Raw genomic sequence first — 57,671 nt, 5'->3', positions numbered from 1 at the left:
CATGATGGAGTGTCTTTTCAGTGATTTCTACCCCGCCAAGCATACGCGCAAGTTCTTCTACTCGTCCCTGCTCAGATAAAGATTCCACACGGGTCATGGTGCGTCCATTCGTGATATTCTTCTCAATTAAATATTGGTGATCCGCCATACATGCCACTTGTGGCAAGTGAGTAATCGAGAACACTTGGCATGAATCGGATAATTTGAACAGTTTCTCTGCAATGGATTGCGCAGCTCTCCCACTGACCCCCGTATCCACCTCATCAAAGATAAGGACAGGGATGCGATCATGCCGAGCAAATATGCTTTTTAGAGCTAACATGATTCTTGATAACTCCCCACCAGATGCGATTTTCCCAAGCGGTCTTAACGGTTCGCCAGGGTTCGGGGAAATCATAAATTCAACATTATCTATGCCTTGCTTCGTTAATCTCACCTTATGTCCGGCTACATCATATCCACGCGGATCTTCAAGAAGATCGAGCTTAACTTGTAATGAAGTTCTTCCCATTTGAAGGTCTTTTAATTCACCTTCGACTTGCTCAGCTAGATCAGCTGAACATTGTCTTCGCGCTTCACTTAGTTCATGTGCAGATTGAAGTAAACTTGCCAGCATTCCATCCCGCTGCTTCTGAAGCTCTTCCAATCGCTCATCTTTATGTTCAAGCAGATCACTTTCCTGCTTAATGTTCTCATAATAAGATAGAATTTGTTCAATACTATCACCATATTTCCGCTTTAAGGTAAGGATTATATCCAGCCTTTGTTCAATCTCTTCTAATCGCTCGGGATTAAATTCAATGTTCTCTCGATAATCCCTTAATTGAAACGTGACATCCTCTAACTGAAAAAAGGCAGTCTGTAACTGATCTAGAATAGGCTTAAGACCTTTTTCATCAAACCCGGTAACATCTTTAAGACCTGAAATCGCTGAACTGATGGAGCTGAGCCCACTTGAACCATGGAGAATATTGTACGAACCCGAAACGGAGTCCATCATTTTCTCACTAGAGGATAGCTTCACCCTTTCTTCGCCTAACCATTCATCTTCTTCCAATTTTAATTGTGCTGATGAAATTTCTTCAAGTTGAAAACGATATAAATCCAGCATTTGATAAGCTTTTTGACTTGAGCTTTGCAGTTCCCTTAGTTCTTTCTCTACCTTGGCGAAGGCAGAATATTTCTCTTTATATTGTTGCTTAATGGAACCTATAATGTGCTCTCCATATGTATCCAGTAGATGAAGATGTCGGTCTGGTTTGAGCAAGTTCTGATGTTCATGCTGACCATGAATGTTGACTAATAATTCACCAACCTCACGTAACATAGTTAAATTAACAAGTTGTCCATTAATACGTGATGTACTCTTACCTGTAGCTGTAATTTCACGTCTGATCACTAAATGCTCATCATGATTACCCTCAATGCCCATTCTGACTAAAGCGTCCCATACCGGATGTCCTTGCCCTAGTTCAAACAGACCTTCAATTTCAGCTTTGTCACAGTCATAACGAATTAAATCGGCGGAACCTCTGCCACCAGCCAGTAAACCTAGTGCATCAATGATAATCGACTTCCCTGCACCCGTCTCTCCTGTAAGAACGTGAAAACCAGAATAAAAGTGTACATCAACAGCTTCAACGACTGCTAAATTTCGAATAGCTAATGTTACAAGCATGAATGTTTTCTCGCCTCCCGCCGATTGAATAATCTTAAGAAATGAATCCCTTAATTTGTTTGACAACAAACTCACTGTCTTCTTGTTCACGACATATCATCAATATTGTATCATCTCCACAAATCGTACCCATCGTCTGATTCCATTCCATGTTATCAAGTAGAACAGCGACGGAATTAGCCGTACCAGGCAAACATTTAATGACGACCAAGTTGTTCGTATAGTCAATATGAACGAAATTATCCACAAGAGCTCGCTTCAACTTCGCAATAGGATTATATCGCTGATCGGTAGGCAGAGAATATTTATATCTTCCATCGTCCATTGGCACTTTAATCAGCAGTAGCTCTTTAATGTCACGTGACACGGTCGCCTGTGTAACTTGGAATCCAGCTTGCCTTAAATTCTCTACAAGCTCGTCTTGCGTCTCAATATCCTGATGTGTAATAATTTCCCGTATTTTTATATGCCTTTGACCCTTCATAGTTGCCTCCTGAGATATGCTCATATTTATTCATCGTGACCCTTCCACTCTTCCTCGTCCCAATCGAACTCAATAAGACGTACTTCTCGCTTCGTAACATCTAAGTGCAATATACCGCTACAATCCGGATATAACAAAAAATAAGGTAACAGCTGATCCCTTATTCCACTCCCCGTCCACTCCAGTGGCTTACGATGACGTGCCATCTTTACTAGGTAAACTCCACCATTTGCTCCTGACACAACATAATCAATAAATAGTCGGCTTTGATAACTATCTTCCTCCACTTCGAAGTACAGTGGAATTTTGACTCGGCCCCCTAACACTTCATAACCAGCACTGAGCAATAGATCTACGGCCGGATGATCTGGTATGTATTCATTCATTGGAATGACTAACCCTCGTGTGGATGATGAATCCAGGAGCCAATTCCTGATGAGGTAAATGACACCCACAATGAGAATAATGCCGATCAGAGCCATAACAATAACGTCAGCTCGTCCCTCCATCCATATCACCTCGTGATTGTATTCGCGAATCTTGAAATGAACTCCTTTTTTTCAGTAAAAGAAACCCATCTATTTAGATGAGTTTCCTTTAAAAGTGTATGTTGCATCTTTAACGACACCCTCAACAAGGTCTTTGAAACTCTGACTATCCTTGGGCAGAGTCGCTTCATCAGCGCCATCCAGTCCCCAATGGGCAAGGAACTCAATATTTCCTTCCCCTCCAGTAATAGGGGAGAACGTTAGTCCTTGAAGATGGAAGCCCATCTCTTGTGCGAAAGTCAATACGGTCATCAATACGTCGCGATGTACGGCCGAATCTCGAACCACACCGGATTTCCCTACTTTATCTCTTCCAGCTTCAAATTGAGGCTTAATCAGAGCGACAACATGAGCTGCTTTATCCAAGAGCGCAATAAGCGGTGGCAGAATAATTCTAAGCGATATGAATGAAACATCAATGCTAGCAAAATTCGGTGTAGGCCCTTGCAAATCTTGTGGCGTCACATATCGAAAATTCGTTCTTTCCATTACCGTGACGCGCTCGTCATTACGAAGAGACCAATCTAATTGATTATATCCTACATCAATGGCATAGACATGCTTGGCACCATGTTGAAGTGCACAGTCTGTGAACCCGCCTGTTGATGAACCTATATCAAGCATGACCACATCATCCATCTCAAGCCCAAAAGATGTCAGCGCTTTTTTTAGCTTCAATCCCCCACGTCCTACATAAGGATGAACTGCGCCTTTAACTCTAATCTCAGCATCTCTTGGGACCTTCATCCCTGGTTTCTCAATTCGCTCTTCAGCAGCAAATACAAGTCCAGCCATGATGGCTGCTTTGGCTTTCTCGCGACTGTCATATAGCCCCTGCTCCACCAGCAGGATATCAATCCGTTCTTTTTCCATATCATTCACCTGATTCTGTCTTTACGCCTTATGACGGAAAGTTACTTTTCCCATATTCGTATGGATGAAGCGCCATGAGACTACGAATTTCAGTACATACTGCTTCAGCAGTAAGTCCCGTTTCCTCACGCTGTTCCTTAATACTCCCGTGCTCAATAAATAAGTCAGGAACACCCATTAACGATACCGTAGTATCAAATATATGTTGCTTACTGTAGAATTCTAATATTGCACTTCCTAAACTACCTGCTTCACTCGCTTCTTCCAGTACAATCATGTTTGTTCTGGATTTGGCAAGTTCACGTAACATTTTCTCATCAACAGGCTTCATGAAACGCGCGTTAACCACATGTAATGATATGCCCTCACGTTTCAGCTGTTCCGCTGCTTCTAATGCGACCTGCACCATAGGACCTGCAGCAAGTACGGCATAGCCTTCACCTTCTCGTACTGTTTCCCATGTCCCAATTGGAATAGCTGTCAATGTCTCATCCATAGGTACACCAAGACCATTAATTCGAGGATAGCGATACGCAATCGGACCATCATTATATTCTAGCGCCGTAAACATCATATGGCGAAGCTCATTCTCATCTTTAGGCATCATAATAACCATATTCGGAATATGACGCATAAAAGCGATATCATAAACACCCTGATGTGTCTCTCCATCCGCCCCGACAAAGCCAGCGCGATCAATCGCGAACATGACATTGGCATTATGGCGGCATATATCATGGACAATCTGATCATACGCACGTTGCATAAATGTAGAATACACTGCAAACACAGGCTTCATACCTTCCATGGCTAATGCTGCACACATGGTTGCCGCATGTTGTTCTGCAATCCCAACATCAATCATGCGGTCTGGGAATTTCAGACTAAAAGGAAATAACCCCGATCCTCCAGGCATTGCCGGAGTTACCGCTACAATTCTAGAATCCTTTTCACCAAGCTCAATTAAGGTCTGGGCAAACACATCTGTATACATGGGGTTACCCACCGATTTCAATACCTGGCCTGATTCCATCTTGTACGGCGTAATCCCGTGCCATTTAAACGAATCCACTTCAGCTGGTTGGTAACCTTTCCCCTTCGTTGTTAACACATGAACAAATACAGGTCCATCTACATTATCTGCTTGCTGGAACGTTTCAATCAATTTCAGAAGATCATGGCCATCCACAGGTCCAAGGTAAGTAAATCCCAGTTCTTCAAAAAGAACCCCTGGTACAACCATATACTTCAGACTATCCTTCATCTTCTCAGCAGTCTTTGCTAATTTACCACCGATGGCAGGAATTCTCTTGAGTAACAGCTCAATTTCATCCTTAGCTCGCAAATAAAAACGATCTGATCGAAGTTTACTGAGGTAATTATGCATGGCCCCTACATTCGGAGCAATTGACATTTCATTATCATTTAGCACAACCATCAACTTCTTCTGCTCATGACCAATATGATTTAGAGCTTCAAAAGCCATGCCACCCGTTAAGGCACCATCACCAATTAGAGCGACTACCTTGTTATCTTCGCCCTTCAGATCTCTCGCTAGAGCCATACCCATGGCAGCTGATAATGAGGTACTACTGTGACCCGCTTCCCAGACGTCATGTTCACTTTCCGATCTCTTCACGAATCCACATAACCCTTTATATTTACGCAATGTATCGAAACGGTCCATACGACCTGTCAGTATTTTGTGAACATAAGCTTGATGTCCAACATCAAATAAAAATTTATCCGTGGGGCTGTTATAACAGTAATGTAAGGCAAGGGTCAGTTCCACCACTCCCAAGTTTGATGCGAGATGTCCTCCTGTAACAGAAAGCTTCTCAATCAAAAACTGACGAATTTCAGTTGCCAGAGACGACAGCTCGTCAACCGATAGTGATTTCAATTGCCCTGGCTGTTTAATTTGTGGAAGTAGCACTAGAATCTCCCCACTTTTCTTCTAGGATTGTGATGATATTTAACTTCTAATTCATCATCACTTTATTTATTCGTAAGTCCAAACTTAAATTTCATCTATATAATTATATCACATATGATCCCAATTCTTAAACTTTAGGTCTTTAGTGGTCTCTATTCATCAAGTAATCGGCAATTTCAAGTAACCGCTGTGGATTTTGGAATCCAGCTTCTGAAATCGTTGTTTTCGCTTGGTTCGTCAAAGACTCAACTTGTTCTTTCGAAGCTTCTAATCCGATGAAATAAGGATACGTTACTTTCTCCTGTTTAACGTCACTTTGAACTTTCTTACCAAGCTTAGTCTCGTCTCCGATCAGATCTAATATATCGTCTTTAATCTGGAAAGCCAGTCCAATGTGATGTCCGAACAGACGGAGCGCCTCAAGCTTAGCTTCATCCGCTCCTGCGATATGACCACCAGCAAGTAATGAGAAGATAATCAGATCACTTGTTTTGTGAAGATGAATGTACTCCAGTTGAGATAGATCGGTCAGGCCTTGCTCCCCTTCCATATCGGCAACTTGCCCGCCAACCATACCTCGCGGTCCCGCCATTTCGGATAAATCCTCTACAATAGCTAGGACGCGTTCTGCGGATATACCATGCTTACGTGAGAGCTGTATCAACTGATAGAAAGCGTGAGTTAACAGACCATCTCCTGCCAGTATTGCCATAGCTTCCCCATATACTTTGTGATTCGTCAGCTTACCACGTCGATAATCATCATTATCCATTGGAGGTAAGTCATCATGAATCAGAGAATATGTATGCACCATTTCAACAGAACAAGCTGCCTCAAGGGCAGCTTCCTTATTTCCACCAAGCGCTTCACAAGCTGCAATCACAAGGATAGGCCGCAGTCTCTTCCCACCCGCAAGCAGTGAGTATGTCATAGATTCTTTTAACGTAGTAGGAACATCCCACTGAGATGGAAGAATATCAGATAAAGCCGAAGTGACTTTATCACTTATTACAGCAATATATTGGTCAAAAGAAAGCTGATTACTCAAGCGGTTCACCTCCGTCAACTGGAGCTCCGAAAGGCTTCTTCCGAAGTTCACCATCTTCTTCTACGATCATTTCGATTTTGTGCTCTACCTGCTCTAACTTCTTACTGCAGAGCTGGGATAGCCCCATTCCCTTTTGAAATAATTCAATAGCCTTTTCCAAAGGGACATCTCCATGCTCTAGCTCGCCCACGATTTCCTCTAGCTGGTTCATTGCATCCTCGAAATTAAGCTCAATTTCCTTTGCCTTCGCCATGACCTTGCTCTTCCTCCTTTATCGCCCATACCTGGCAGTCAAGTTGTCCATCGTTTACTTTGATCTTCATTACATCTCCAAGCTGAACATCCTTGACCGACTTAATTAAGTGTTGCTCCTGTTCATCGTAAACAAGGCTATACCCTCTAGACATCACCTTTAGGGGACTTAGAGCATCCAGCTGTCTCATCGATGAACCTAATTGCGATTGATTACTCTTAAGAATGGATTGCATAGCCAATTGAAGCTGACGATGGCTTGCGTCTCCATTTTTCTTAGCCGCGGCTATTTGTTCCTTCGGATTAAATCTTAATAGACTATGGTAAACTCGTGATTGCTGCTCGCGATTGAACTTCACACGAGACTGAATCGATCGCGTAAATTGCTGGTGTAATCTATCCAAACGTTCGGTGTACTGAAGCACAGACCTTTTCGGATGAACAAGAACAGGTGAACGTTGCAAAGAACTAAGTCGCTGCCGATACCGTTGAACGCGTTGTCTAAGCGCTTGTCGCAATTGACGTTCACGTTGCTGGATCTGACTCTTAATCTCGGTTGCTACGGGAACAGCCAGTTCAGCCGCAGCCGTCGGTGTTGCCGCCCGAAGATCGCTGACGAAGTCCGCAATTGTAAAGTCCGTCTCGTGGCCCACAGCGGATATAATCGGAATTTTGGATCGATATATCGCTTTAGCCACTACTTCCTCATTAAAAGCCCATAATTCTTCTAAGGAGCCGCCGCCTCTACCCACGATTAACACATCAGCTTCCGCTAATTTATTCATGGCCGTGATTGCCTTCACAATAGAGGGCGCAGCACCTTTGCCTTGCACTAGCACCGGATATAGCATGATGTTCACTTGTGGATATCGACGTTGCAGAGTAATCATAATATCCCTTACAGCAGCACCCGTTGGAGACGTAATGACACCAATGGTCTTAGGATAAGCTGGAAGAGTCTGCTTGTGTTCATATGCAAACAATCCTTCCTCCTCTAGCTTTTTCTTAAGTTGCTCGTAAGCAAGATATAGACTGCCAATCCCATCAGGTTGCATATGGTTGGCATAGAATTGATACTGCCCATCACGCTCGTAGACGGTCACATTCCCTCTTGCAATCACCATCGCTCCTTCTTTAGGTATGAAGGGAAGCTTTTGGTTATGCGATCCAAACATGATAGCACGAATACGACTACTCTCGTCCTTTAGCGTGAAATACATATGTCCGCTGGAATGATGAGTGAAATTGGATATTTCACCCCGAATCCACACATCAGATAGCACCACATCCGAATCTAGCTTCATCCGGATATAGCGATTCAAATCTTTAATGGATAATACCTTTTGCTGTTCCATGGGAATCTCCCTTTATGCCAATCCGTGGTGCCGTTTGGCGGCAATCAGCGTATTTTGCATTAACATCGTTATCGTCATGGGACCTACGCCTCCAGGTACAGGTGTAATCGGGCCTGATACTTCTTTGACACTCTCGAAGTCAACATCTCCAGCTAGTTTACCATTCGGAAGACGATTCATACCTACATCAATGACAACCGCACCTGGCTTCACGAAGCTTGCATCAATAAAGTTAGCCCGTCCAATCGCAACAACCAGAATATCAGCTTGGCGAGCGATTTCAGCCATATTAGCTGTACGAGAGTGACACATTGTAACGGTAGCATTTTCACGCTGAAGTAATAGCGATACAGGCTTACCCACAATGTTACTACGTCCAATAACAACCGCATGTTTCCCTGACATTTCCACACCAGCACGTTTGATTAATTCAATGACACCTGCGGGTGTACAAGGAAGCAGACTATCATCCCCAATAACTAGATTACCCACATTGATGGGATGAAAACCATCCACATCTTTATCGACAGCTATTGCATTGATAATCGCTTTCTCTTCAATATGGCTTGGAAGGGGAAGTTGAACAAGAATACCGTCAATATTTGCTTGCGCATTTAGCTTGTCGACTAGCGCTAATAGATCTGCTTGGGAAGTCTGTGCTTCTAAACGATGAACTTCAGAGTAGTATCCTAAATCATGACATGCCTTCTCTTTATTTCGAACATACACTTGAGAAGCAGGGTCTTCGCCCACCAATACAACCGCTAGCCCAGGAACAACGCCTTGTCCAGCAAGTTCTTGTACCACCGTAGCGATACCACCACGTATTTCATCAGATACCTGTTTACCGCTAATGATTGTTGCAGTCATGATATTCTCTCCCTTGAATTCATAATTGTATGGTCTGTATTTAGTGACGTTGCTCTTTAAGTTGATCCAAATCTTTAATCATGTTACCTAGCACACCATTAACGAATTTACCCGAATCTTCAGTACCGAAGTGCTTAGCAAGATCAATTGCCTCATTGACAACCACTTTAGCCGGTACATCATCTTGATAGACCATTTCATAAGAAGCTAGACGAAGCACCTGACGATCCACACGCGACAACCGACTGATCTGCCATCCAACCAGATAATGACCCAATAATTCATCTATTGCGACTTTATTAGTCCATGTTCCATTCACAAGTTCCAATACATATTCCTTTAGCTTTATTTCATCTTTAATCACACGATCCGTCTCATTTTCTTCTGAAGCCTCTTCAAGTAAAGTCGACACAGCTTCTTCACTGTCCACCAGGTTCATTTCCATTTGGTACAAGCTTTGCACCACGATCTCTCTAGCTATACGTCTTTTCATTATTGTTCTCGTTCCTCCTGAGACTTCTCAAATTGCCTTTATTGTTTCTATATGAATCAAGGATAACCCTATTCACTTACATTTGTACAAAAAAACCCTAGATAATTTCCCTCCAAAAAATGGGCGTCAAGAATTGCAGCTCTTTTTCCGGAGGAAGCATATCATAGGGTTCACTTAAATGGACGCCAACGGGAAGACAACCATTGTCCAAGTTCTCTCCAATGTACGAGAGAACTTTGACTTAAGTCTTTTCTCTTACCGAGGGTATATCCAATGAACACAACCAATGCAAAGAACAACATATTCCAAAAACCAGCGATCAAATATATAGAACCGAATAAAATACCACCGGCGACGCCAATCAATCGTCCCCTGTGACTCTCCCACATTTCTTTCCAAAACATCGGGAAATTCACCTCTATTCTACTCTACTCTTAAAACTTGGTGACTGCGCTACATTCGCAATGTATACAGTGACATTTGCTACCGGGATCCCTGTGGTTTCTTGCAAATAATCATGAACCTGCTTCTGAATATCAGAAGTCATGACTGGGATTGAAAGATCACCCTCCACAACCGCACGAATGGTAATATCAATTCCTGCTTGCGTTACTCTAATACGAGCTTTGAGATCACGGACACCTCGTACTTTGGATGCTGCCTTCAAGCATAAATTCTCAATTGTCTCAACTGAGATTTGAATTTCACCATATTCAGTACGTTGATCAATAGAAGGAATAGAGTTACGATCACGGCGAATAGAAATGTAGAAGAATCGAATACTAAGTAGGAAGAGAACAACCAACACAATAATTGAGGTAACAAATATCGTGTCATTGTCATAGTCAATCTCATTAAATGGCACAACGCCACTTAGTTGGAGGATGGCTAATACCGCTAGTATAGCGATACTTAAACTATATAAAAATAGCAAGAGTCTGTCCAATAATTTGGCCACGAACAATCCAGCCTCCTTAAATTATAGTAACCCTCGACAGGATATGTCGGGGGTTTGAGTGTCTAGATAGACTGAATATAAAGTTCGCCCCCTATGTTAGAGAGTTCGTCTTTAGTTCTTCACTCTATCTAGACTCCATTATTTAACACGCTGGCTAAACTCTACTTCATCCATCTTCTCCGTACTCTTAAAGTGTACATCATGAATGTGCACATTTACCTCAATCACTGTAAGTCCAGTCATTGTCTCAATCGAACGCTTCACGTTGCGCTGAATTTCAGTTGCTACTTCCGGCAAGCGGTTCCCGTACTCAACGATTACAGATACATCAATGGCTGCTTCTCGTTGTCCAACTTCAACCTTAACGCCCTTGGACAGGTTCTTTCGACCCAATAGCTCAGCGATACCACCAGCAAACCCTCCGCTCATTCCAGCCACGCCCTTGACCTCTACAGTCGCTAATCCAGCAATGACTTCAATGACTTCAGGTGCAATTTGAATCTCACCGATTTCCGTTCGTTCAAATTCAGTCGGTAATAAACTCATAATGAACTCAACACACCTTTCAAGTGAATTTCTTAATTACGAAATATGATTACGCGACATTCGAACAGGAATGCCTTTTTTATTAAATCTACTATATCATTTAGATGTCATTATAACAAACGTCATTCCGCCATTTAGATCTCATGCTCTTCAAGAAATTTGATGTCGAAATCCCCTTCAATGAACGTTGGGTGATTCAACAATTTCTGATGAAATGGAATCGTCGTATGAATCCCTTCAACCGCAAATTCAGACAATGCACGTTTCATCTTCGCGATCGCTTCCCATCGTGTTGGAGCCCATACAATAAGCTTCGCTATCATAGAATCGTAGTACGGGGGTATCGTATACCCTTGATAAGCCGCACTATCGACACGAACACCCGGTCCGCCTGGAGGCAAATAAAATTGAATTTTACCCGGTGCTGGCATAAAGTTCTTATCTGGATCCTCAGCATTTATACGACATTCAATAGCTACACCACGAATCGTGATATCTTCTTGTGTAAATGACAGCGAATGTCCCTCTGCTACAGAAATCATTTCCTTAATCAAATCCACACTAGTTACCATTTCAGTCACAGGATGCTCCACCTGAATACGAGTGTTCATTTCCATGAAGTAGAACTGACCATCTGTACCAAGCAGAAATTCAAGCGTGCCTGCACCAGAATAATGTACTGATTTAGCAGCACGTATAGCAGCTTCTCCCATACGTTCACGAATGTCCTGTGATAGGACTGGGCAAGGTGCTTCCTCAAGTAATTTCTGTCTACGACGTTGAATGGAGCAATCTCGCTCACCTAAATGTACAACGTGTCCGTGTTTATCAGCTATGATCTGAATTTCCACATGCTTCATACCTGTCAAGTACTTCTCTAGATACACGCCTGCATTCCCGAACGCCTTTTGAGCTTCTTGCTGCGCTGCAGTGATCTGCTTAACAAGTGCATCCTCGTCTTCAGCAATGCGAATCCCTTTACCTCCACCGCCAGCCGTCGCCTTAATAATTAAGGGATAACCGATATCACGGCCAATCATAACAGCTTCTTCTAGATTATCTATGATACCATCAGAACCAGGTATAATGGGAACCCCAGCTTCCTTCATCGTCAATTTAGCCACTGATTTGTCACCCATTTTGGTAATCGCCTCTGCGGAAGGACCGATAAATGTAATGTTGCATGATTCACAGATTTCAGCGAAATCAGCATTCTCAGCTAAGAATCCATAACCTGGATGAATAGCATCACAGTCTGTTAGTGTCGCAACACTCATAATATTGGTGATATTCAAGTAACTGTCTTTGGATAATGTTGGACCTATACAATAGGCTTCATCTGCTAGGCGGACATGCAGAGAATCTTTATCAGGTTCTGAATAAACCGCCACCGTTGATATATCAAGTTCACGACAAGCCCGGATAATACGAACCGCAATTTCTCCTCGGTTCGCTACGAGCACTTTATGAAATTTCATTGCGGGTATCCTCCTCAAAAGTTTTCCAACGGAAAACTTACTTATAAGCCACTTTTACTTAAGCATTCATTTTTACTCTGCTCGCACCAAGAAAAGAGGTTGACCAAATTCTACTAGTTGTCCGTTCTCGGCTAGAATTTCAACAATTTCGCCAGTCACTTCTGCTTCCAATTCATTCATAAGCTTCATAGCTTCAATTATACAAACTGTAGATTTCCCTTGGACTTTGTCTCTAACACTTACAAATGGAGCGTCTTCAGGAGATGCAGATCTGTAGAAAGTACCCACCATTGGGGATACAATTTTATGTAATGAGGATGATAAATCTGCCGCTGCAGACTCGCTGCCTGAGTTCAAATCACTAATCGCAGGATTCGATGATTGCTGAACCTGTAAAGGGGCTGCCTGGTATGACTGTGGGATCGACGATTGAAAGTTTACAATTTCAGTTTTCCCTGGTTTACGAATGGATAGACGTGTGCCTTCGGATTCGATCTCCAACTCATGTACGGAGGTCTCGTCTACTAACTTAATCAATTCCTTAATCTCATTCAACTTAAACATTCTGGATTCACTCCTTCAGCTTTCACAAAACCGTAGTTAGTGCAATTTATACACATAACGTTATGTATTATATCACAAACCGAAGAAATGGAAAGAGTCCAAGTTTGCCCCCGGACTCTTTACGCACATTCTAATTATGGACTAACATACTGTACACTAACCTTATCTTGAGAAACATTCAGCTCTTTCATAACTAAATCGACAATATTTACAGCTTGCTTCACATCTAATTTCTCACTTAATACCAGCACTTTGTAATGATCTTCTTCCTCTTTCACAACTGCACCACCATATTGCTGGTAAAGTTCCTCTTCGATACTCGTTATTTTCGTTTCTTTCTCTTCAAGACTTCTGAGTTGATCATTCGCTATAGCACTCTTCTCTGGATCATTGTTGTTCATATCGTTGATTGTTGCGTATAGATCATTCTGTTCTTTCTCACTAGTCTGGACACGATCCAGTCTGTAAGAATCAAGTAGGGTACTACTGGAAGCAGCTTGAGAAGCAACTTCTTTCAGAATCTCATCATCATTTTTTGCATTCTCTGGAACGTCTACAGCAGCTGTCTTATCTGTTTCTGGCGCTGGCTTATCGACTTCCGTTTTCACCGCAGTATCTTCCTTAATGGCCACATCGGTTGTTTCCTTCGTCTCTGTGGTCGTAGCCGTTGCATCAGTCTCCTCCGTAGTCGCTGTGCTATTCACACCATCTGTTACTACCTCAGTAACAACAACTTTATCACCAATGTTCTGCTGATCTACGACCTGCTGACTGTCCGCAACAGGCATGGTCGAAGAACCTGAATCCTCTGTAAATAAGTAATATGCTGAGAGAACCACCATTAAACTTAACATGGACACCAACCAAATTGTTTGTCTCTTGTTATTCATTATGAACTTCCTCCTTCATTTTGTAAATAAATGGATAAAAATCATTCCTGTTTACGAGGTACAACCGAAATACGATAACCTGCCACATTCAGACCTTTTTCGACTGCATTTACTATCAAATTTCGGACAACTTCATTCTCAGCACCTTTAGCTACAATCAACACACCACGAATTTTCGGCTGTACTTTTTTCGTGATAATGGGTGTCTCACTACCGGCGGATTCGTAGGTTACGATTTCCCCATCACGTGTATATTGGGTGGTATGCCGTTTGCCACCATTAGCGTCATTTTCCTCAGTCTGTTGTTGAGAATCCTTCACATTCCGCTGAATGACAATCTCCTCGGTTGAATCCACAGTAACTAACACGTCTACCGTCCCTACACCTACAACATTCTCCAATATGACCTTGATCTTATTCTGAAATGCCTCTTCTATCGCTCCAAAAGAGTCTGTTTGCATATTCGTATTTTGGAACGTTTCCTGCGCCGGATCTGATGTTGGTGGTTCTCTCCCCGTGTTCTCGTTATCTATCTTCTTTACATTGACGAATGAACTGAATAACACAATAGCCACACCAACCAAGCCTAGAATAATGAGCCACCGAAATACTGAAATTCGTTTCGCACCGCCTGATCCAACACCAATCCACTGTTCGACCTTTTTAAACCAATTCCCCAAGTTCGCTCACCCCCTTCATATTTTGTCATCCATCGGATCTCCTTGAACTACAATTTGCTCGGCATCCAGATTCCATTCGGTCATAAGAATTTTTCTTATATCTTCCGTTCCCTCAGCTTCCTGACCAGATACTTCTGTAGCTTCAAGCGCTTGATTGTCTTCCTTTTCTGCTTTCTCTTCTTCAGGTAACAAGGCACCCACATCCACTTTGACTTCTTCAACGGGAGCCACTGAGATATTCACATCTTCTCTTGTCTCCACTTGCTTAGATGGATTAGATGGACGTAGCGTAACGTCTACCGAGGTGATTGTCGGCACCTGCGCATTAGCATCTCTTTCAGAAGGAAGTAATGCCAGCATCACCTTTACCTCCTGAACTTCATTTCCCGTCTTATTCCGTAACTGCTCCTTCATCTGCCGCGCGACCTCTTCTCCAGCCCATAGTAAGCTCTGGTTCTGCTGGTTATGCTTTATCTGCTCACCTTGAGCTAGAATTTGGCTTAGCGTCTTCTCATTTTTTGCCTTGAGCTGTCCAGAATTACTTTCTTGTTGGAGTAAGGCTATATTCAACTTATTAGCGGGTGAATCTGTCAGTAAACTGATCATTGGCCCCATTAGTGTAAGCAGAATAAGTAAACTCAGTACTAGCTTGACATAACGCTCCATCGAGCGGCTTGGCAGGATCATATCCACGAATATCGCCAAGAGCACAATCATAATTACTTCTCTCATCCAACCACCAAGCCAGGTCATATCAAGCGTTCCTCCTCACCTCATCATGACAGTTACGTTACCCGCCATTAACAGAATGGTTATCGCCAGAAAGAACATTAAACTAACAACGGCCATGGCCGAAAATACGTAGATCATACTCTTCCCAATGGTATGGAGACATGTCACGATAGGTGTGTCGCCCAAGGGTTGCATAATCGCAGCGGCTACTTGGTAGATCAGAGCTAATGTTAATATCTTGATAGCTGGGAAGGCACATATAAAAATGATGATGATGACTCCGGCTAAACCAATTGAATTCTTAACGAGTACTGATGCGGATACGACAGTATCCGTTGCATCTGCGAACATCTTACCAACGACTGGGATGAAACTACCTGATATATATTTAGCGGTACGAATGGTGACTCCATCCGTTACGGAGCTTGTCATCCCCTGTACCGAGATTACACCTAGAAAGATCGTTAGTAGTACTCCCAGAAGCCCCACACTAATTCGCTGAAGAAGATTTGCCATTTGTGTGAGCTTATATTTATCCGAAAGGGAACTTACTAAATGCAGTACAGCCGAGAAGAACAAGAGTGGAAATATGACTGTATATACGAGTGTACCTACGGTATGAATCATGAAAATAATTAATGGATGTGTCACCGATACCGTTACGACATTCCCCATAGAAGCTAGTAAAGAGAATAACAGGGGTAGCATCGCCATCATAAAATCAATCATGTGACTGATCGCCCCTTTGGCGTATCCAATCGCCACCGAGAAACTGTTGATAGCAATTACCAGAATAACCATATAACAGAGAGAGTAAGCCACCTTACTCACGTTGTTTCGCTCAAATGCCGTCTGAAGCGTCTCAAGAATCATACTCATTATGCTCAAGATAACGATCGATACTAACAGCTTTCCATTTAGTAAAACTTCATGCCAGAAAAATGAAACTAATCCTGACAAAATGTTTTTAAATCCGAGCCCCTTCCCCCCGGGAAGCAGCATATCCATGAAGGAGGGTACCTTTTCATCTGGAAAAAACCCTCCGTAATCTTTCATCAATTCATTCCAATACGTTTCTACTTGATCTTTAGGTATTTGTTGGGCTTGCTCTTTCACTAGATCCTCGGAAGGGGCATCAGCGTAGAGTGTACCTCCACCGCATAATAGCAATACCAAGAAGATCGTGATTAACCCTTTTACTACGATTCTCCCTGAAGTTCGTCGTCCTAACATGGCTCTATCCCACTTTCTTAGGTCGGCAGCAGCTTCATGACAGTTTCGATGATGATGCCGATAATCGGTATTGCAAGCACCATAATGAGCACCTTGCCGGCGAGTTCTATTTTGGCTGCAATACTCTCCTGACCTGCATCTCTAACGATTTGAGATCCAAATTCAGCAATATAGGCGATGCCAATAATTTTGAGAATGGTTTTCAAATAAATCATTTGAACACCTGCTGCTTCAGCCATCCGTTCTAACTCTCCAACAACAGTAGCAATTTTACCAATAAGGAAAAGGAATATAATAATACCCGTGGATGCCGTCAGTAAAAAAGCAAACATCGGTTTCTGTTCTTTAATCGTCAGAATGAGAATGGTGGATATGAGTCCCAGCCCTACTACTTGTATAATTTCCATAATGTATCCCCTACTGGAACAAGAAAATAGATTTTATCTCCTGTAGCAAGGTATCGAGCATCCGCACGACCATGAACAGCACCACCACAAAACCTATGAGCGTCACCCAGTGAGCCATATCCTCTTTCCCCATCTGTTTGAGAACCGTGTGAATCATAGCTATGATGATGCCGATTCCCGCAATTTGAAAAATTGCGTTCACGTCAATGTTCATTCCCTGCACCTCGCTAAAAGATCAAAATGATGATTAGTGCTCCGACAAGAAGTCCCAAACTTTTACTCATTTTTTCATATTTCGCCTGGTCCTCTCTTGATGTTGCTTCTTCATGCTTCAATTGCTGTGAAGCTAATGCGATATGTTTAATCTGATCCTGACGATCGCTTGTACCTAAAGTGAAGCTTAATTGATGTAGAACATCCCTCTCAGCCACCTTCATGGATGTATTCTTCCAATGTAACGTTAGAGCATGCTCGATACTCTCTTGCGCTGTTAGCCCTTGTGACGAGTTCATAGACCGAGCCGCGCTTGCAAATAAGGCGCTCAATGGCTCTTTCATCTGGGCCCCCATTTTACTCATCGCCTCAGGTAAGGGTGTGAAGCCATACGTAATTTCTGTCTCTAAGCGCTGCAAAGCGAGAATCAATTCTCGAATCTGCCTTGGTCTTCGTTCAAACTGTCTTGCTTTATAGAATCCTGCTAGCGTTCCAGACAATAAGATCAACATCGCACCTAATAACTTAAGCATTAACTCATCACCCCTTCGATGAATAACGAGGAAGTTGTATAGAACGCTGCTGTCGATCCAGAATTCGAAAGGTAAGCTCCCCAGCATTCCGATTAAGAATCACATACTTCTCAAACATTCGATTCTCAATGAGCCCCGCCAAAGCTGGTCGTTGAGAAAGTTCTTCTGCGCTGGATCCATGTGCTGTCGCAATGATCGATATACCCGCGTGAAGAGCTTCCGTAATCGCTTCTACATCTTCAATACGTCCGATCTCGTCCACTAATAACACTTCAGGTGACATAGAACGAATCATCATCATCATTCCCTCGGCTTTTGGACAACCATCCATCACGTCCGTGCGAGGTCCCACATCAAAACTAGGTACGCCTCGCAAACTGCCCGCTATTTCAGAACGTTCATCAATAATACCTACCTTCATTCCTCGCCATTTCACAGACGAACCTTCATAACTACCACTACTAATTTGCCTTGCCATATCTCTTATGAGTGTTGTTTTTCCATGCTGCGGTGGGGACATAATCAGGGTATGCATCACTCTTTTGTCTTTAAAATCCAGTAAATACGGTAGAATAGCGTTAGCTACCCCACGAATTTCTCTAGCTATCCGAACATTAAATCCACTTATGTCTCGCAGGTGTTCCACTTTCCCACTACTGAGAACCGTTCTCCCTGCTAAGCCAATACGATGTCCACCCGGTATAGTAATGAATCCTTTACGAAGTTCTTCTTCCATCGTATACAAGGAATGATTGCTAATTCGATCTAAGAGACGATGACTGTCTTCTCTAGCTGGCTTGTAGGCCTCTTCGACATCAAACGTCAATTTTCCACCTAATGTAAGAAAGTGGTGCTCACCTGCAGAATTAATCTCCAGCGGTCTCCCTTCACGAATTCGCACTTCTTCCATTTCGTCTAGCATAGAAGCTGGAAGCTGTTGAAGAAGTGATTTAATCGGCTCAGGAAATAATTCCAACCAATTCATATTCATCATGACTACCCCCGAGCTGCCCTTTTCTTGTGAACCCCTATTCCATCTCTTTTCACATGGCGTTCAGTAGATATTTTCATACTTCATATTTATGCTTGTACTTCACTTTTATGCCAGAGAATCTATCATTTTTTCAGAACACCAATTAAGAGACACGTAACGCCCACTAAAATCCAACCTATTTTCGCCCATGATAGTTTGTCAGCCATCCCTACGAGCCCAATCGCTGTCGTAAGTATAAGGACTGTCGGTCCTACAAAAGCTAACATCGTATTAATCGCAAGTGCCTTATCAACCTGTCCTACTTTAAACATGAACAAGGCTGCTGCGATTTCAATACTTCCCGATACAACTCTTAGAGTTGCCATGCTGGTAACGAACTTGTCCAACCTAGTAACCTCCTTCATTTTCATGCCCTATTCATATATATGCTGAAATCTCTCTTTTTAGATATTGTATTTTGGGAGAATGCCCCCTTCACTTGCATAGCAAAAAAGCCTTCAACTTGAATTCAAGTTGAAGGCTTTATCCATCTGATTTAAATCAATGTCATCAAGCTTTTCTTCTGCCCATAATGAGACTAACAATCGCAACAAGAATAATCGAACCAATCAAGGCAGGAACGAAATAGAAACCTCCGATGACTGGCCCCATTTTACCAAAGATCAGAGAACCTAACCACGCACCAATAAATCCAGCTATAATATTACCGATAACACCTCCCGGAATATTACGCCCCATAATTAAACTTGCGATCCAACCGATAATACCACCCATAATTAGCGACCATAACCAGCTCATTCATCACACAACCTCTCTGTTTTTTGTCCCTATAGTTAAGTAACACTAATTAGCGTACTTAATCCCTATTCCACTATGATTTACATTAAGACAATTTTTATTCTTTAAGATAGCTCTAATGCCGAATAAATGCTAAAAATAAAGAAAAAAATGGGTACTGTCCTATGTCAAGGACAATACCCACTTTCCTGGTATAACTATTACTATGTCTAGTTATTAGCGACGATCCTGAGGACCACCTACAAATACTTGTACATCCGTATCAAGATTATAGGCCGTATGCAGCGCCTTGATTACTTCTTCTAAATTACCTCCATCGATGACACAAGAAGTCTTGATCTCAGACGTACTAACCATCTTAATACTTACTCCTTGTTTAGAAATAACGTCGAACATTTGTGCAGCAACTCCCGGGTGGCTAATCATTCCTGCGCCCACAATCGACACCTTGACGAGATTCTCTTCCGAAGTTACTTCACGATAAGGGAGCCCACCTTTAAGGCCTTGAATCACAGATAAAGCACTTTCACTCTCTGATTTAGATACCGTAAAGGAGAAATCAGCTTCTCCATTCTGAACGCCACTTTGGACGATAATATCTACATTAATCCCTGCTTGTGCCAAAGCTCCAAACACCTCTGCGAGTACTCCTGGATAATCTGCTACACCTAAAATACTGATCCGTGCCACATTTTTATCGTAGGCAATACCACTAACTACTACGCCTTGTTCCATGCTAGCCTCCTCCTTCACAACCGTGCCTTCATTATTGTTAAAACTGGATCTTACTACTAGACGAACATGATTATGCTTAGCATACTCAACCGCACGCGGATGAAGTACTGCAGCCCCTAAGTTAGCAAGTTCCAGCATTTCGTCATATGAAATTTCCTTTAGCTTACGAGCACATTTCACAATACGTGGATCTGTTGAATATATACCGTCTACATCTGTATATATTTCACAGACATCTGCATTTATTGCAGCGGCTAAAGCGACTGCTGTTGTATCTGAGCCGCCCCGACCAAATGTCGTGATCTCCCCATCCTCTGTCATCCCTTGGAATCCAGCGACTACAACAATTTGACCACGAGCTAACGCTTCTTGAACTCGGCTTGGAAGAATATCAATAATACGGGCTTTCCCGTGTACAGCCTCAGTTCGGAATCCTGCTTGCCATCCAGTGAAAGATACGGCCTCACGACCAAGGCTTTGAACAGCCATCGACAACAATGACATCGATATTTGTTCTCCTGTTGTCATTAACATATCCATCTCACGAGCTGTTGGTTCTGGATTCAGAGCCATGGCCTGTTCAATTAAATCATCCGTTGTATCTCCCATAGCAGATACAACTACAACACATTGATGACCTTCATCTTGCTTCTCGACAATACGCTTAGCGACACGCTGCATTCGTTCCGTATTTCCTACGGAACTACCTCCGAATTTCATAACGTACAGTGACAACTTCGATTCACTCCCCACTCAGTTTAAACATTCATCTTTTTATTGTGCTTTAAATCAGTATAATACGAAAGGGATTGCGTTAGTCAATGTTTTTTAGTTATATAGATCAAAAAATCCCCCTCCGCATCACACGGTGGAGGACTTTCACAGAAATAATTCCCAATTAAATTACACGAATTATGCTCTCGAGCTATATTTACCCTCACGAGTATCAATAATCAGCATATCGCCTTCATTTATGAAAAGAGGAACTTGAACACTTAATCCCGTCTCCAATTTAGCGCTCTTCGTAGCACCTTGAGCCGTATTTCCTTTCACACTTGGTTCAGTCTCAACAACCTTCAGTTCTACCGTATGTGGCAGATTAATACCTAGAATTTCACCTTGGTAGCTGATGATGTTTACGTTCATGTTCTCTCTTAGGAAATTCAATTCCCATTTAAGTTGCTCACTAGTCAAAGTAAATTGATCATAAGTTTCATTATCCATGAAGGAATGCTCTTGACCACTTCCGTATAGATACTGTACAGCACGGTTCTCAATTTGGGCACGTCCGATGGATTCACCTGCACGGAATGTACGCTCAACTGTATTTCCGTTACGCAAGTTCTTCAACTTGGAGCGAACAAACGCTGCGCCTTTACCCGGCTTTACGTGTTGAAATTCTATAACTGTGAAGATATCACCCTCAACTTCTACTGTTAGACCTGTCTTAAAATCGTTTACTGATATCATATAAAAAAACCTCCTATTGAAATATGTAGTGCATGTTTAACCCTTTAAAACCGTATACTCTTTGCTGGAATTGGTTAAGATGACGATTCCCGTTTCTGTAATTACGATATCATCCTCAATGCGAACTCCACCGATGCCTGGCAAGTAAATTCCAGGTTCAACCGTCACTACCATACCAGGCTGCAAAATATCATCGCTCAATTTGGATAATCTAGGGGATTCATGCACTTCCATTCCCAGACCATGCCCAGTGCTATGTCCAAATTGCTCACCATAACCGTACTTAGTAATAATATCGCGGGCCAATGCATCTGCTTCACGCCCCGTCATACCTGACTTAATGTGCTCCAAAGTATGAAGTTGAGCTTCCAACACAATATCATAAATTTCTTTCAATTGCGGCTTAGGGCTTCCCAAGGCAATGGTTCGAGTAACATCAGAACAATAGCCATCCAGAAGAGCTCCAAAATCAAACGTAATGAATTCGTTGCCTTCAATAACACGTTCACTTGCAACGCCATGTGGCATGGATGAACGTTCACCTGAGGCTACTATAGTATCAAAAGACGATGCCGTAGCTCCATGGCTACGCATATAGAATTCCATTTCCAGATCCACATCACGTTCAGTCATCCCCGGCTTCACCACATTGAGTATATGACTGAATGTAGCATCTGCTAGATCAGCAGCACGTTGCATAACCTTTAATTCTGCAGCATCTTTGAACATCCGAAGTTGTTCTACTAGACCACTTACAGGTACTAATGTAACTTCAGGCTGAAGTTGGGCCAAGAATGAGGTATATTCACTATAAGTCACATCATCTTGCTCAAATCCAAGCTTATCCAGTTTGTTGGCGGACAAAAGTTCCTTAACCGTTTCCATCACTTTAGGTCCGTGTTCAACCACAGTATAACCTTTAGCTTGTTGTGGTGCTTGCGTCATATACCGAAAATCGGTAAGCAGGTACGCTTCATGATGCGTAATTAGCACATATCCTGCTGATCCAGTAAATCCTGTTAAATAACGACGATTAATTGGACTTTTAATAAACATAGCTTCTACATTCCTGTACTGCATCGCTTGACGCAACTTCTGTACTCGCAGATTCTCCATCATGTAATCTCCTTGTCTACAACATCTTGAAGAGGTTGTCACGCATTTAAAGGAATTTCTATACTACTGCCTGCCTCTGAGTTTCCAAATGGCGTACCAGCGCAATCAGACCAAGCTCATAGCTTACTGCACCAAATCCCGCAATTTGCCCGATGGCTACTGGAGCGATCACAGACGTATGTCTAAAAGTCTCCCTAGAATGAATATTGGATAAGTGTACCTCTACAGTAGGAATACGTACAGAGCTTATCGCATCACGTACAGCATAACTGTAATGAGTCAACGCACCTGGATTTAGTAAAATGCCATCTGCTTTACCTATCGCATCGTGGATCCAGTCAATAATAGCACCTTCATGATTGGATTGAAAAAATGTCAGCTTCACTTCCAAACTCACGGCTTGTTGCTGAAGGTTCGTCTCAATCGTTTGTAGGCTGTCTGACCCGTAAATCCCCGGTTCTCGCATTCCCAGCAGATTAAGATTTGGTCCGTTGATTACCCATATGGTTCTCACTATCGTATTCCCACCCTTATTATCAAATAACCATCTGCTATTTTACCATAGCGGATGCATACTTGAGAAGTCCCGCTTCCGATCAATTACCTACTTTCTTAGGTTCCCGCATGCGTTCATCCGTGAATTCCATAGCGACGGTGTATCCAATGAACAGTCCCCATAGCATAAATAAGCAAAATTCCGTGATAATGCTATCTATTGTCTGAACAGTAATCGGCTTCACCAGATCGATAAATGGGCCTACTGCGACAAAAAGAATGATCCACCAGAGTACTCCATAGGCTAACCCCGGCCATGGACCTTTCATCTTCCGAAAAATAAGCACATAAATAATCGTTGCAATAATAGACATGAATATAAAGAATAGCCACCCAATGAGATGCCCCGCTCCTGTCTTTAAGAATACATGCTTAAAGAATGGTTCTGCTAGAAATGCCGGTATGATCATTGTGAATTTAAGCGAATAACATAACCAATGAACAGCTCCCCATATGATACCAGCAAAAAAACCAAGCTCAAGCGCAAATGCAAAAGCATTCGTATGATAGTGATGTGGTTGTTGTTGCTTCATCAATTCATGACTCTCCTTATACATGGTTAGATTTCCACTTTTTCATCTTTCCGTAGTATGTGCAATTATTGGGAGAGTCAGTCCCATAGATAAGGAATATCAATATTTAGCCTCTGCACCATCGAAACTAGATATTGTAGACGAAATTCGCTACAATAAGAATAAAACAACTTAGGGATGGTGAAAACGTTGCCTCAAGAGTCAAAACCTGTCAGTTACGGTGGCCAAGCCGTCATTGAAGGCGTTATGTTTGGTGGAAAGCATGTTAACGTAACGGCTGTACGGCGTAAAAATCAAGAGATTACATTTCTGGAGGTACCGCGTCAAGATAAATCATGGCTTCAAAAAATTCGTAAAATCCCATTCATTCGCGGTATTGTAGGTATTATAGATTCAAGTGCCAAAGGCTCTAAACATCTAACCTATTCGGCTGACGCTTATGCCGATGATGAGTTAGAACCTGAAGAGCGTGCTAAGCAAAAGGAAAAGGAAGAATCTAGCATGAGTTTGACTATGATGCTAGGTGTTGCAGCTGTTGGTGTTATTTCCTTTATCGTTAGTAAACTCATATTTACATTAGTCCCTGTATTTGTAGAGAGCTTTCTATTCGGGAAAATGTTCGAGAATTATATTGTTCATAATTTAATTGAAGGTGTTATCAAGATTGCACTGTTATTAGTCTATCTATGGGCCATCACACTCACTCCTGTAGTTAAACGACTATTCCAATATCACGGAGCAGAGCATAAGGTCATCAGTACGTACGAGGCAGGCGAGGAATTAACCGTTGCCAACGTACAGAAACATACTCGTCTTCATTATCGCTGTGGAAGTAGCTTCATGATGCTAACCATTATTCTAGGAGTGGTCATATATTCTATCGTTCCTTGGGATAATATGCTGGAGAGAGTACTGCAACGGGTCATCCTTCTCCCCGTTGTCATTGCCGTATCATTTGAATTTCTGAAGCTTACAAATTCTCTTAGAGAAGTACCCGTCCTTCGATATCTTGGCTATCCAGGTCTATGGCTTCAGCTTCTTACAACAAAGGAACCCTTAGATGCCCACGTAGAGGTCTCTATCGCTTCTTTTAATCGGATGCTTGAATTGGATGCGAAGCTAGGTAATGCGGAGGTAAGTGAGCCCCTCAGAAACGGAGTTTTAGACACCGTGAAAGGATGAGGATTCGATGAAAAGACAATTTATCATCTTTTGGACAGCTATCATTTTAGCTGTGTATGGATTAATTACTGATATGTTTGTTAATTTTCGCAACTACTTGATCCTAGTGCTCGTGATTGGTGTACTATTTCTGCTGTATAAGTTTCTACCAAAGCGACAACCACAACAGAGCAAACCAAAGATTATACCTTCTAAAAAAACGATGGAAAAGGTTGCTTCAACAGCTAGGAAGAGTACGACAGGACCTATAGCTAAGAAACATAAGAACTACCCTTTCCAAGTCATCGAAGGTCAAAAAGGAAAGAATGACGATCAAACGCCTAAATATCATTAAAAAGACTACAACTTTCTGAACCTCTATAAGACACAAAGGCCTCTGCTATAATCGCAATTGAGATTATAGCAGAGGCCTTCTTATATAATACGCTCATCTTACTTCGATCCTTCAGGGCTTCCATGACCCAAAAAACTTATTTCCTGCTTCAAATCCTGAATCATATAATTGCATACTTTCTTCCGCTGTAATATGAAAATTTGTATTACTAACACCAAGTGTAGGGATCTTGACCGTACGAAATATTTTATCTTTTTCAATGTACCTTTCATCATGGGCCGACAGCATCGTCTCAAATACAGCTTGAAGCATGCTAAAAGGCCCTCGAATACGATGTGGCCTCCCCTCTTGCTTCCCAACCATCTGGAACCCTATGGTCGGAATGGGTAGTCCGAGGCTGTTTACGGACGGCTCATCGAACAGCCAGAGTGGGAAATTACTCAACAACCCACCATCCACGATATATACGAATTGCTCTGTGAATGATTTCCCTCTCGCTGCATCCCCACATAATCTTAACCTCACAGGATCAAAAAAATACGGGATACTCGTACTCATCCTAACCGCTATAGCCACATCGAACCTAGCAGGGTCGAACCCTAATTGGAAGAGACCATCCGGCAGAATTAATATCTTACCATTGGTAATGTCCGAAGCGACAATAAGCAATTTTCCCTTCGGCAGATCAGAGAACGTTTTTACACCCTTTGCCAATAAGATACCACGAATCCATTGTTCTAACGCATCTCCTGAATATAACCCTTTTTTTATTAGAACACGTGCCGCAGGTCCAACTAGTCTTGCATTAAATATAGGGGACCTTTTGAGAAAAGAAGCAAACGGCATCTCCTGGATGATATGAATCATCTCTGTTGCAGAATACCCAGCCGCCAATAAAGAAGCCACAATGGAGCCTGAGGACGTCCCAGCTACTCGATTAAAGACCACTCCAGACTGCTCCGCTGATCTAACAGCACCAGCAAGAGATATCCCCTTCACGCCTCCACCTTCAAATACCGCATTTATTAGCATAAATAAGACAAACCCCCGTCCATTCATCCATAATATTATGTATGAGTGTCGGGGGCTGTCTTATGACTATTTATATACACAAGCTCATGTTATTTATAGTAATCTGATAGTGCTGGAATTAGTCCTAGTGGATTCCCCATAATATTTTTGGCACTGAAAAAGATACTGCCTTCCACATTGGGATCATCCTCATTATATTTCAATTGATTAATGATTTCATCGGCACTCTGCCAGCCTATTTCAGGTGTTCCTAATTTATAAGGTGCATGACCAATATATAACTTAACATCGGTACCCTTAACCTCGGTAGACCACCATTTAACTAGCGTATCATACTGTACATTCTTATTCGTAAGACTCCAATAAATTTGGGGGGATATATAATCAACCCAACCATTCTGAATCCATGCTCTGACATCGGCATAATAATCGTCATATGCCGTGATACCCGCTTTACTATCAGATCCTGTAATGTCTGATGCTTTATTACGCCATACACCGAAAGGACTTACACCGAAAGAGACAGAAGGCTTCACCGCATGTATGGATTGATCTAGCTGCTGAATAAATTGATTTACATTATCCCGGCGCCAGTCTTCTTTATTGGAAATTTTTTTAGAATTATAATTTATAAAAGTGATAGCATCATTAAATGTCACACCTGTAGGATAGAAATAATCGTCCAAATGTACGCCATCAATGTCGTAATTATTCACGACTTCCATAATAGCATTGATCACATGACGGCGAGCATCAGGGATACCTGGATTAATAATGAGCTGATTTTTTGTATTCACAATCCATTCTGGATGTGTCATCGCCACATGGTTACTTGCAAGCTTAGCAGTAGAAGTATCTGTATTGGCACGGAATGGATTAAACCATGCATGGAATTGCATACCTCTACTATGCACCTCATTAATCATATATTGCAGAGGATCGTAACCAGGATCTTTGCCCTGTGTCCCCGTTAACGTCTTGGACCAAGGTACTAATGTCGAAGGATATAGGGCATCTCCAGATGGACGAACCTGTACGAAAACTGCGTTCAACCCGATAGCTTGTAAACTATCCAACAAATTGCTGAAATCTGTCTTTTGTTGATCTATTTTTCCATAAGAATTAGAAGAAGGCCAGTCAAGATTATACACACTTGAAATCCAAACTCCCCGAAGAGAACTTGTATCTGGATTACCGTTATTGTCAGTTCCAGTACCTCCTCCATCAGAAGGCACTCCGCTGCTCAACGTAACACTTTGTGCCGTCTGGTTCCACACTACCTGCAATCCAAGTGATTCACCAATGAAACGTAGCGGAACCATGACATGTCCTTGCTTGATCTGTACTGAAGCATCTAATGACACTGATGCTCCGTTCACAAGCCCTGTCTTGTTACCACTTGTTAACTTAATAGATGCCTCTGCATTCTTTACGGTCACCGTCTTCGTGCTTTGCGACCATCCAACGGATGCTCCCAAACCTTCGCTAATGACACGCAGGGGTACCATCGTTACATTAGCTTTAGGAACAATATAAGGAGCAGCATCACTCGTTAGCCGAACTCCATCCAGTATGATACTAATAGACTTGACGGACTGTGCCTGTGACGAACGACTAGTTAGGGGGAACAATACTATGAATATTAGTGCTAGAATGACCCATCTACTAAACTTCATATTATACCTCCGAGATTTTAGATTTCTGATAATTACAACGATTACAATTGAAAAGGCACCTGTCTCTTGGAAGGGGGACAGATGCCTTACTTAAGAATCACGAACGAGTTCATTGTGTACATTTCGTAAATCTTGAACGCGCTGCTCATCCCTCTTGAAATATTCTACAAGCATCTCAATCTGCGTAATGGAATCCCAGCTCAAATGATGTTCGATTCCTTCAACATCTGCATAAATATTTTGTTCCTGAACACCAATTATAGTCAAAAATTGTTCTAGAAGCTGATGGCGATCTACAAGTCGTTTACCGATTTTTTTTCCTTTGGTTGTTAGAATTAATCCACGATATTTCTCATAAATAAGATATTCATCCTTGTCCAATTTCTGGATCATCTTAGTAACCGATGATGGATGAACCTCTAAGCCTTCGGCAATATCAGAGACACGCGCATAACCTTTTTCATCGATCAATTTGTAGATGCGCTCTAAATAATCCTCCATACTAGGCGTTGGCATCTTTTTCCCTCATTTCTTCTGATAAACCGAATCTAATACCTTTTACATACTTCTGTTAATGATACATGTTTGTGAAGTCTCTTTGCAAGTCCTGCAGAACATAGGATTTTTGAAACTGACCTTTTTTGCCACGAATGTAATCGGTTATTCTCATACAGAATAGTCTTATATCCTATTGGGAGGCTGGCTGTCATGACTACAGAAACACGTATACGACCACCTAGACAACCTAGAGCTACCAAGCCATTTATCCCAGACCTTGTATATTTTGAGCCTGGTGCACTTGAATATCCTAAAGGGGCCGCTATTATGGCCTGGGTTAAGAAAAAGGATATTCCTTATCGTATGACAACTTCCCATAATCGTATTACTAATTTACCCGGTGAAACGGATCAAGAAAAGTACAAAAATGCTAAAAGAACTCTCGTCGTGGGTGTACGTAAGACACTTAAATTTGATCAATCTAAACCTTCCGCAGAATATGCCATTCCTATCTCTACAGGTTGTATGGGGCATTGCCATTATTGTTACTTACAGACCACACTTGGGGCTAAACCTTATATTCGTGTATACGTGAATACAGATGATATTCTAGAGGCGGCTAAACAATACATTGATGAAAGAGCACCAGATATTACTCGTTTCGAAGCGGCATGTACCTCTGATCCCGTTGGACTCGAACACATCACAGGCTCATTAGCAGAACTTATTACTTTTATGGCCAAAGAAGAACTGGGACGTCTCCGCTTCGTAACTAAGTTTCATCATGTCGATCCCCTCCTTCATCTCGAGCACAATGGACATACACGGATTCGTTTCAGTATTAATTCAGATTATGTTATTCGCCAATTTGAACCTGCCACGTCCCACTTCGCTGAAAGAATTGAAGCCGCTGGTAAAATAGCGCATGCAGGATATCCTCTTGGTTTCATTATCGCACCTATTATTTGGTATGAGGGCTGGCAAGAAGGATACGCGGATCTATTACAGCGCCTCGCTGATACTTTGCCTAAAGATGCCACAACGGATCTTACTTTTGAATTAATACAACATCGTTTTACCAAAACCGCTAAAACTCTGATTGAACAACGTTATCCCAAATCTAAATTGGAAATGGACATTGCCAAACGAACGACGAAATGGGGACGCTGGGGACAATACAAATATGTATATCCCGCAGAACAACAAACCGCCCTGCGTGAATTTATCACAGAGCGGATTTTCGAACATTTTCCTGCAGCAAACATTGATTATTTCACTTAAAATATTAACCAATCCGGTGTAATCTGCTGTAGCCAGATCGTTATTTTGTACATTTGGTCTGTAAACAACAATATACCCATTAGCAACATAAGAATTCCACCTATTTTCATCATCAGATTTGAATATTTCAATATCCATTTCGTGGAACCAATGAAAAAGGCTAGAATGAAAAAGGGCAAAGCGAAACCTACAGTGTACGCTGTAATCAGTTTAAACCATGTTCCTGGCTCACTTACAGCCATAGCAATGATAGCGGTAAGAATTGGACCGATACAGGGAGACCACCCCGCTGAGAAGCCTATTCCGAAAATGAAAGAACCCAAATATCCAGCAGGTTTGAACTTCATATCCATTTTTCGTTCCTTCATTAGGAAACGTGGCTGAAAAATACCCAACAAAAATAACCCCATCAATATGATTAATATCGCTGATAATTGCCTAATTAGACCTCTGTTGTCTGTAAAAAATTGTCCAAATAAACCTGCTCCGATTCCTAGAGTATAGAAAACTACAGAGAATCCAAGAATAAAAGCCAATGTGTGTGTAAGGGTCCGAAATCGGACCTCTTTTTTATTCTGCTCTGTCTTGAGCTGTTGAACCGACATTCCCGTAATGTAAGACAAATAAGATGGATATAACGGCAAACAACAAGGCGAAATAAATGATGCAAATCCAGCTACAAAGGCAAGTCCTACATTAAGATCTGACAACGACTTCACCTCCACTAGTCTTCGCGTAGTAACAATAAATAACGATATAATTCACTGAGTATAGATTGAATTGAAGTTTAGCCTTTCACTTCGATCAATCTATACTCTATATCGTTATTTATCATATTCTACTAATCCTTACTCCATCACTTTATTTTACAATCGCACCGTTAGGCATGTTCTCAGGAACGGTCGCGAGCGTAAGCTGGTCCCCATGTGATGCTGCTAGGATCATCCCTTGAGATAACTCGCCACGTAATTTAACAGGCTTCAAGTTCACCACACAGATCACTTTACGACCTACTAGATCTTCCGGTGTGTAGAATTTAGCGATGCCAGATACCACCTGACGTTGCTCAAATCCGAGATCAAGTTGAAGCTTCAATAGCTTATCTGCCTTTTTAACAGGCTCCGCAGCCAATACTGTAGCTATACGAAGTTCAACTTTAGTGAAATCCTCGATACCGATTTCTTCTTTGTGTTCTATCGGCTCTTCATCCTGCTTCTCATCGGCTTTAGCGAGAGCTTCAGCAGCCTTCATTCCACCTGTCATAGCTTCTGCTATAAAGGCAATCTCCTGTTCAGGATCAAGACGTGGGAAGATTGGGTTTCCTTTTACAAGTTTGGTGCCTTCAGGGAATATTCCAAATGTTTTACCACTATCCCACGAAGTGAATTCACCTTCTACTAATCCAAGTTGCTCCCACATTTTTGTCGGTGCTTGAGTCAAGAATGGTTGTAATAAGATGGAAGCAATTCTCAAACTTTCTACAAGATGCGTCATCACAGAAGCCAGCTCATTCACTTTCGATTCATCTTTTGCAAGCGTCCATGGTTGTGTCTCGTCGATATACTTATTGCTTCGGCTTACGAATTGACTAATGGCCGTTAATGCAACTGAGAACTCCATACTCTCCATGGATGACTCCACTTTATCGTATGCCGCTTGGGCCGCTTCTTCTAGAGAATTATCAAATGCCGTCACATTCGCCTGATATGCAGGTACTTGCCCGTCAAAATATTTATCCACCATCGCTACTGTTCGGTTTAGTAGATTACCCAGATCATTCGCTAAATCTGAATTTACGCGTTCCACAAAGCTTTCCGGTGTGAAAGTACCATCCGAACCAAATGGGACTTCGCGCAATAGATAGTATCTTAGGGAATCTAGACCATAACGATCAATCAAGGTCACAGGGTCAACAACATTCCCTTTGGATTTAGACATTTTGCCATCTTTCATTAATAACCAGCCATGTGCAAACACTTTCTTAGGTAACGGTAAGTCTAGCGCCATCAGTATAATTGGCCAGTAGATGGTATGGAAACGAACGATCTCTTTACTCATGAGGTGAACATCCGCAGGCCAATACTTATCGAATAATGTAGTATCCTCAGAACCATAACCCAGTGCTGTTATATAGTTAAGTAACGCGTCAATCCATACATAAATCACATGCTTAGGATCACTCTTAATTTTAATTCCCCAATCATAAGTCGTACGTGACACTGCTAAATCCTCAAGTCCTGGCTTAATAAAGTTGTTAATCATCTCATTCTTGCGAGATACGGGCTGAATGAAATCTGGATGATCTTCGTAATACTGAAGGAGTCGATCAACATATTTACTCATCTTGAAGAAATAACTTTCTTCCTTCACTCGTTCTACAGGCCGTCCACAGTCTGGACAATTCCCGTTAACTAACTGACGCTCTAAGAAGAAAGATTCATCCGGTGTACAATACCATCCTTCATATTCACCTTTATAAATATCACCTTGCTTCAAAAGACGTTCAAATACATCTTGTACAACCTTCTTATGACGCTCTTCTGTCGTACGGATGAAATCATGATTAGAGATATCTAGCTTTCGCCACAAATCTTGAATTCCAGCAACGATATCATCTACAAACTTCTGCGGTGTTTTGCCCACCTCAGCGGCTTTACGTTCTATCTTCTGTCCATGTTCATCTGTTCCTGTTAAATAACGCACATCATAACCACGAAGTTTCTTGTAACGCACTAGAGCGTCCCCGGCTACGGTCGTGTATGCATGCCCTATATGTAACTTGTCACTAGGGTAGTAAATAGGAGTTGTTAAGTAAAATGTTTTCTTCTCAGTCATGTTTTATCTCATCCTCTCAGAATATAAATACACAAAAAACTCCCATCCCCATATGGGACGAGAGTTATCTCACGTGTTACCACCCAATTTCCCTACATCCTCACAGATATCGTAGGCTCCATCGGTTTCGTTATTAACGAGAACCGTCCATTAACGCTGGCACACGCCGTCCCCTTACGCAGAGAAACAATCTCTGTCGCTTGAAAACAGTTCCTCCCGGACCATATTCAGAGAATCGACTTAGACCGGATTGCAGCTATTCTCCGGCTCTCTGACACTAAGCAATTCTCGTACTTATCCGTTCCTTGGAAATCAACATATATTCCATAATATACTGAAGAGTGACGCTACTTGTCAAGTTGAGACCTCACCTTAGGTAAGCTCTCTCTGTTCGTTTAGTTCATTATTCTGTTCACCTTTGCGTGGAGGTACTAGATCAATTCCCCCAGGATGAAAAGGTTGACACTTTGCTATCCTCTTCGCAGCAAGCCATGTTCCCTTGGCTGCTCCATGGACCTCAATAGCTTCTAGAGCATAAGCCGAGCATGTTGGATAGAATCGGCAAGTAGGAGGCTTTAAGGGTGAAATAAACTTACGATAGACCACTATTGGACCCTTCACCAGTTTGCGCACAATAGCCATAACTAACGAACTCCGTTCATTTCAGCTGTTGGCGTTGCTTCTTCCCCTTTTACATTCTCCTGACAGTTCTTACAGTATCCAAATACTTCAAATTTATGCTTAACGACTTGGAACTCATCAGGTGCATCCGTCATATTCATAGGACAGAATGCAATCGGATATGTTTTCTGACATTGTAGACAAATCATATGATGATGGTGCATATGCTCTGCACAATGAGCTTTAAACTTCACTCCATCTTCAAATACAACCTGTTCTAACACACCAAGCTCCTGCATGACACGTAAGTTTCGATAAACCGTATCGAAGCTAAGACCACTATATTTTTTACCCATATGATCATAAACGTCTTTGGCTGATAAAAAACCTGAAGTTTCCCCAAATAAACTAGCGAGCGTTTTACGTTGATCGGTTATACGAAGCCCTTGTTCCGACATAACCTCGATAATCTGTTCTGTCGATAGCATACGCTCATCCTCCTGAAACATACTTAATTACTTCTATACATTAATAATGCAACAAAAAAACAACATCGTCAATGAAGCCCATCTATTCTGTATTCACCCACACTTATAAAAGTATTTAAAAAGAGAACCTCAACTGAGGTCCTCTTCGGAATGAATAAATAAGTCCGTTATTTTGTTACGGGTAGTGGGGTAAACAATAGATTTACAGGTAGATTACTACCTGGAGCTGCTGTGAACCACATTTCTAGCTTCTGTTCGTAATTTTCCGTACGGTACAGCACACTAGTCTGACTTGAATTCGCTAGCGATCCAATGTTAGGAACCTTGACAAGTTCGCCATTTACGAGCATAACTCCTGCATACTTACCACCACGACCGTTAAAAGTAACTAACGTATTTGCAGCAACACGATCTAGGGTTATTTTGTAAAGGACACCAAAGTTACCTGCATTCGATTTCTCCGCACCGGTTACACCATCTACACCAAGAAGATTCTTATCTGCATTATTATCTCCTATAGACAGACGCGAAGCCGTTTCGCCAATGAGATCACTCGAGTTAATCAATCTTGTAGAATCAAGATAAGTTCCTCTGTTATGAATATCCTCTTCCAAGAATCGTAAGGATGGTAAAGTTGAAATGGGTTCTTTAGAAGCGTCAATCATAATAACGTTATAGTCCATTGGCAAATCACTAAATACATCTGCAAATAATGAAATAATGGAGCCTGGTTTCATGACTGTCTTATTCAGATCTGTTAGAATGATCCGACTTTCTCCAGGTGCAATAGTAACAATCTGCTTATCATAGGGAGTCTGCATGGATCTGAAATAACGATCAACAGATAAGTTACCCGCTGCTGTTGCGAAAGGACTCGGTCCAGCAAATCCAGAATTCTTAATATCTATCTGTGCTGTCTGGGTATTATTGTTCGTAGCTATAACATACATCTTCACATCTTTAGTCAAAGAGTTCTGATGATGCACCATGAACCGAGCGTCTCCTAATGCTGTCTCGCGGTACACAACTCCTTCGGAATAGACAGTTTCCGGGCTGTTACTCCGAATTAAAGTTGTTGGTTCCGATGAAATAGAGAATGGCACTTGAGGTAGCGCAGGAACCTGAGACCCATTAAATGTATAGCTATCTCCTACAGGTTTAAACAATTGATTAAAGTCGGACTCACTATACAAGGTCTCATCGGTTATATTAATAGTCTTCTCATAATAATCCGTTTGACCTTGCTTGTCTGTGACTGTTAGACCAATCGTTACCGGTCCTGGTCTGAAGAAGGCTAGCTCCTTGTTTACCCAGTCATGCTTAGTAATTAGGTTCCTATCGTCTGTACTTTGATCTGTGACCGTAATAAATTCACCCATCTTATACTCATCTTTATCTGTAGTGAACATTGCCACAGGAGGAAGATCAGGTGCTTGAATTTGAAGTGTTTGTGAGTATGGATCACTCCATTGTCCACTTGAATCCTGAACAGAGTACGTTACGATGTGCGATCCAGGTTGCTCAAAGATATCTTGACGGCCTTCCCAACGTTCATCAACAATTTCTAGTGCTGATGGAGAAGAACTTTTGGTTTGGTAAGTGACTGCAGTCTGTCCTGCAAAAATCTCCTTTTCCTTTACCGTAAACGAAGCGACAGGCTTACTAGTAAGAGTTAGAATGACTCTTTTTCCAACAGAATCTACTTTATAAGGAATCTTAAGTGCCTGAGTAATGGATGTTAAAGGGACCATGAATACATTCTTCTGTTGGTATGATGCACCTTTCATAGCCTTAGCCACACCGTTAACCGTATAATTTTTACTTCCAGTCTTAAAACGTAATTCATTACCACCACTTATAATAATGGTTTCCTTTGTCTTACCGTCATATGTAAGTTTTAGACCTACACGATCTACCATAGCCCGAACGGCTACATATGAAATCCCTTTTTTTACTGCCATTGGTTGTCCGGCTAAGTACAACTGATTATTCTGATACATCTTGTTACTGTTCATCATCAGAATCAATTCACCGGCGCCTGTGGAAATGCTCTGTGTTTCTACAGTAGCTTTAGGAGTGTCATTCACTTGTGACTCGGATTCATTAACATCAGCCGGTGTAATACCCTCAACGACCTCATTCGTGTCATTAGTGTTATTTAACTCACTTGATTCACTAATTTCGGGTTCAATCCCATTTGAATTACGGGTATTACCCCCATATACTGATTCGGTAGTCGTATTTGATGGAACAGGTACGGAACTTTCTGCACCAACTGGAATCGCTAACATAACTGTCTGAGTTACTACAAACAATGCAATCAATGTACTCTTCTTGAAATTCATTCATAATCTCCTCTACCCAATTTATATCTAACTTTCTCTCTTTTACATACTAATAGACGCAAATAAACCGAAAAAGTTTCTAAATAATGAAAATGATAAAAGGGTGTTATTCAAAAATTCGAATATTCAGCTATAGGAATAACGAAAGAGACACTCTTTCTCATAAGAAAGAATGCCTCCATAATGATTCATTTACATTTATCTCACTGCACTTGTTTGTTTACGTCCCTCTTCAATAAGGCGGTAAGCACGCTGTACTTCTTCATCAGAAGGTGAAGGAACACCTTGTAACGGGTATTCTCTACCCAGCTCTGCCCATTTATATACTCCCATTTGATGGTAAGGTAGAATTTCAAATTTCTCCACTCCATCAAGTGTACCAATAAATTGACCTAAATGAATCAAATCTTCTTCTTGATCATGAATGCCTGGAACATATACGTGACGGATCCACATGGCATGACCATGTTCAGATAACCATTGAGCTGTCTTTAGTGTACGCTCGTTGCTTCTAGCTGTCAGCTTGATATGTTTCTCATCATCGATATGCTTAATATCTAAAAGTACTAAATCAGTAACATCCAATAAATCTTGAATCTTACTAGCATCATTAAAACCATTACTATCAAGTGTTGTATGAAGATTCCAACGACGCTTTGCTTCCTTGAATACCTCAGCAACAAAATGAGCTTGCAATGAAGGTTCTCCACCAGAAACGGTAAGACCTCCACCAGAAGAACGATAATAGTTAATATACGGCTCAATCTCTGACAGTACATCTTCGACCGTCATCTCTTTGCCCTCATTCAATCCCCATGTATCTGGGTTATGACAGTATTGACATTTCATTAAACATCCCTGCATGAATAGGACAAAGCGGATGCCTGGTCCATCGACCGTCCCAAAGGTCTCCATTGAGTGGATATGTCCTTTAATCATATGAAGTCACCCTTTCCGCACCCGCTGTCTTAAGTGGTTATTATTGTTTACTTGACTTACATCGAACCATGGAATGTACGGTTAATAACATCCAATTGTTGCTCACGAGTAAGCTTGATGAAGTTAACTGCATAACCAGATACACGAATTGTTAATTGTGGATATTCTTCTGGGTGATCCATTGCATCCATCAATTGTTCTCTGTTGAACACATTAACGTTTAGATGATGAGCGCCACTACCAAAGTAACCATCCATCATTGCAACCAGATTAGATTTACGTGTGTCTTCTTCTTTACCCAGTGCTTTCGGTACGATAGAGAACGTATTGGAGATACCATCTAAGCTATCTTCATACGGAAGTTTGGCAACAGAACTTAAGGAAGCCAAAGCGCCCTTCTTGTCACGTCCGTGCATTGGGTTCGCACCTGGTGCGAACGGTTCACCTGCTTTACGTCCATCCGGTGTTGTACCTGTCTTCTTACCATATACTACATTAGAAGTAATGGTCAAGATAGATTGTGTTGGCAATGCACCACGATAAGTTTTGTTCTGACGTAGCATACCCATGAACGTTTCTACAAGTTCTATAGCAATGTTATCAACGCGATCGTCATTGTTACCGTAACAAGGGTATTCACCTTCAATGGTAAAGTCAATTGCGATACCTTTTTCGTTACGAATTGGTGTAACCTTAGCATATTTGATAGCACTAAGTGAATCCGCTGCAACAGACAGTCCAGCAATTCCGCATGCCATAGTACGAAGAATGTCACGGTCATGGAGAGCCATTTCAATTCTTTCGTAAGCATACTTATCATGCATATAATGAATGACATTTAAAGAATTCATGTACAGCTTAGAAAGCCATTTCATCATAGGTTTGAAACGTTTCAGCACTTCGTCATAGTCCAGAACATCTGCAGTAATTGCTGGATACTCAGGTCCTACTTGTGCTCCTGATTTCTCATCTATACCGCCATTGATTGCGTACAACATACATTTCGCAAGGTTAGCGCGAGCTCCAAAGAATTGCATTTGTTTACCGATACGCATCGCAGATACACAACAAGCAATACCGTAGTCATCGCCATAGATGGGACGCATTAGATCATCGTTTTCGTATTGAATGGCACTTGTTTCAATAGATACTTTAGCACAATATTTCTTGAAAGCTTCTGGAAGTTGTTCAGACCACAACACCGTTAAGTTAGGTTCAGGTGCTGCACCTAAGTTATATAACGTATGAAGGAAGCGGAAGCTGCTCTTGGTTACACGAGTCTGACCATTAACGGACATTCCTCCAATGGATTCTGTTACCCATGTAGGGTCTCCACTAAACAATTCATTATAGTCTGGAGTACGAAGGAATTTAACCATACGTAACTTCATAACGAAATGATCAACCAATTCTTGTGCTTGTTCTTCCGTTAAAGTACCTTCTGTTACATCGCGTTGTACATAAATATCAAGGAATGAGGATACGCGTCCAAGTGACATCGCAGCACCATTTTGTTCTTTAATTGCGGCCAAGTACCCGAAATATACGGATTGAAATGCTTCTTTAGCCGTTTTAGCTGGTTCGGAAATATCAAATCCATGCATTTCAGCCATCTTCTTCAATTCAGCAAGAGCACGAATTTGTTCTGATAACTCTTCACGTAGACGAATCACATCTTCATCGATCACGTCAACTTCCATTTCATTCAGTTCACGTTTCTTATCTTTAATTAGAAAATTAATACCGTAAAGTGCAACACGACGATAATCACCAATAATACGGCCACGACCGTAAGCATCTGGTAGACCTGTAATGATACCCGCTTTACGAGCTGCTCTCATATCAGAAGTATAAGCATCAAACACACCTTGGTTGTGCGTTTTACGAATTTCACTATATGTTTTGATTACATCTTCATTTAGTTTGAAACCATATTCTTCACAAGCGTCGATTACCATACGAATACCACCTAATGGTTGAATCGAACGTTTAAACGGAGCATCTGTTTGTACACCCACAATTTGCTCTTTGTCTTTATCTAAATATCCTGGATTATGGGAGGTAATCGTAGCTGGTGTATTGACATCAACATCCAACACGCCACCGTTATCTCTCTCTTGTTTCGTTAAATCCGATACAATTTTCCATAAATCCGTTGTGTTCTGCGTAGGACCAGCTAAGAATGCTTCATTACCCAAGTAAGGAGTAATGTTCTTGAGAATAAAATCATTTACATTAATCTTTCTTTCCCATTTACCTTTTTTAAAGCTTCTCCAACCAGATTGCACGTCTTTCATCTCTTTTTCAATTACCGACATCTTAATCCCTCCATCTATATATTTATATTATAGAGATCATGAACTTGAAGGTTATCTCAAGATCTCTTAAATTCCAGAAGCATAAATTGTGACTTTTTTCACATTATCGTTTCCATAATGTTCAAAATGTTACGATAAGGATGTCTGTTATTTATTACCCTGGAACCTTTATCCTTAATCAGCATACTTCAAATCAGAAGAAAGAACTGTGACAAATATCACTTTCGAGGTGATATTTGTCACTTTTAATTTATGGCTATTCCGTTATAATATTTTATTCAACTCTACCGTAGAAAGCGTCACGATATACCTCAGCAAGTTCTGTCACTAATGGTAATTTAGGGTTAGCTGTTGTACATTGATCCTCAAAAGCACGGTCAGCCAAATAATCTACACGAGATTCAAATACCTTCGAATCGAAGCCAATTTGTTGGAAAGATTCCTCTATTCCTAGAGCCTTGTTAAGGTCGCGGATTGCTTTAATCAAGCTGTTCACACCCTCTTCAGTAGTGCGAGCTGGTAGACCCAGAATGCGTGCAATTTCAGCATAACGCTCATCAGCTATGAAGTGAGAATATTTAGGGAATGAAGCAAATTTGGTTGGTTTCTTAGCATTATAGCGAATAACATAAGGCATCAAGATAGCATTCGTACGTCCGTGTGCCGTATGGAATTCACCACCCCATTTATGTGCCAAGCTGTGATTAATTCCTAAGAATGCATTGGCGAAGGCCATACCTGCTATAGTCGAAGCGTTATGCATTTTCTCACGAGCTAGAGGATCTGCTTCCAGAGCTGACTTCTCTAGATATTGGAACACGAGTTGGATAGCTTTAATCGCTAGACCATCTGTGAAGTCATTTGCCATAACAGAAACATAAGCTTCAATTGCGTGTGTTAATACATCCATACCAGTATCCGCTACTGCTACCTTAGGAAGCGAATATACGAACTCTGGATCAACAATAGCTACGTCTGGAGTCAATTCATAATCAGCTAGTGGATACTTCGTATTTCCATTTTCCTTATCCGTAATAACCGCGAACGATGTCACTTCAGAGCCTGTTCCCGACGTCGTTGGAATCGCAACAAATTTTGCTTTTTGACCCAGACGTGGGTATTTGTAAATCCGTTTACGGATATCCATGAATTTCTGTTTCAAGCCTTCAAAATCAGTATCTGGGTATTCATAGAATAACCACATCGCTTTGGCAGCATCCATTGGAGATCCACCACCCAGTGCAATAATACAGTCAGGCTGGAATCTATTCATCATTTCTGTACCACGATTTACTGTAATCGTTGAAGGATCTGGTTCCACTTCAGAGAACACTTCAATAACAACGGGTGTCTGACGTTGACGTAGATAATGTTCTACTCTCTCAACATAACCTAGTTTGACCATCATCGGGTCTGTAATAATGGCTACGCGAGTGATATCAGGCATTTTAGTCAGATATTGTGTAGCGCCTTTTTCAAAATAAATTTTGTTTGGAACTTTGAACCATTGCATATTCACAGTACGACGAGCCACCCTTTTCACATTGACTAAGTTGACTGCACCTACATTGGAAGAAGTCGAGTTACGACCATACGATCCGCAACCTAATGTCAATGATGGTAAATTTGTATTATAGATATCTCCAATTGCACCGTGTGTAGAAGGAGAATTCACAATGATCCGTCCTGTTTGCAGACGATCAGAGAACTTCATAATAACTTCTTCATTATGCGAGTGAATAACGGATGAGTGACCCATGCCACCGAATTCAACAATCTCAGCTGCACGTGCAATCCCTTGATCTGCGTTCTTCACTTTGTAGCAAGCAAGTACTGGACTCAATTTTTCAGCGGAAAGCGGGTATTTCGTACCTACTCCTTCAATTTCAGCAACCAGAATTTTAGTTCCAGCTGGAACTTGAATGCCCGATAATTCTGCAATTTTAACAGCTGATTGACCTACAATGGAAGGATTAACGGCACATTTATCTACATTCATTGCACCTGCAGTTAATTTAGCTGCTTCTTCTTTATTTACAAAATAGCAACCATTCGCTATCATTTTTTTCTTCACTTGATCGAAGATTGGCTCCTCAATAATAACAGCTTGTTCAGAAGCACAAATCATACCATTATCAAACGATTTAGATAGAATAAGATCTGTTACCGCTTGGTCGATATCCGCGCTCTTCTCAATGAAGCAAGGAACGTTACCAGGTCCTACTCCAAGAGCCGGTTTACCACAGCTATATGCTGCTTTTACCATAGCGGATCCACCTGTTGCTAATATAAGAGCCACATCTGGATGATTCATTAATGCGTTCGTTTTGTCCATCGAAGGAAGTTCAATCCATTGGATACAGTTGGCAGGAGCACCATTTTTGACCGCTGCTTCCACTAATATTCTAGCTGCTTCCTTGCTACACTCTTGTGCGGATGGATGGAAACCGAATATAATAGGATTACGTGTTTTGATAGAGATGAGAGATTTAAACATGGTTGTTGAAGTCGGATTAGTTACTGGAGTGATGCCCATGATGATTCCGACAGGTTCAGCAATTTTCTGGAAGTTTTCATACTGATTATCTTCAATTACCCCTACGGTTTTATCGTATTTAATGCTGTGATAGATGTATTCTGTGGAGAACATGTTCTTGGTGATCTTATCTTCATAAATACCTCGACCTGTTTCTTCAACTGCAAGTTTGGCTAGATACATATGTTTGTCTAGTCCAGCTAGAGCCATCGCTTGTACAACATTATCAATTTGTTCCTGATCCATTTTCATAAATTCAGCTTGAGCTACATTTGCCTTGTCAATTAACGACTGAATGTACTCTTCCGCTCCCTGTTTCTTCTCTTGGACAACTTCATTTTTCACTGCCATTTTCTCTCATCTCCCTAGTAGATTTTCCATTTCTCTTTCCTGAATTCATCATACCACATCTACTCTGAGAATTAAAGTGAAAACTTTCACAAACTTTGATTTATTTTTTGCTTCACTCCAAAAGCGCTTACATTTATATAAATAGAATATTTTTGTAGTAATTACAAATAATTGTTGTATTCAGCGTGATAAAAGTGAAATTTATCACAATGTTTATAAATTCGCCACTATTTAGGTCATTGACATCCCCACAAATGTGATTTTTAAGGGTATAATTAGTTTAAAATTTATCGAAAATTAAAGATAAGGGGATAATGACTTATGAGAGAACTTTTAAATGATATCGAAGCCCGTGGAAACACCAATTGCTTTTCCGAACAAAATTTTAACCGTCTACTCGTCAGTATGAAAGACAGAATCATTCCTGAAGGATCACATCTTTTCTGGGAAGGTGATTTATCTGATAAACTTTACTACATTAAACGTGGACGCATCAAATTAACGAAATCGACTGATGAAGGTAAGGAACTTATCCTCTATATGTATCAAGCTGGGGATATGGTGGGCCAGGCAGATCCTTTCTTCAGCTCCAAGCATAGTTTTAATGCTGAAGTACTTGAAGAAAGTGAGGTCGGGGTTATAGAACAAAAGGATCTAGAAATCCTAATCTGTCAGCATTGTGAATTTGCAATTGATTTCATGAAGTGGATGGGGATTCATCACAGACTTACACAAACGAAATTCCGCGATTTGATGCTATATGGTAAACCTGGTGCTCTCTGTTCCACTTTGATACGGCTAGGTAATACTTACGGTGAAGATCGGGATGGAAATACGCTAATCAACAAAAAAATCACCCATACCGATCTTTCCAATATGATTGGTGCTACTCGCGAAAGTGTTAACCGCATGCTGAGTGATCTACGTAAAAAAGATGCTGTAGAGTACGAGAATGGCATGATTGTCATTAAAAATATCACTATGCTACAAGAAATTTGTCACTGTGAAATGTGTTCAAAAGAAATATGCAGAATTTAGAAATAAATACTACTCTCCACACTTATAACCAACATTCTTGTTGCGATCGTACTTGCTTCACTTACAAGCATCAGCAGTTTTCTCCCGATCTATTACTAGATCTCATACTGAACGAACAAGAAGAGCCATATCTCTCATTTGATATGACTCTTTTGTCTTATCCAGTAAATCCGGATGAATGGCTATGTGGTAGGTAAACATCGCATTGTTTACATCTGGCATTGTCGTTTGATTCAGATGACAGACAGGAGGGAAATGTTACATTCTTGTCACGTTCATTCGAATCATTTATCTCACCTTTACAAAACAAAAGAGGATGAGCAACACACAGAGGGGATATCCCTTTGTGTGTTGCTCATCCATTAATAGAATGTCTAACATCGTATTCAATCACTTTTCAACATATTTCAATTATATTATATTCTATTTCTTACGGCGTACCGGTGAAATAACCCAATAGGCCATCCCAACGAACAAGCCACCACCCACAATATTTCCTAATGTCACGGGAATCATATTGTGTAACCAACCCGCAATAGAAATGGTTTCTGGGTGATTAGGCAGCAAAGTCGCTATACTGAGCAATGTCATATTGGCGACACTATGTTCATATCCACTTGCAATAAAGGCGAATAGACACCACCAGATCAGTGCAATTTTGGCCATTTCATTCTTAGTACGAGAGGCCATCCAAATCGCTAAACATACTAACCAGTTACATAGAATACCGCGAAAGAACAATTCAGACATCGGTAAATGCATTTTTTTGGCCGTTGCTGTAAACAACAAATGTTCCGCTGGAATATCCTTGAACAATCCTGTACCGATAATGAGTACACTTAGGAGCACAGCTCCAAGTAAATTCCCCAAGAAAACGATCGTCCAGTTCTTGGCTGTATCCTTAACAGTCGTCCTCCCTGCTAATGTACTCATCGTAAAAAACATATTGTTACCTGTAAATAATTCAGAACCTGCGAACATGACAAGTGTCAGGGCAATACCAAAGGAGGCCCCCATCACAAGGGGTTGAAACGGTGACTTTATAGCAGCTAATGGCGCTCCTAATGAAAAAATCAAGATGATACCTATGCCAACGTATGCTCCTGCTAATGCTGCTGCAATCGTATATCGGACCCAACTCTCGTTCATTTTATCTTTCTTCTTGACCGCTGCTTCCACTATGGCTTCTACATCTTGTGTATACAAGAAGGCCACCCCCTGAGTTCTGTAAGTAATCGTTATTACTGCTTGTCATTCCTGCTAGAGACCAATGTGAACTCCATGCTCGTTAACAATGACAGGATAAGTATCCACTCTGCCATGATCAGGTGCTTGGACCAATCCACTAGCAAGATCAATCTTCCAATCATAGAGTGGATCATAGATATAATGTCCTGATACAATTGCCTCCGCCAAAGGGCCCCCCTTCGGATGGGGATTCTTGTTCGCTACAGCATAGATCTCTCCATCTGACGTACGAAAGACGGCTATCTCATGGTTCTCAACGGTCACTACTCGGCCTATTTGCATCAAATATTCGTCTTGCGACCCAATCGAATAATAGTTTATAGTCATGTCTATTCTCCTTTCCTAGTCCCTAGCTATTTACCTGCACCTGTTGTAACAGAACCCTTATTCTCAAAAAGAGCGACCCGTGTTTTATCGTCATTTAACATTTTGCTCCACGGTTCTTCTACCTGCTCCAATGCAAGTTCAATTCGTTCAATAAGAGCGGCACGATTGTCCAGATCCGTTACAATAGAAGCTTGAATCTGCTCTAACCCCATACGTTCTACCCATTCTGAAGTTCTTTCAAGATAGTTTCCTGTCTCACGATAGTGTTGCATAATCGCACCGCAGATGCCTATCAATTCTTCATCACTTTTCACTTTACAGAACGAATCTGCAATCCGGGCTTTGATCCCACCATTACCGCCAATAAAGACTTCCCAGCCTCCATCATTTCCGACGATACCGATATCTTTCGTACATGACTCTGCACAGTTACGTGGACAACCATTTACGGCATACTTAAACTTCGCTGGAAGATCAAGCCGCTCAAATTTACGTTCCAGTAAAGCACCCATGCTCATCGAATCTTGTGTACCGAACCGACAAAATTGATTTCCCACACATGTTTTAACCGTACGGAGAGATTTGGCATAGGCATAACCCGAAGGCATATCTAGCTCTTCCCACACTTTAGGGAGATCCTCCTTCTGCACTCCGATCAAATCGAGACGTTGTCCCCCAGTAACTTTGATTACTTTTACATCATATTTCAACGAAACATCCGCAATTTTTTTGAGATCCTCTGGTGTAGTTACACCCCCATACATTCTTGGGACAACCGTATATGTTCCGTCCTTCTGAATGTTGGCATTCATCCGTTCATTAACAAACCGAGATTCTTTTTCGTCCTCGTGCGTTTCAGGATTAATCATACCCAGATAATAGTTAATAGCTGGACGGCACTTCGAGCAGCCTTCAGGATTATTCCAGCCGAGTACATTCATTACTTCCCGAGTCGTACTTAAACCTTTAGCTTTTATTTCAGCTACGACCTCATCACGATCCATCGTTGTACATCCGCAAATCCCTTGTTTAGCTGCTGCTTCCTTGAATCCATCTCCAAGTACATATTGCAATATTTGCTCTACAACGGGTTTACAACCTCCACATGAGCGAGTTGCACCTGTACAGGCTTTGATTTCATCTACAGTTGTTAATCCTTGATCTGTAATAACATCCACGATCGTCTTTTTGGTGACACCGTTACAACCACATACAATCTCATCATCTGCCATTGTTTCAACCGAAGATTGTTTATTGGCTCCTCCACCACATCCTGTACCCATAAGCGTGGCATAGATGTCGTCTGTCATTTGTGCTTGCTGTTTAATTAACTTCTGTAAATTAGAAGATTCCGTAACATCTCCGAACAAAACTGCACCTACAATTACATCATTATGAAGAATAATTTTCTTGTAGGTTCTCTTCCAATCATCTTTTGCAATAATCGCCGCATGTTCCGGTCCTTCGATAAATTGTCCAGCAGAGAATACATCAACCCCAGAAATTTTAAGCTTGGTCGATACTACCGATCCTTCATAAGGAAGAGTGTCCACACCACATATATGTTTCGCTAACACATTTCCTTGTTCAAACAGTGGGGCTACCAGCCCGTAACATACCCCTCTATGTTCAGTACATTCTCCTACTGAATATACGCCCTCGAAAGATGTACGCAAGTAATCATCTACTAGAATACCACTACCTATATCTATACCACTTTCTTTGGCCATAGCTACATTAGGTTTAATGCCTACAGCCATCACGACAAGCTGCGCCTCAAGTGTACTCTCATCACTAAACCGTAACCCACTTACATGTTCTTCACCGATAACTTCAACGGTTTGTTTGCCCATAGCAAACTTAATTCCTTGCCGCTCTAGTTCATTCTTAAGCATCAACGATGCACTTTGATCTAGCTGACGTTCCATCAGATCATCCATTAAATGAACAACAGTTACATCCATACCCAGATTCACAAGTCCCTTTGCTGCTTCTAATCCTAATAATCCCCCACCAATAACAGCAGCTTTCTTGTACGTCTGTGCAGCTATGAGCATTTGATTACAATCATTAATGTCCCGAAAGCCCACAACGCCTTTCTTATAACTCCCTGGTACGGGTAGAATAAAAGGATTCGAGCCCGTTGCGATAATCACTTTATCGTAAGGAACTTTTAGTCCATCTTCCGTAACGACCAGTTTATTCACCTCGTCGATCTTCAGTACAGTAGTGTCTGTGTGGAGTGTAATTTGATTGTCTTTATACCAATTCCAGTCATTTAGAACGATATCATCAATGGTTTTACTACCCTCTAGAACATAAGATAACATAATCCGATTATAGTTAGGATGAGGCTCACTACCAAACACTGTAATATCAAAAGAACTGTTTAATTTTAAAATTTGTTCAACTGCACTAATCCCTGCCATACCATTTCCAATCACGACTAATTTTTCTCTTTTTGTTTGCATCATAAGAAGTTCCCCTTCCATTTCTAACCAAACTTTATAATACAATTATATCAAATTTTAAACACTTAGTTGTGATAAAATTCACATTAGTTGTGAACAATATCACAATAATGTTCACAAATTCATTAAAAAATTAAGAATAGCCCCTTGACAAAGGGAACTATCCTTAATTTTTCTCTACGCTTGTGGATAACGCGGAAATAAAATGTTGTTCTCTAAGTGAACATGTTCATATGTCATTCGTTCTAACTCAGCAAGACGTTCATACGTCAATCGGTAGGTTGTACAAGCGTTAACAGGAGGTGTAAAATCATTCGTGATTTCACGTAATTTCTTCAGTATATTGCCAGCTTCATCATGCTCACTCTCCAGCCCTGAAATAGCCTCCCTTAATTTATTATCGCTAGAGGTATTCTGAGTCTCGTCCCAGATCAACATTTGGGGGAATATCTCCACCTCTTCCTTGGTTGTATGTTCAAGTAGTTCATTCTTTAATACGGTGTATAGCGCCTCCACCTCAACAAGATGAAGGTCATGATGACCATGAACTCGATTTACCCTAGTCACATTTTTCTGAATCTCGGGAAGTTCTTCTCTTAAATAATCATGATGTTTACTTACTATATATTGAATCAATGTAGAAGAGTCCATTTGAACATAAACATTTTTTCCCCCTTGGTTATCCTCTAGGCCGGCATGATTAGCAGCTAAATGATGAAGCTCATCAAGTACTCTTTTCAACTCTAGACCCCGTTCTTCAAGCGCCTCTTGTAAGGGCCGATTCCCACCGCAACAGAAATCAATTTTATGATCACGGAAATAGTCGCTTGCTTTCGGAAATTTGATCACAATTTCACTGACCTTGTCCTCTTTATCAAATATAAGTGTACTCATATCAATTTCCTCCTAGTGTTCTTGCTCTATTTATACTTATCAAATTACACCTGAATGACATCATACATTGTGATTTCACTCACGGAGAATCAAACAATTTGATGTCACTAAACAAGCAGATATGCCTTCTCTGTCCTTAAAGACGGTAACCATATCTCATAGAAACACTAAGCAATGAATTGTGCACACTCATACATTCGAACATAAAAAAAGACTACCTGTAGTAGGTAGTCTCACAACGAGTTAGCTCTATTCACTAATTCAATATTAACTTCATCCTGTGGTTGAAGCTTCATATCAAGTCCATTCTCCAACAATGTTTTATTGTTAACTTTCATAATCCATTTCTCGCCAGCCTTTGGACTATAGCCATTTACCATAAGAATGATTTTGCCATTATCACTGAGTACTACTACGCCTGTTTTTCTTAGCACTTCTCGGATACTTTGATCTTCTACATAAGGATTAATATATGAGTGTGAAATATGGGGTTCTATTGTGCCACCATTAATCGTAAAGATCACAGCATATCGAGCATCCTCACTCTTAGATGCTTTTATAGATTGAACAGCTATGATGATGTTATCCTCTGCTTGAAGAGTAACATCCCCATTTTCCTTATCCAGATGCTTATCATTAAACTCAATAGACCACTCTAATTCAGGATCAAGCGTCACATCGGTAACCGATTCAATCTGATTATCAGATGATATATTCACCACTCCACTAGCATTTAAAGCTTCCTTTATGGATACACCTGGTATTAAACTCTGTTCCAATTGTTTAAACACATGAGAGGGTATAAGATTGCCTTCCATATTAATTAAAATCCCGGACGAGTTACTTGCCGATTGCATAATAGGAATAGACACTTCCGTACTTTGATCTGGGCTACATCCTGACACGATCATAAAGGCTATAATTAAAGAGCCCTTAGCAAAATACCGCTTGTATAATTTCCTCATCTGTACACCACCTTGAACATAGGAGTCTCTTTATTCTACCTTAAATGAGAATAAAGATCATCTTCTTCATATAGTCCAGGTTCGGATTAGATGGATAAGGTCGGCATAGAAACCCACTCTTGATAAACAGGGAAAGGCATTTTAACCTTTTTAAAAGGTTTGCCTACTTTAACAAGTGGGATCTCACTCATATAAGTAGGTACGAAATAAGATGATATGATCTCCAGTTCTTCACCACTATAAAATGCTTCCTGACCCAGTAAGGGGTGGAATAAAATAATTTTCTCATATTGCGACCAAATCATCATTTGTAGGATCATACTTTGGAATTTTGCATAGGGTAAATTCACTTGTTGTGAACCCGACTCATCCGTCTTTTGATGCTCGCTCCCTACACACTTCCATCCTTTGGAGCCATAAATCCATTTTTGATTCATAATGCTATGATCATCTATAAGTGAACTGCTCCACATACTCGACACTGATTCTGGCCCATAGTTACGTACTAGCTCAGAAGCTTTGTCATCAATAGTCTGAACCTTAACCGCAGCACTTTCAAGTTCCTTACTATGCCTAATGCCATAAGTGGTTTCTTGGGAAAGTACAATTTTTCGCAATTTTTTCACTCTCCTTTATTCCAAAAGAAGTTTCACCCAGATGATCAAGCTGTATAGATATACATTTCAAAATAAAAAAAGCCCCATATCACAAAAACGTGAAGGGACTTTCTAACAAACTATTTAATCACATCATGATCAACATACCGAGTACCATTCAATGAACTTATAACCCCAATAGCTACTCTTGCTCCATCACCCGCTGTAATAATGGTATGCACACTAACTCCAGCAATCGTACCTGTTGCCCATACACGCGGCAAGCTTGTACGTCCCTCAGCATCTACTTCCACAATAGTCTTAATACGGGGTTCTACACCATCTTTCAATTTAAGTCCGATGGTTGAAGCAAGTTCGGTTGATACCCCTGTTGCCAAAATGACATGAGCGGCTTCATAGGATTGTCCAGACTCCGTCGATACTTTCACACTGTTAGAATCCGAAGTAATTCCAATGACCTTATCTTCTACAAATACAGCACCGAACTTCTCTGCTTGCTCACGTCCCGTTTGTAGTAGCTCTGGGCCAGCAATTTCCTTAACGCCGTAATGGTTCTCTATCCACGCACGTTTAGTCATACTAGCATTGCTATCAATCACGATCGTTTCTTTCCCTGCTTTAGCGCTAAAAATAGCTGCACTACCTCCTGCGGGTCCGGCACCAATAATAATGATATCTGCCATTGAAATCAACCTCTCTTCTATTTATTCTACCCAGCTTTCAGCCCACAATTGGACCTGTTGCATTACGGGTCTAAGACCTCTACCTTTATCCGTCAATTCATACTCAATACGAACAGGCGTCTCGGGATACACATGACGAACAAGAATACCCTCACCTTCAAGATCTTTCATCCGCTCAGAGAGCATCTTATCACTCATTGAAGGAATAAGATTGGAAATATCCTTAAATCGTTTAGGTCCATTCATTAATGTCTGAATGATAAGTCCATTCCATCGTTTGCCGAGAAAAGAAAAGGCAGACTCGAAACGAGGACACAAATTCATTTGTTCACCTTCCATAAAACTTTCACCTCATTAGTATATTGCTTAATAACAAGCTTTCGTTTAGTTAGTATATTTCATTTTACCACACTTCATGGTGTTTTAAAACATTCAATTCCAATTTTATAACGATTATTGAAAAAAAGAAAAACGACTACCTCAATGAGGTAGTCGTATCCCAACATTATTAACCTATACCCACCAGATGTCTCCAATAGGCTCTTCAATAAGTACTTGTTGAAGATTCTGAACAGCTTTAGAGAATCCTTCTTCAACAGACATTAGAGCATCTTCGTGTTCAATACTCACAACATAGTCGTATCCTACTAAACGCAATGCACTAATAATGTCTGCCCACGTCTTAATATCATGTCCGTAGCCTACGCTACGGAACTGCCAGGCGCGATCCAGCATATTTCCATAAGACTGCATATCTGTAAGGCCATATCTATTTACGTTGATTGGATCAATGGAAGTATCCTTAGCATGGAAGTGATGAATCGCTCCAGCACGTCCTAGGATATGTATCGCCTGCACAGGATCAATACCTTGCCACCACATGTGACTTGGATCAAGGTTCGCACCAATGGTCTCACCCGCTGCTTCACGTAAACGAAGTAACGTAGCTGGCGTATGCACGGAGAAACCTCCATGAAGCTCTAAACCAATTTTCACATGATGATCAGCTGCAAATTTAGCCTGTTCTGTCCAATAAGGAATAATCTTATTCTCCCATTGCCATTTCAAGATCTCTTGAAAGTCATTCGGCCATGGGGCCACAGGCCAGTTCGGGTATTTAGCATTCTCATGATCTCCAGGACATCCGGAGAATGTATTAACCACTGGAACCTCAAGCTTCTCAGCCAGTTCCACTGTCTTAATGAAATCATCATGATCCGCTTGTGCTAGATGCTTCTGAGGATGAAGCGGATTACCATGACAGCTCAGTGCACTAATTGTAAGTCCACGTGACTCTACGGCATGTTTGAAGTTTTTGAGTGCTCCTGCATCCTTTAGTAGCTCTTCTGGCTTACAGTGCGCATTACCAGGATTACCACCTGTCCCAATCTCAACAGCTTTAAGCCCTTTGGAAGCTACATAATCCAGTGCATCTTCTAATTTACGTCCACCAAATAACACCATAAATACGCCTAATTTCACCGGTATTCCTCCTCATTGTGTATATACATTCAGTTCTGCTACCTTATTATATTAGTCAAAATAAACGGCTTTACCTGTCTTCGCTGATTCATAGATGGCTTCCAGAATTTCAGTTACGACCAAGGCCTGTTCTGGACTCACGATTGGATCTGTATCATTAATGACAGCATCCAACCACATTCTCGCTTCACGATCAGCGTCGGTTTCTGTTGTACCTGAGTAGAAAGCTACTCCGCCTTCACCTAGAGCAATATTCGTCTCATACAAACGACTCAGCTTCTCACCATTGATACGAAGACCATCCTTCATATCCGCTCCAGCTTCTGTACCCGCTAGAATTGTTTTTGCTTCGCCAATCTCTACAACATTGAGTGCCCAGCTTGATTCCAAGACGATTGTAGCACCGTTCTGCATCGTAATAAAGCCGAAAGCAGAATCTTCTACTTTGAATTGTTCAGGATCCCAAGGACCAAATGCATTAGCCGCATTCTCACGATGTCCAAGTTTGTGGAAAGTTGAACCCATAACACTCTTCGGCTTGTAATTATCCATTAACCATAATGTTAAATCAAGTGCATGCGTACCGATATCGATCAGTGGGCCTCCACCTTGTTTCTCTTCATCAAGGAATACGCCCCAAGTAGGTACAGCACGTCGGCGAACAGCTAGAGCCTTACCATAGTAAATATCTCCTAAATCGCCATTCTCACACATTTCCTTAAGGTATTGACTATCGTCGCGGAAACGGTTTTGATATCCAATAGTTAATTTTTTGCCTGTGCGTTTAGCTGCTGCTAACATTTCTTTAGCTTGCGCTGAAGTTTTAGCCATTGGCTTCTCACACATAACATGTTTTCCAGACTCTAATGAAGCTACTGTAATATGGGCATGTGAATCATTCGGCGTACATACATGAATGACATCAATACTTTCATCTTTAAGCAATTCCTTATAATCCGTGTATACTTTAGCACCTTCAGCACCATATTTAGCAGCTGCTTCTTCAGCACGTTCTTGGACGATATCACAGAAGGCTACCATTTCTCCAGTCGTTTGTTTCGAAAGACTCGGCATGTGTTTGCCAGTGGCAATACCTCCACAACCAATGATTGCAATTCTTAATTTTTTAGACATGTATAGGTCCCCCATTATTTTTGTAATTTTGTACCCACTCCATACTTGATGAGATACTCTCAAGCGGAGGGTTCTGACATAAGTCTTGTTCTACAACAATCCACTCTACGCCAACTTTGTCAGCAGCTTCAGCAATGGCAGCAAGATTCACTTCACCTTGTCCAAGTTCGACCGTCTGAGCAGAACCATCTTCAAGTTTCTTCATATCTTTCCAGTGAACGATAGGTAGTCTTCCAGCATATTTATGAATGTATTCCGCTGGATCATAACCTGCGAAATGAACCCAACAGGTGTCTAATTCCACTTGAAGTATTGAAGCTGGAACTTCCGCGTACATGGCATCGAATACCGTCTGATCTTGATATGACTCCGTAAATTCAAATTCATGATTATGATATAACAGTACCATTCCTTGCTCCTTACATTTTTCGCCAATAATCTTTAGATTATTAAATACTTCAGCCCAATTGCGTTCCTCTGGTGATAAGAAGGGCACGATTATATTGTTGTTTCCAATTTCTTTATTATACGTGATCTCCGAATCAAGATCATTCAGCAAACTCGAATATTGTGTATGCGTTCCTAACGCAACAAGACCATTCTCATCAAGTAGTCTTTTAACATCTGCACTGCTACGTCCAAAGAAAGTGTGGAACTCTACTCCTTGATATCCAAGCTCAGCTACTTTTTTCAGCGTTCCTTCAAAATCTTGTTCCATCTCTTCACGTACTGTGTACAATTGCAATCCTAATTTCAACATAACTGTTTCACCTCTGATTAAATTGGTTGTGCATTACATGAGTCTATATATTGTGAAAATTTAGTACATCAGTTGAGTTGCCTTTTGCGGCAGTTGGCCATATTCATAGGTACTTTCCATTCTAATGTGCTTACCTTCTAAGGAAGATTTCTGGAATGCATACATCGCTTCCAACACATGATACCCAAGTCTTCCATTTGCGCGGTGATCACGGCCTGCACGGATGGACTCCACCATCTCATTCACTCCGAGTCCCCGTTCGTTCTGGGCACTTTCAAATATAGGTGAAAGTAACTCCCATTCTTCTGCACCTGCTCGACGTAACTTCACATCACCATTAAAGAAGTTGGGGTCAGGAACCATCAAGGTACCCTCCGTTCCATAAATCTCCATCCAAGGTAAATTGGAACCACCTCTAATATCGAAGCTTGCAATCATCGTAGCTATTGCACCATTCTCAAAATCAATCGTACCCGAGAAATGTGTTGCTGTTCGAACAGGGATATGCTCACCTTTTTTGGGACCTGATCCAATGGTTCGGATAGGAATTTGAATACCTGCACTAGCGCTGATCCGATAGATCGGTCCAAGTAACTCAACTAATGCAGTGATGTAGTAAGGTCCCATGTCTAACATTGGCCCCCCACCTGGCTCATAGAAAAATTCAGGATCTGGATGCCAATCCTCTGGACCTCCACTCATTTGGAAACAGGTAGCCCCAATGGGTTTACCGATCATTCCTGCATCTATCGCAGCTTTAACCGTCTGTATTCCTGATCCTAGAAATGTATCTGGGGCTGAGCCTACACGGAGCCCTCTTTCATCTGCTATATTTAAGACTCGTTGGCCATCTTCTAAAGATGTAGCAAACGGTTTCTCACCATATACATGCTTACCTGCTTCCAATGCAGCTATATCAATTGCAGCATGGGTACTCGGTAGAGTTAAATTAACAATAAGTTCAATCTCAGGATATGCAAGCATTTCTTCTACCTTGAACACGTTTCCAATATCGAACTCTTCAGCGCGTGATCTTGCTCGCTCTGATATCAAATCCGCACATGCAATAACTTCCACAACTGGGCTATTCTTAAAATTCGCCAAATAAATAGCACTAATATTACCGCATCCGATAATACCTACTTTCATTTTTTTCATTGTATCTCACTCCTACAACACCATGATGACTTATTAATCCTAGTACCATGGTATTCTGAATTCTTTTATATTAAAATGAATAATATGATTTAAACATGAACAATCTGGTCATTATTTTTTATTTATAGAAGGAGATAGGTGAATGTCCACCCAAAAATCGTGTCAAGTGTATGTTGCTGGATATTCTTTCCACCAAAAACCTTTCTACACCTCAGAAATGGATGGAGTCAAAACGTATTTAGTTCGTGTCCAAACCGATGGACGCTGCCGCGCCCGATATGATGGGAAGTTAGGCATGATTGAGGCAGGAGACGTGCTGCTCTACTCTCCAGGTGAACCTTACGAACTAAAGATTGATCAAGAAACCAATTCACTTGGTGAATTAATGGTAGAGAGTGGTGATTATCATATTTTCTTCGGCGGTACCTGGGTAGATGAATGGTGGAACCAACAAAATCGACCTACACGCATGAGGTTTCCCCTAACCGAAGGATTTTTAAACTTGTTCCGGCAAATCGCACTCGAACAACGTCGAATGGAGAATCCCCTCCCGGAAATATCAGGTTATTACTTGAAAATTCTATGTCTAGACATAGATCGTCTGCTTAAAGAACAGCCAACTACGACACATAAGACTTACTTAGCATATCAAATCAAACATTATGTTGAGGAGAATGCTTCTTATATGTTCAAGCTAGAAGACGTGGCGGCCCATGTAGGGATAAGCGTCTCACGTGCAGTTCATCTTTTTAAAGAAGCATTCGGTACAAGCATCATGCAGTATACACTGGATGTGAAGCTCGACATGGCTAAGGAACGGATTATATTCAGTCCTATGTCCTTGGATAACGTTGCTGAGACTTCTGGGTTTGCGAACTACACTTATTTTCATCGAGTTTTCCGTTCGAGATACGGCATGTCACCGAAACAATTCCGATTAGCTAATCGAGAACAATTGAAGTAATATCTTAGGATTTCAACAAATAAGCGGCACTCCTCTATACAGGAGCGACCGCTTATTTAATTTCATTATGACTACATCTTAACCTTCTCTTCGACTGATGGCTTCTGTAACGACGAAGGCGAGATCATTATTGCCAAACATGGAGAGAACACCTAATACCGTGTCATCAGGAATATCTCCCGCTTCCTCTTTGGATACGGTAAGCTCCATCACCTTTAGCAACTGCTCATTATGAACCTGATGAGGATAGGCCTCACTATACAATTGTTCTGGATCTAAATCATTGTTAATACACCATTGCGCAAATACAAGGATCATCATATCTTCATCTTGACGGTAACTTTGCTTAATTTGCTCTTCTAGGGTTAGCTTTTGCTCATCTTCCATTTCCATTCGTCTCTTCCTTTCTACAAGCCATAAATATACTCATAACTTAGACAAGTTCAGATGCTAACACATGACTGCCAAGTACTTTATCCGCCGAAACCGTACAATCATCAGGCGAATCTATATGTTCAAGAAAATGATTCACAATGTCGCTGAAACCACGACGATGAAGAATGGTGTCCCAACTCCCAAATGACCGTGTCGTTGGTGCGTCCTCTTTTTGATAGAAGAGACCGTTCTCCATGTTCACAATTTCTACTGAACGCCCGTGTCCATGTAATTCAAGTTTCTCGAGGTCGCTCCCAGCAGTTCGAACCATACTATACGAGCTTGTCTTTCCCTTTCCTAAACCAAGGACACCCGAAGCATGTCTCATGTGCCCCTCCTCATTACAGAGAAGATGGTGTTGAAGAAGTTGATACGCTTGATCATCACCAAGCCATAACAGGGTATCGAGCATATGAATCAAGTCATCGTAAACAGTTACACGACTGCTCGTTGACTGTATCCTTGTACGATGCTTCGATGCAACACACTGTTCATACCCGCCCACTTCATCCATCCACGTCTTGGCTTCTGTATACATTGGGGCGAACCGCCGATTAAATCCTACGGCTAGCAATAATCCCTTCGATTTAGCGAAGTTCGCCATCTCCTCGGCTTCCTTTAGATCGTAAGACAGTGGCTTATCCACATATACCGATAATCCATGTCGTAAACAAGCCATCACAATCTCATAATGGGTTTCTGTTGGACTATGTACAAACACAGCATCTAAATCCCAAGACAACAACGTCGACAATTCCGTTGTCCCTTGCAATATACGATAAGAGTTCATTGTTTCTTCAACAGTTGCAGCAGAACGACTCATAATGCCTACGATCTCTGCCCGCTTATGGTGAGACAAGAGTGGCAAATAAACTTTATGAGCAATATCTCCAATTCCAATTAAAGCAACCCGCTTAGGATACCTAGTATTCATCGTTTGCTCCCATCTTTATTGGACAGTATAGTCCTAGTCTTCACAAAGCTATTGATTAACATTATATATAATTATAATGTTATATAGTAAATAAAAATAGAGGTGCTTATAGAATGAAAAAATGGTTACTGCTACTCCTGTATGTACTCCTGT

61 protein-coding genes (2 of these 61 cut by a window edge) are annotated in these 57,671 nt (G+C 41.3%); 6 read left to right on the top strand and 55 right to left on the bottom strand.

The features are described from left to right. The 30 genes from recN to J2T13_RS15040 form a co-directional block, all read right to left on the bottom strand. A protein-coding gene (gene recN / locus J2T13_RS15185; RefSeq protein WP_429372674.1) for a DNA repair protein RecN crosses the window boundary here: on the bottom strand, positions 1–1,678 show its 5' portion. It extends 47 nt beyond the left edge of the window; 1,678 of the gene's 1,725 nt are visible here — the first part of the coding sequence; the start codon lies at positions 1,676–1,678; its stop codon lies beyond the left edge, outside the window. Between the two features lie 34 nt (positions 1,679–1,712). Further along, positions 1,713–2,162: a transcriptional regulator AhrC/ArgR gene (ahrC, locus tag J2T13_RS15180; protein ID WP_429372672.1), complete on the bottom strand. Its 450-nt coding sequence runs from the start codon at positions 2,160–2,162 to the stop codon at positions 1,713–1,715. 26 nt (positions 2,163–2,188) lie between these two features. Continuing rightward, positions 2,189–2,671, bottom strand: a complete 483-nt coding sequence (locus tag J2T13_RS15175; RefSeq protein ID WP_429372670.1) for a hypothetical protein — start codon at positions 2,669–2,671, stop codon at positions 2,189–2,191. Positions 2,672–2,740: 69 nt separating this feature from the next. Further along, positions 2,741–3,583 (bottom strand): TlyA family RNA methyltransferase, encoded by an 843-nt coding sequence (locus J2T13_RS15170; protein WP_429372668.1) that lies wholly within the window; start codon positions 3,581–3,583, stop codon positions 2,741–2,743. Between the two features lie 28 nt (positions 3,584–3,611). Then, positions 3,612–5,519 (bottom strand): 1-deoxy-D-xylulose-5-phosphate synthase, encoded by a 1,908-nt coding sequence (gene dxs / locus J2T13_RS15165; protein ID WP_429372666.1) that lies wholly within the window; start codon positions 5,517–5,519, stop codon positions 3,612–3,614. A gap of 142 nt (positions 5,520–5,661) precedes the next feature. Then, complete coding sequence (locus J2T13_RS15160; RefSeq protein WP_429372664.1) at positions 5,662–6,621, bottom strand: polyprenyl synthetase family protein; 960 nt, start codon at positions 6,619–6,621, stop codon at positions 5,662–5,664. Continuing rightward, on the bottom strand, positions 6,560–6,820 hold the full coding sequence (xseB, locus tag J2T13_RS15155) for an exodeoxyribonuclease VII small subunit (protein ID WP_429372662.1): 261 nt from the start codon (positions 6,818–6,820) through the stop codon (positions 6,560–6,562). The genes J2T13_RS15160 and xseB overlap by 62 nt, the downstream gene beginning before the upstream one ends. Further along, on the bottom strand, positions 6,798–8,174 hold the full coding sequence (gene xseA, locus J2T13_RS15150; protein ID WP_429372660.1) for an exodeoxyribonuclease VII large subunit: 1,377 nt from the start codon (positions 8,172–8,174) through the stop codon (positions 6,798–6,800). The genes xseB and xseA overlap by 23 nt, the downstream gene beginning before the upstream one ends. Before the next feature lie 12 nt (positions 8,175–8,186). Further along, positions 8,187–9,044 (bottom strand): bifunctional methylenetetrahydrofolate dehydrogenase/methenyltetrahydrofolate cyclohydrolase FolD, encoded by an 858-nt coding sequence (gene folD / locus J2T13_RS15145; RefSeq protein WP_429372658.1) that lies wholly within the window; start codon positions 9,042–9,044, stop codon positions 8,187–8,189. A gap of 40 nt (positions 9,045–9,084) precedes the next feature. Next, a complete protein-coding gene (gene nusB, locus J2T13_RS15140; RefSeq protein ID WP_429372657.1) occupies positions 9,085–9,537 on the bottom strand; it encodes a transcription antitermination factor NusB in 453 nt (150 codons plus the stop codon). A 170-nt stretch (positions 9,538–9,707) separates the two neighbouring features. Continuing rightward, positions 9,708–9,941, bottom strand: a complete 234-nt coding sequence (locus J2T13_RS15135) for a DUF2273 domain-containing protein (RefSeq protein ID WP_429372655.1) — start codon at positions 9,939–9,941, stop codon at positions 9,708–9,710. 14 nt (positions 9,942–9,955) lie between these two features. Then, entirely contained in the window at positions 9,956–10,495 is a 540-nt protein-coding gene (gene amaP / locus J2T13_RS15130; protein ID WP_429372653.1) for an alkaline shock response membrane anchor protein AmaP, read from the bottom strand. 138 nt (positions 10,496–10,633) lie between these two features. Beyond that, positions 10,634–11,041 (bottom strand): Asp23/Gls24 family envelope stress response protein, encoded by a 408-nt coding sequence (locus tag J2T13_RS15125; RefSeq protein WP_429372651.1) that lies wholly within the window; start codon positions 11,039–11,041, stop codon positions 10,634–10,636. 134 nt (positions 11,042–11,175) lie between these two features. Beyond that, positions 11,176–12,519 carry an acetyl-CoA carboxylase biotin carboxylase subunit gene (gene accC, locus J2T13_RS15120; protein ID WP_429372649.1) on the bottom strand — a complete coding sequence of 448 codons (1,344 nt, stop codon included), beginning with the start codon at positions 12,517–12,519 and terminating at the stop codon, positions 11,176–11,178. Positions 12,520–12,591: 72 nt separating this feature from the next. Beyond that, the gene (accB, locus tag J2T13_RS15115; RefSeq protein ID WP_429372647.1) at positions 12,592–13,083 is read right to left on the bottom strand and encodes an acetyl-CoA carboxylase biotin carboxyl carrier protein; all 492 of its coding nucleotides are present in this window, start codon (positions 13,081–13,083) and stop codon (positions 12,592–12,594) included. A 134-nt stretch (positions 13,084–13,217) separates the two neighbouring features. Continuing rightward, positions 13,218–13,973, bottom strand: coding sequence for a SpoIIIAH-like family protein (locus tag J2T13_RS15110; RefSeq protein WP_429372645.1), 756 nt, complete (start codon positions 13,971–13,973; stop codon positions 13,218–13,220). Between the two features lie 41 nt (positions 13,974–14,014). Then, entirely contained in the window at positions 14,015–14,653 is a 639-nt protein-coding gene (gene spoIIIAG / locus J2T13_RS15105; protein WP_429372643.1) for a stage III sporulation protein AG, read from the bottom strand. 15 nt (positions 14,654–14,668) lie between these two features. Next, positions 14,669–15,406: a stage III sporulation protein AF gene (locus J2T13_RS15100; protein ID WP_429372641.1), complete on the bottom strand. Its 738-nt coding sequence runs from the start codon at positions 15,404–15,406 to the stop codon at positions 14,669–14,671. 15 nt (positions 15,407–15,421) lie between these two features. Continuing rightward, positions 15,422–16,618, bottom strand: coding sequence for a stage III sporulation protein AE (spoIIIAE, locus tag J2T13_RS15095; protein ID WP_429372639.1), 1,197 nt, complete (start codon positions 16,616–16,618; stop codon positions 15,422–15,424). Positions 16,619–16,635: 17 nt separating this feature from the next. Continuing rightward, positions 16,636–17,025 carry a stage III sporulation protein AD gene (spoIIIAD, locus tag J2T13_RS15090; protein WP_429372637.1) on the bottom strand — a complete coding sequence of 130 codons (390 nt, stop codon included), beginning with the start codon at positions 17,023–17,025 and terminating at the stop codon, positions 16,636–16,638. 10 nt (positions 17,026–17,035) lie between these two features. Beyond that, the gene (gene spoIIIAC, locus J2T13_RS15085) at positions 17,036–17,239 is read right to left on the bottom strand and encodes a stage III sporulation protein AC (RefSeq protein ID WP_044876328.1); all 204 of its coding nucleotides are present in this window, start codon (positions 17,237–17,239) and stop codon (positions 17,036–17,038) included. A gap of 13 nt (positions 17,240–17,252) precedes the next feature. Beyond that, the gene (gene spoIIIAB, locus J2T13_RS15080) at positions 17,253–17,771 is read right to left on the bottom strand and encodes a stage III sporulation protein SpoIIIAB (RefSeq protein WP_429372635.1); all 519 of its coding nucleotides are present in this window, start codon (positions 17,769–17,771) and stop codon (positions 17,253–17,255) included. A gap of 7 nt (positions 17,772–17,778) precedes the next feature. Further along, positions 17,779–18,762 (bottom strand): stage III sporulation protein AA, encoded by a 984-nt coding sequence (gene spoIIIAA, locus J2T13_RS15075; protein WP_429372702.1) that lies wholly within the window; start codon positions 18,760–18,762, stop codon positions 17,779–17,781. A 125-nt stretch (positions 18,763–18,887) separates the two neighbouring features. Next, on the bottom strand, positions 18,888–19,169 hold the full coding sequence (locus J2T13_RS15070; protein WP_429372701.1) for a YqhV family protein: 282 nt from the start codon (positions 19,167–19,169) through the stop codon (positions 18,888–18,890). Positions 19,170–19,314: 145 nt separating this feature from the next. Continuing rightward, positions 19,315–19,563: a GlsB/YeaQ/YmgE family stress response membrane protein gene (locus tag J2T13_RS15065; RefSeq protein ID WP_429372633.1), complete on the bottom strand. Its 249-nt coding sequence runs from the start codon at positions 19,561–19,563 to the stop codon at positions 19,315–19,317. 216 nt (positions 19,564–19,779) lie between these two features. Beyond that, positions 19,780–21,033 (bottom strand): aspartate kinase, encoded by a 1,254-nt coding sequence (locus J2T13_RS15060; protein ID WP_429372631.1) that lies wholly within the window; start codon positions 21,031–21,033, stop codon positions 19,780–19,782. Between the two features lie 177 nt (positions 21,034–21,210). After that, positions 21,211–21,768 carry an elongation factor P gene (gene efp / locus J2T13_RS15055; protein ID WP_429372629.1) on the bottom strand — a complete coding sequence of 186 codons (558 nt, stop codon included), beginning with the start codon at positions 21,766–21,768 and terminating at the stop codon, positions 21,211–21,213. A gap of 36 nt (positions 21,769–21,804) precedes the next feature. Further along, the gene (locus J2T13_RS15050; RefSeq protein WP_429372699.1) at positions 21,805–22,884 is read right to left on the bottom strand and encodes a M24 family metallopeptidase; all 1,080 of its coding nucleotides are present in this window, start codon (positions 22,882–22,884) and stop codon (positions 21,805–21,807) included. A 58-nt stretch (positions 22,885–22,942) separates the two neighbouring features. Next, a complete protein-coding gene (gene aroQ / locus J2T13_RS15045; RefSeq protein ID WP_429372627.1) occupies positions 22,943–23,398 on the bottom strand; it encodes a type II 3-dehydroquinate dehydratase in 456 nt (151 codons plus the stop codon). 82 nt (positions 23,399–23,480) lie between these two features. Next, the gene (locus J2T13_RS15040; RefSeq protein WP_429372697.1) at positions 23,481–23,972 is read right to left on the bottom strand and encodes a YqhR family membrane protein; all 492 of its coding nucleotides are present in this window, start codon (positions 23,970–23,972) and stop codon (positions 23,481–23,483) included. Between the two features lie 189 nt (positions 23,973–24,161). Between J2T13_RS15040 and J2T13_RS15035 the strand changes: the two genes are divergently transcribed. Both J2T13_RS15035 and J2T13_RS15030 read left to right on the top strand, forming a co-directional pair. Beyond that, the gene (locus tag J2T13_RS15035; protein WP_429372695.1) at positions 24,162–25,154 is read left to right on the top strand and encodes a DUF1385 domain-containing protein; all 993 of its coding nucleotides are present in this window, start codon (positions 24,162–24,164) and stop codon (positions 25,152–25,154) included. Positions 25,155–25,161: 7 nt separating this feature from the next. Then, positions 25,162–25,488, top strand: coding sequence for a hypothetical protein (locus J2T13_RS15030; RefSeq protein WP_429372625.1), 327 nt, complete (start codon positions 25,162–25,164; stop codon positions 25,486–25,488). A gap of 111 nt (positions 25,489–25,599) precedes the next feature. Here the strand turns inward: J2T13_RS15030 and J2T13_RS15025 are convergent, their stop codons facing one another. The 3 genes from J2T13_RS15025 to mntR form a co-directional block, all read right to left on the bottom strand. Beyond that, complete coding sequence (locus J2T13_RS15025; protein WP_429372623.1) at positions 25,600–26,520, bottom strand: patatin-like phospholipase family protein; 921 nt, start codon at positions 26,518–26,520, stop codon at positions 25,600–25,602. An 89-nt stretch (positions 26,521–26,609) separates the two neighbouring features. Further along, entirely contained in the window at positions 26,610–28,196 is a 1,587-nt protein-coding gene (locus J2T13_RS15020) for a family 10 glycosylhydrolase (RefSeq protein ID WP_429372621.1), read from the bottom strand. Positions 28,197–28,286: 90 nt separating this feature from the next. Beyond that, a complete protein-coding gene (gene mntR / locus J2T13_RS15015) occupies positions 28,287–28,712 on the bottom strand; it encodes a transcriptional regulator MntR (RefSeq protein WP_429372620.1) in 426 nt (141 codons plus the stop codon). Between the two features lie 192 nt (positions 28,713–28,904). Here mntR and splB point away from each other — a divergent pair, with 192 nt between their 5' ends. Continuing rightward, the gene (splB, locus tag J2T13_RS15010; RefSeq protein ID WP_429372618.1) at positions 28,905–29,975 is read left to right on the top strand and encodes a spore photoproduct lyase; all 1,071 of its coding nucleotides are present in this window, start codon (positions 28,905–28,907) and stop codon (positions 29,973–29,975) included. Here splB and J2T13_RS15005 read toward each other — a convergent pair. The 8 genes from J2T13_RS15005 to adhE all read right to left on the bottom strand — a co-directional run bounded on the left by J2T13_RS15005 (position 29,972) and on the right by adhE (position 42,408). After that, positions 29,972–30,685 (bottom strand): cytochrome c biogenesis CcdA family protein, encoded by a 714-nt coding sequence (locus tag J2T13_RS15005; protein WP_429372616.1) that lies wholly within the window; start codon positions 30,683–30,685, stop codon positions 29,972–29,974. The two genes, splB and J2T13_RS15005, sit on opposite strands and share 4 nt — an antisense overlap. A gap of 151 nt (positions 30,686–30,836) precedes the next feature. Then, on the bottom strand, positions 30,837–32,810 hold the full coding sequence (gene metG, locus J2T13_RS15000) for a methionine--tRNA ligase (protein WP_429372614.1): 1,974 nt from the start codon (positions 32,808–32,810) through the stop codon (positions 30,837–30,839). A gap of 372 nt (positions 32,811–33,182) precedes the next feature. Further along, on the bottom strand, positions 33,183–33,452 hold the full coding sequence (gene yidD / locus J2T13_RS14995; RefSeq protein WP_429372612.1) for a membrane protein insertion efficiency factor YidD: 270 nt from the start codon (positions 33,450–33,452) through the stop codon (positions 33,183–33,185). 2 nt (positions 33,453–33,454) lie between these two features. After that, positions 33,455–33,919, bottom strand: a complete 465-nt coding sequence (locus J2T13_RS14990) for a Fur family transcriptional regulator (RefSeq protein ID WP_429372610.1) — start codon at positions 33,917–33,919, stop codon at positions 33,455–33,457. A 167-nt stretch (positions 33,920–34,086) separates the two neighbouring features. Then, positions 34,087–36,264 carry a stalk domain-containing protein gene (locus tag J2T13_RS14985; protein ID WP_429372608.1) on the bottom strand — a complete coding sequence of 726 codons (2,178 nt, stop codon included), beginning with the start codon at positions 36,262–36,264 and terminating at the stop codon, positions 34,087–34,089. A 198-nt stretch (positions 36,265–36,462) separates the two neighbouring features. Further along, a complete protein-coding gene (gene pflA / locus J2T13_RS14980; protein ID WP_429372606.1) occupies positions 36,463–37,203 on the bottom strand; it encodes a pyruvate formate-lyase-activating protein in 741 nt (246 codons plus the stop codon). Positions 37,204–37,259: 56 nt separating this feature from the next. Beyond that, complete coding sequence (pflB, locus tag J2T13_RS14975; RefSeq protein ID WP_429372604.1) at positions 37,260–39,521, bottom strand: formate C-acetyltransferase; 2,262 nt, start codon at positions 39,519–39,521, stop codon at positions 37,260–37,262. A gap of 274 nt (positions 39,522–39,795) precedes the next feature. Further along, positions 39,796–42,408, bottom strand: a complete 2,613-nt coding sequence (adhE, locus tag J2T13_RS14970; protein ID WP_429372602.1) for a bifunctional acetaldehyde-CoA/alcohol dehydrogenase — start codon at positions 42,406–42,408, stop codon at positions 39,796–39,798. A gap of 321 nt (positions 42,409–42,729) precedes the next feature. On the opposite strand from adhE, the gene J2T13_RS14965 reads away from it, so the two are divergent. Continuing rightward, positions 42,730–43,446, top strand: coding sequence for a Crp/Fnr family transcriptional regulator (locus J2T13_RS14965; protein WP_429372600.1), 717 nt, complete (start codon positions 42,730–42,732; stop codon positions 43,444–43,446). Positions 43,447–43,869: 423 nt separating this feature from the next. Here the strand turns inward: J2T13_RS14965 and J2T13_RS14960 are convergent, their stop codons facing one another. The 12 genes from J2T13_RS14960 to J2T13_RS14905 all read right to left on the bottom strand — a co-directional run bounded on the left by J2T13_RS14960 (position 43,870) and on the right by J2T13_RS14905 (position 55,185). After that, positions 43,870–44,652: a formate/nitrite transporter family protein gene (locus J2T13_RS14960; RefSeq protein ID WP_429372598.1), complete on the bottom strand. Its 783-nt coding sequence runs from the start codon at positions 44,650–44,652 to the stop codon at positions 43,870–43,872. A gap of 54 nt (positions 44,653–44,706) precedes the next feature. Next, entirely contained in the window at positions 44,707–45,021 is a 315-nt protein-coding gene (locus tag J2T13_RS14955; RefSeq protein WP_429372596.1) for a nitrite reductase (NAD(P)H) small subunit, read from the bottom strand. 26 nt (positions 45,022–45,047) lie between these two features. Continuing rightward, on the bottom strand, positions 45,048–47,492 hold the full coding sequence (gene nirB, locus J2T13_RS14950) for a nitrite reductase large subunit NirB (protein WP_429372693.1): 2,445 nt from the start codon (positions 47,490–47,492) through the stop codon (positions 45,048–45,050). A gap of 177 nt (positions 47,493–47,669) precedes the next feature. Further along, positions 47,670–48,386, bottom strand: coding sequence for an iron-sulfur cluster repair di-iron protein (ric, locus tag J2T13_RS14945; protein WP_429372594.1), 717 nt, complete (start codon positions 48,384–48,386; stop codon positions 47,670–47,672). 233 nt (positions 48,387–48,619) lie between these two features. After that, positions 48,620–49,351, bottom strand: coding sequence for a hypothetical protein (locus J2T13_RS14940; RefSeq protein WP_429372592.1), 732 nt, complete (start codon positions 49,349–49,351; stop codon positions 48,620–48,622). A gap of 86 nt (positions 49,352–49,437) precedes the next feature. Next, positions 49,438–49,968: a hypothetical protein gene (locus tag J2T13_RS14935; RefSeq protein ID WP_429372590.1), complete on the bottom strand. Its 531-nt coding sequence runs from the start codon at positions 49,966–49,968 to the stop codon at positions 49,438–49,440. 119 nt (positions 49,969–50,087) lie between these two features. Further along, a complete protein-coding gene (locus J2T13_RS14930) occupies positions 50,088–50,651 on the bottom strand; it encodes an FAD-dependent oxidoreductase (RefSeq protein ID WP_429372588.1) in 564 nt (187 codons plus the stop codon). Between the two features lie 21 nt (positions 50,652–50,672). Then, positions 50,673–50,990, bottom strand: coding sequence for a winged helix-turn-helix transcriptional regulator (locus J2T13_RS14925; RefSeq protein ID WP_429372586.1), 318 nt, complete (start codon positions 50,988–50,990; stop codon positions 50,673–50,675). A 174-nt stretch (positions 50,991–51,164) separates the two neighbouring features. Continuing rightward, positions 51,165–52,133 (bottom strand): sugar phosphate isomerase/epimerase family protein, encoded by a 969-nt coding sequence (locus J2T13_RS14920; RefSeq protein WP_429372584.1) that lies wholly within the window; start codon positions 52,131–52,133, stop codon positions 51,165–51,167. A gap of 51 nt (positions 52,134–52,184) precedes the next feature. Continuing rightward, the gene (locus tag J2T13_RS14915; RefSeq protein WP_429372582.1) at positions 52,185–53,267 is read right to left on the bottom strand and encodes a Gfo/Idh/MocA family protein; all 1,083 of its coding nucleotides are present in this window, start codon (positions 53,265–53,267) and stop codon (positions 52,185–52,187) included. Then, on the bottom strand, positions 53,260–54,027 hold the full coding sequence (locus J2T13_RS14910) for a sugar phosphate isomerase/epimerase family protein (protein ID WP_429372581.1): 768 nt from the start codon (positions 54,025–54,027) through the stop codon (positions 53,260–53,262). The genes J2T13_RS14915 and J2T13_RS14910 overlap by 8 nt, the downstream gene beginning before the upstream one ends. Positions 54,028–54,087: 60 nt before the next feature. Further along, positions 54,088–55,185: a Gfo/Idh/MocA family protein gene (locus tag J2T13_RS14905; protein ID WP_429372579.1), complete on the bottom strand. Its 1,098-nt coding sequence runs from the start codon at positions 55,183–55,185 to the stop codon at positions 54,088–54,090. A gap of 142 nt (positions 55,186–55,327) precedes the next feature. Here J2T13_RS14905 and J2T13_RS14900 point away from each other — a divergent pair, with 142 nt between their 5' ends. Then, positions 55,328–56,149 carry an AraC family transcriptional regulator gene (locus J2T13_RS14900; RefSeq protein ID WP_429372577.1) on the top strand — a complete coding sequence of 274 codons (822 nt, stop codon included), beginning with the start codon at positions 55,328–55,330 and terminating at the stop codon, positions 56,147–56,149. 78 nt (positions 56,150–56,227) lie between these two features. Here the strand turns inward: J2T13_RS14900 and J2T13_RS14895 are convergent, their stop codons facing one another. Next, positions 56,228–56,542: a hypothetical protein gene (locus tag J2T13_RS14895; protein ID WP_429372575.1), complete on the bottom strand. Its 315-nt coding sequence runs from the start codon at positions 56,540–56,542 to the stop codon at positions 56,228–56,230. A gap of 40 nt (positions 56,543–56,582) precedes the next feature. Then, a complete protein-coding gene (locus tag J2T13_RS14890) occupies positions 56,583–57,518 on the bottom strand; it encodes a Gfo/Idh/MocA family protein (protein ID WP_429372573.1) in 936 nt (311 codons plus the stop codon). A 113-nt stretch (positions 57,519–57,631) separates the two neighbouring features. Here J2T13_RS14890 and J2T13_RS14885 point away from each other — a divergent pair, with 113 nt between their 5' ends. Further along, positions 57,632–57,671 carry the 5' portion of a TVP38/TMEM64 family protein gene (locus tag J2T13_RS14885; protein ID WP_429372571.1) on the top strand. It continues 575 nt past the right edge of the window, so the window shows 40 of its 615 coding nt (coding positions 1–40); the start codon lies at positions 57,632–57,634; its stop codon lies off the right edge, out of view.

The sequence above is a fragment of the Paenibacillus sp. DS2015 genome (assembly GCF_050433705.1).
In the GTDB taxonomy this organism is placed as follows: domain Bacteria; phylum Bacillota; class Bacilli; order Paenibacillales; family Paenibacillaceae; genus Paenibacillus_AQ.
This window is presented reverse-complemented; position numbering and strand designations above follow the sequence as displayed.

What these genes read in the sequence shown, in the direction of transcription:
- J2T13_RS14925 (WP_429372586.1), bottom strand. Translation starts at nt 50,990, where the DNA reads ATGGAAGGTGAACAAATGAATTTGTGTCCTCGTTTCGAGTCTGCCTTT.
- J2T13_RS14930 (WP_429372588.1), bottom strand. Translation starts at nt 50,651, where the DNA reads ATGGCAGATATCATTATTATTGGTGCCGGACCCGCAGGAGGTAGTGCA.
- pflB (WP_429372604.1), bottom strand. Translation starts at nt 39,521, where the DNA reads ATGTCGGTAATTGAAAAAGAGATGAAAGACGTGCAATCTGGTTGGAGA.
- J2T13_RS14900 (WP_429372577.1), top strand. Translation starts at nt 55,328, where the DNA reads ATGTCCACCCAAAAATCGTGTCAAGTGTATGTTGCTGGATATTCTTTC.
- J2T13_RS15110 (WP_429372645.1), bottom strand. Translation starts at nt 13,973, where the DNA reads ATGAATAACAAGAGACAAACAATTTGGTTGGTGTCCATGTTAAGTTTA.
- J2T13_RS15160 (WP_429372664.1), bottom strand. Translation starts at nt 6,621, where the DNA reads ATGGTGAACTTCGGAAGAAGCCTTTCGGAGCTCCAGTTGACGGAGGTG.
- J2T13_RS15125 (WP_429372651.1), bottom strand. Translation starts at nt 11,041, where the DNA reads ATGAGTTTATTACCGACTGAATTTGAACGAACGGAAATCGGTGAGATT.
- ric (WP_429372594.1), bottom strand. Translation starts at nt 48,386, where the DNA reads ATGAGTACACTTATATTTGATAAAGAGGACAAGGTCAGTGAAATTGTG.
- yidD (WP_429372612.1), bottom strand. Translation starts at nt 33,452, where the DNA reads ATGGCTATTGTGCGCAAACTGGTGAAGGGTCCAATAGTGGTCTATCGT.
- J2T13_RS15020 (WP_429372621.1), bottom strand. Translation starts at nt 28,196, where the DNA reads ATGAAGTTTAGTAGATGGGTCATTCTAGCACTAATATTCATAGTATTG.
- spoIIIAB (WP_429372635.1), bottom strand. Translation starts at nt 17,771, where the DNA reads ATGCTTAAGTTATTAGGTGCGATGTTGATCTTATTGTCTGGAACGCTA.
- J2T13_RS15050 (WP_429372699.1), bottom strand. Translation starts at nt 22,884, where the DNA reads ATGGAGAATCTGCGAGTACAGAAGTTGCGTCAAGCGATGCAGTACAGG.
- nirB (WP_429372693.1), bottom strand. Translation starts at nt 47,492, where the DNA reads ATGCAAACAAAAAGAGAAAAATTAGTCGTGATTGGAAATGGTATGGCA.
- J2T13_RS15030 (WP_429372625.1), top strand. Translation starts at nt 25,162, where the DNA reads ATGAAAAGACAATTTATCATCTTTTGGACAGCTATCATTTTAGCTGTG.
- xseA (WP_429372660.1), bottom strand. Translation starts at nt 8,174, where the DNA reads ATGGAACAGCAAAAGGTATTATCCATTAAAGATTTGAATCGCTATATC.
- xseB (WP_429372662.1), bottom strand. Translation starts at nt 6,820, where the DNA reads ATGGCGAAGGCAAAGGAAATTGAGCTTAATTTCGAGGATGCAATGAAC.
- J2T13_RS14940 (WP_429372592.1), bottom strand. Translation starts at nt 49,351, where the DNA reads ATGAGGAAATTATACAAGCGGTATTTTGCTAAGGGCTCTTTAATTATA.
- J2T13_RS15175 (WP_429372670.1), bottom strand. Translation starts at nt 2,671, where the DNA reads ATGGAGGGACGAGCTGACGTTATTGTTATGGCTCTGATCGGCATTATT.
- metG (WP_429372614.1), bottom strand. Translation starts at nt 32,810, where the DNA reads ATGACTGAGAAGAAAACATTTTACTTAACAACTCCTATTTACTACCCT.
- folD (WP_429372658.1), bottom strand. Translation starts at nt 9,044, where the DNA reads ATGACTGCAACAATCATTAGCGGTAAACAGGTATCTGATGAAATACGT.
- nusB (WP_429372657.1), bottom strand. Translation starts at nt 9,537, where the DNA reads ATGAAAAGACGTATAGCTAGAGAGATCGTGGTGCAAAGCTTGTACCAA.
- mntR (WP_429372620.1), bottom strand. Translation starts at nt 28,712, where the DNA reads ATGCCAACGCCTAGTATGGAGGATTATTTAGAGCGCATCTACAAATTG.
- J2T13_RS15135 (WP_429372655.1), bottom strand. Translation starts at nt 9,941, where the DNA reads ATGTTTTGGAAAGAAATGTGGGAGAGTCACAGGGGACGATTGATTGGC.
- J2T13_RS15100 (WP_429372641.1), bottom strand. Translation starts at nt 15,406, where the DNA reads ATGACCTGGCTTGGTGGTTGGATGAGAGAAGTAATTATGATTGTGCTC.
- pflA (WP_429372606.1), bottom strand. Translation starts at nt 37,203, where the DNA reads ATGATTAAAGGACATATCCACTCAATGGAGACCTTTGGGACGGTCGAT.
- J2T13_RS14985 (WP_429372608.1), bottom strand. Translation starts at nt 36,264, where the DNA reads ATGAATTTCAAGAAGAGTACATTGATTGCATTGTTTGTAGTAACTCAG.
- J2T13_RS14905 (WP_429372579.1), bottom strand. Translation starts at nt 55,185, where the DNA reads ATGAAAAAAATGAAAGTAGGTATTATCGGATGCGGTAATATTAGTGCT.
- J2T13_RS14895 (WP_429372575.1), bottom strand. Translation starts at nt 56,542, where the DNA reads ATGGAAATGGAAGATGAGCAAAAGCTAACCCTAGAAGAGCAAATTAAG.
- J2T13_RS15070 (WP_429372701.1), bottom strand. Translation starts at nt 19,169, where the DNA reads ATGAAGGAGGTTACTAGGTTGGACAAGTTCGTTACCAGCATGGCAACT.
- J2T13_RS15040 (WP_429372697.1), bottom strand. Translation starts at nt 23,972, where the DNA reads ATGAAGCAACAACAACCACATCACTATCATACGAATGCTTTTGCATTT.
- J2T13_RS14890 (WP_429372573.1), bottom strand. Translation starts at nt 57,518, where the DNA reads ATGAATACTAGGTATCCTAAGCGGGTTGCTTTAATTGGAATTGGAGAT.
- accB (WP_429372647.1), bottom strand. Translation starts at nt 13,083, where the DNA reads ATGTTTAAGTTGAATGAGATTAAGGAATTGATTAAGTTAGTAGACGAG.
- spoIIIAD (WP_429372637.1), bottom strand. Translation starts at nt 17,025, where the DNA reads ATGGAAATTATACAAGTAGTAGGGCTGGGACTCATATCCACCATTCTC.
- J2T13_RS14915 (WP_429372582.1), bottom strand. Translation starts at nt 53,267, where the DNA reads ATGTCTAAAAAATTAAGAATTGCAATCATTGGTTGTGGAGGTATTGCC.
- spoIIIAC (WP_044876328.1), bottom strand. Translation starts at nt 17,239, where the DNA reads ATGAACATTGACGTGAACGCAATTTTTCAAATTGCGGGAATCGGCATC.
- J2T13_RS14910 (WP_429372581.1), bottom strand. Translation starts at nt 54,027, where the DNA reads ATGTTGAAATTAGGATTGCAATTGTACACAGTACGTGAAGAGATGGAA.
- splB (WP_429372618.1), top strand. Translation starts at nt 28,905, where the DNA reads ATGACTACAGAAACACGTATACGACCACCTAGACAACCTAGAGCTACC.
- J2T13_RS14965 (WP_429372600.1), top strand. Translation starts at nt 42,730, where the DNA reads ATGAGAGAACTTTTAAATGATATCGAAGCCCGTGGAAACACCAATTGC.
- J2T13_RS14990 (WP_429372610.1), bottom strand. Translation starts at nt 33,919, where the DNA reads ATGCTATCGACAGAACAGATTATCGAGGTTATGTCGGAACAAGGGCTT.
- J2T13_RS14955 (WP_429372596.1), bottom strand. Translation starts at nt 45,021, where the DNA reads ATGACTATAAACTATTATTCGATTGGGTCGCAAGACGAATATTTGATG.
- spoIIIAE (WP_429372639.1), bottom strand. Translation starts at nt 16,618, where the DNA reads ATGTTAGGACGACGAACTTCAGGGAGAATCGTAGTAAAAGGGTTAATC.
- ahrC (WP_429372672.1), bottom strand. Translation starts at nt 2,162, where the DNA reads ATGAAGGGTCAAAGGCATATAAAAATACGGGAAATTATTACACATCAG.
- adhE (WP_429372602.1), bottom strand. Translation starts at nt 42,408, where the DNA reads ATGGCAGTGAAAAATGAAGTTGTCCAAGAGAAGAAACAGGGAGCGGAA.
- J2T13_RS15025 (WP_429372623.1), bottom strand. Translation starts at nt 26,520, where the DNA reads ATGCTAATAAATGCGGTATTTGAAGGTGGAGGCGTGAAGGGGATATCT.
- efp (WP_429372629.1), bottom strand. Translation starts at nt 21,768, where the DNA reads ATGATATCAGTAAACGATTTTAAGACAGGTCTAACAGTAGAAGTTGAG.
- J2T13_RS15170 (WP_429372668.1), bottom strand. Translation starts at nt 3,583, where the DNA reads ATGGAAAAAGAACGGATTGATATCCTGCTGGTGGAGCAGGGGCTATAT.
- spoIIIAA (WP_429372702.1), bottom strand. Translation starts at nt 18,762, where the DNA reads ATGAATATGAATTGGTTGGAATTATTTCCTGAGCCGATTAAATCACTT.
- J2T13_RS15065 (WP_429372633.1), bottom strand. Translation starts at nt 19,563, where the DNA reads ATGAGCTGGTTATGGTCGCTAATTATGGGTGGTATTATCGGTTGGATC.
- accC (WP_429372649.1), bottom strand. Translation starts at nt 12,519, where the DNA reads ATGAAATTTCATAAAGTGCTCGTAGCGAACCGAGGAGAAATTGCGGTT.